The organism is Actinoplanes sp. NPDC051343 (assembly GCF_044455125.1).
Lineage (GTDB): Bacteria > Actinomycetota > Actinomycetes > Mycobacteriales > Micromonosporaceae > Actinoplanes.
This window is the reverse complement of the sequence record NZ_JBITEL010000015.1, coordinates 257,899-299,874: the sequence shown is the minus strand read 5'-3', so window position 1 is coordinate 299,874 and position 41,976 is coordinate 257,899. Positions and strand designations below refer to the sequence as shown.

Below are 41,976 nucleotides of genomic sequence, written 5' to 3'. Positions count from 1 at the left end.
CGGAAGCTAAGCCCTCCAGCGCCGATGGTACTGCACTCGGGAGGGTGTGGGAGAGTAGGACACCGCCGGACTCAACGTGACAGTAGGCCCACCCCGAAAAGGGGTGGGCCTACTGCTATTTCCGGACCTTTTTGCCCCCGGCAGTGACGACGTCTCAAGGGGGTCCCCCACAGGAGCCATCCACCGGTAGCTCTGTCCAGCGACTCCGCGCCGGCGCCGGTAAGGCAGGATGACCGCATGAAAAAGATCCTCCTGATCATCCTTTCCCTGTTCCTGCCGTTCCTGGCGGTCCTGATCCACGAGGGCCCGACCCGCCGCGTCCTGTGGGCGATCCTCTTTCAGCTGATCGGCCACATTCCCGGCGTCGTCTACGGCATCTACGTGGTCACCTCCGACCCCCGCTAACTAACGGCCGGCGCCAGGCGTCATCCGAGTCGGTAGAGTATTGCGCCGTCGATCTGCTCACGGGTGATGCCGAGGCCGTCGATCGGGCGCCCGGGGACGGCCTCCCACGGGCTTCCGCCCAGCCATTCGGGAAGGACGACGACCGACCTGATGCCTGCGGCTCGCAGGGACGCGACGCTTGCCTGGTCCGGAAACGTCATGCTGCTCGAGCGAATCTGGTCCTGGCCGGCCGGGACGAAGGAGACCAAGCCGTTGGGCATGCGTGGGAACCCGTTCGTCGACCACAACATGATGGACATCTCGAGGCTGCCTCCACTGGGCAGCACCAGGGTCGGCTCGGGCGCAACGCTCATCGCGGCCGGATATCTCAGCACCTCGGGGTGCGAGGTCCGGTTGACCCCTTCGACGAGAACCAGGGCGAGCGGGATCAGCAGGGCGAGGCGTAACAGGACGAATTTGCCGCGGGCCAGGTGCACTGACCGCCCAGTGTCGGCCTTGGGCCACGGCGCGACGGTTCGCGTCCAGGCAACGAATGCGCTGACCGCACCGGCCGCCAGCAGGGCCAGCAACAACGAGGTCCACACCATCATTCGCCCGGGTGTGCGCAGCGCGATCCAGCCTGGCAGGTGTTTGGAAAGAGTCAGATAGCCCGGGTCGCCGTGCCAGGGCAGCGTCGCGCCGAGCGTCAGGAGCACCGCCGTGAGGGTGCCGAGGGCCAGCAGGACCCGATGGCGGTCCCGGAAGACCGAGAAGAAGATCCCCGCCGTGGCCAAGGCGATCAACGCCACGCCAGGCAGCAGGGTCATCTCCGGCGCCCACGGCAGTTTGGAACGTGCCGCCACGTGTCGGACGCCCCACAGCCAGGACGCCTCCGGTGCGATCAGGAGGCCCCGCCAGGGCGGCGAGTACATCTCGGTCCAGCTCAGGGCCCGGTCGGCCTGAGGGTAGAGCTGCACGACGCGCTCGAAGGCGAGCCCCATGTAGGTCGTGGCCGCGGCGAAGCACACCCCGCCGATCAGATCGGCGGCCAGCAACCGCCGTCCGAAGGGCGGCCGGCCGCGTCGCCACCAGAACCAGCCGAAACACGCTGCGACGACGAGGCAGATGGCGACCATTACATATGCGAACGCGAGCCCGACAGCCAGCCCGGTGGTGATCTGCCAGGCGCCGACCAGCCAACCGGCCAGCGCCCACCACGCGCTGTGCCGTTCCGGCCGGTGGCCGGTACGCAACGACCAGCCATGGCCGCGAGCGATCATGGCAAGGCTCAGCGCGATTCCGCCGATGGAGAGGACGTTCAGGTGCCCGGCATGCGCGAGTCGCCACGGCGCAAACGCCCAGGCCACGCCGGCCACCGTCGCGCCGAGCGGATGCGCGCCCAACTGGCGGGTCAGGGCGTACGCCCCGACGAAGGCGAGCGCGTATACCAGGACGTACACGATGTTGTATCGCAGGACGGCCGCGTCCATGCCGGATCCGATCATGCCGAACGGCGCGTAACCGAGGACGGTATCGGTGAAGGCCAGCGAGTGCGGAGCCGGATATAACGTGTTCGAGTCCCACAGATGCGACGGATCGTGCAGCAGCGCGTGCCCGCCCCAGGCAATCTGCCAGGCGGACAAGGTCGGGTCGCCGATGTCCCCCGGCACCGTGTGCCGGGGATCGCGCAGCGTCGGCCAGGTCAGCATCGCCGCGAGCACCAGCCCACCAAGGATCACGAGGATCCACTCGCGGCGCGACCACAGCCGTTTCAGCGCGCCCAGCGCCGCGGATCCGCGATCACTCCTGTCGCCGGCCTGCTTGCCGGGGCCAGCCGCGGTGGCGACGTCCGGTGACGAGACTTCGATTCTGCTCACTCAAGACCCCCGGATCTCCTGAGCCAGTCCTACGCCCCGACCCTCCGCATGGCGTCACACATTGTCACACATCAATGTCAATCTGTCGCCGACCAGATCTCGAGCTTGAGCGGCTCACGGAGCAGGCTGATGCACGGCGGACGCCGGGGCCACCGCCATGCTCGACCGGTTGCTCTCGTGCATGGGTTACCGTCTGGAGGTTGTGCGGCGGCCCGTGCGGCCGGAACTCGGTCGTTCATCGAGACGCTCGTGGGAGCTCCACGGTCGGCTGTCGAGTCATCTGACATCAGAGACTCTGAATGAGTGGCGACCCACTGTGCTGCGCAATCTGACTCGCCTGCGGGAGGTCAGCCGTGGGCAGCCTCGTCTGCGGAACCTGGACCGCTGGGAGCACCTGGTCGAAAACGGCGACGTGTCGGGCCTGCACCGGGTGATGACCGGATTGGATGTCGACTCGGTCGAGATGCGCGAGGTCTCGCCTATGCGGGGCCTGCTGTCCCAGTCGGAGCGATCCGAGGTTCTGGGGTTGGCGAGCTGATGCGACGCGACCAGCTATAACAGCGATCCGGACGGCGTGTCAGATCATCGGCCATGACGCTGTGGTGGTGGTCGGCTCGCAGTCCATTCTCGAATCCTTTGCCGAAGATGAGCTTCCGGCCGAAGCGACCATGTCGGTAGAGATCGATATTCTTCCTCTCGCCGACGACAACGACGAGGTCGCAACGGCCCGGATCACTTAGGTAGATTGTGGTAGCGCTCTTCACAGACAGAGCACTTGGGCAAGGATCCATGATCCTGATAGGGGACGAAGTAGACTCCACACATCGACCTGACACCTCGGCCCACAACCGAACTCAGGGCGAGATTACGTCGATGCGTGTAGTGGGCCTTGTCGTTGGGACTCGACTGCGCGATCAGGCCATCATCGGTAATCTTCTGCAGCTGATCGATACGAAGGGCCTGGCTTCCCACTTCGTCGATCGTCGAGTAAGTGTCGCCGAAGCGATCCCAGCTTGTTTCGAGTGGGCTGATCGAGATCAGCACACGCATCGTGGCCTGCCAGCCCAGGTTAGACGTGCGGAACTCGTTCTCGAGGTCGATCTCAACCACTGTCTCTTCGCGCTCGAAGCCTGGTTCGCGCACTTGCTCAACAGCCACCCTGAACTTTGCGAACCGCCCCGCAGGGTCCTTCGGGTGCGGAACGATGAAGGCCGCAGTTCCGCCGTCGGCGACCGTGCGCAGGGCTTCCAGGACGAGACGCTGTATTTCTAGTTCCCAGTCCGTCAATAACCTCGCCGCTGTCTCGCGCTTCAACTGCCGGCGATCAGCATCGAGGGGCAGCCATTTGTCGATCTCGCCAGACTTGTCGGTCCGTTCCGCGCGCTCATAAAAGTCATCCCGGTCTTGGTGGCCACCCTTAGCGAGCCCAGCCGCAACCAGCCAACACGTACCGGTGCCGGAGTCGATCCAAACGCCGCCACGCCATTGACCAGACTTGATCTCGAGTAGCGTGAATCGAGTACAGCTCTTTACCGGCCCGACGTAGTTGTCGTGCTTCGGGTCGTCGCCGAAGCTCTCCCGCGCTTTCTGGACGATCGGATGCGGCAACTAGCTCAGCGGAGAAAGCGGGTCGAGTCCTTCAACGCCCGGCCCCGGCTGAACGTGAGGCGACTTCCATCCGTCGCGTAGATCATCCTGCAAGACTCGGAGAGTAGGGCCTGCCCGTCGGGATTCCACCGGGCCATTGTCCCGGCGGTGCCGGCGGGGAGCGCCTGCGACCCCCAGCCGAACGGTCGATTCACAGCGGGTCGGAAAGTTCGTCAACCGCAGCGGCACGGTTCTGCTGCTGTCGCGCGAAACGCTCGGCGAGCTCACGACGGTCATGCTGGCGGCGCTGCTCGAACTTGATGACCTCGGCGAATGGGATGCGTCGATCCCGGCCGACTCGATCGAACACGATTTCGCCTCGGTCAAGGAGCTTGTACAAGTGTGCGCGACTCATGCCAAGGCGATCAGCGGCTTCATTCGGCGTTAGCGTGGCGGTCGGCTCGAACGCAGTGATCTCGGCGCCCGCACGAATGGACTCGGTAAGCGCACGGATGACGTCGAGCATCTCCGGTGAGATCTCGGCAGCAGCACGCTCTAGCTGGTCGAACTGCTCGGCAGGGACATGGGAGGTGTCGATCGCACGCATGGCTCACCCACGGGGTCGGCTAATTGGCGCAGATGTCATAGATATCGTAGATGTCACAGGTGCTACCAGCCACAGACCTGTCGCAGCAAGCGTCCAAAGCATCTGAGCTGTGCTTAACGCCTGGGATTGGGGCGAATGCCGATCCGAACCAGGATTGCTGGAAGCTCCAGGTGACGAAACGGCCTGTCGGGCTTTGACCCCAATTGGCCGACGCCGGCGCCGCGGAACGCCATCGGCTCACCGTTTAAGGCCAAGATCGGCAGCGCTCCGATGACGAATCGGTGCCACACCACGCTGACCGCATCCAAGAACACCTCATCGACGTCAGCCAGCTGAGCGCAAGACAACCATCAAACAGCCGCTCGCATACGGAGGAGGCGACCCACGACGGCCCGCCGCCGGGCGGCCCAGCGCGCCAACCGCAACGTGGGGTCTGGGGGGTCGCCCCCAGGCTAGTACGGTGGGCCGAACGTTGCACCATGCGAACCGCTTCACCGTCGTTCCAGGCGAACCACTGCCGGAACTTGCCGGCTCTGCCCGGCTTCGTGAGAGACGACGAGAGACCAACGCGACGGCGACTTGACAGCCGCACGCGCAGGAAGACTAGTCCCGCGCAAGGGCATTTTGACACCAGATGGCGCGAGTGGCGACGCGCTCCGCCAATCTGGCGGGCAGAGTGCTTCCGAGCACCTTCACCTCGTCGTCGCGCGCAGCGTCAGCAAAACATTCGGGTGTCCGCACCGCGAGCGCGTGTACTCGTGCCAAGGTCTCGTCGGAGTCGAGCCGGTTCGCTTCAGCGAACCGGCGCCAATGCCGACCGCTGATGCCCTCGACCCGGTCCTCGCCACCCACCCGCATCGCCATCCGGAGTCGAGGCAGGTACATATCGTCGTACGGGAGTGCGCTGGCGACGTCGTAAAGCGGTGCCAGCCGGACCTGCCGGCCAGCGAGCAGGAGCGAGTAGTTCTTCGCATGCGCATCGGTGCCGGCAATTATCCAATTGAAGGCTAGGGCATCGACGAAACGGGAGACGTGGGCCTCGGCGATGCGCACTGGATGGATCTCGCGCCGCAGGAGGTCGATAATCTGCTCCGGCGACGGTCCTCCCTCATTCTGGTATTTCGCGGTTGGCGGCATCCCCAGGGCTTGGCAGATGTCCTCTTGATGTATCCGCCGGACCGGCTCTTCGGGACTTTGGCTCAAGCGGTCGTACCGTTCGACGGCGATGGCCCGCTCGTGCCCGAACGTAACCACTGAGGACAGCGCGGCCGGCAGGCCTGCCCGATTGGCGGCCTCCAAGCACAAGTGCTCCGTGAGGTCGTGTTCGTCCAGACCAGCAACCGCAGGCTTGAGGATGTGGGTCGTGGGTGCCGCGCCCCAGGGCTCGCCCCATCGGTCAGTGCCGGCATCGAGATACAGAGCCGTCTTGGCTTGGGCCCCCGCAAGGCTGAACTGCCCGCTGTTGTGAACATGCCAGGAGGTCGGATCCGCACGCAGCGTACGCAGACGGTCAGCCACCTCGCCCTCGCCAAGCCAGTTGACACCGCCGTCGCCGGCAAGGACCGCCGTAACCCGTTCCGGCGTGACAAACTGCGCAGCGCCCGCACAGTCCTCGCCAACATGCTGAAGCAAGGCGAACGGATTGCCGGCCGATACCTGATACGTTCGCGCCCACCGCTCAAGTACCCGTTCATTGTCAGGCAGCAGGCCCCAGAGGAACGGTCGGACCACCGCATCCGAGTGCGCTCGTCGGGCGAGGGGCATCGATAGCGACAACGGCGTGGCATCCTTCGCGATCCGCCATTGCTCCTCGTACTCCAGCGAGAAGCGGCCGTCCGCACCCTGCGAAATGACGCCGACCCGCTGGCCGGCCATCAGAACCGCCAATCGCCTCTCAGGCGCCTCAGCCATTATCGGTCCCGATGTCACCGAAGAGAGCGTCAAGATCGAGGTCGCCGGGTGCAGGTTCGACAGCAAAGGCGTCCAAACCGAGCCCCAGCGCGTCCAGCGTACGCAGGATCAGACCGAACTCGGCAGTCGACTTTCCTGCCTCGAGGTCGGAAAGCCAGCGACGACTCACTTTGGCCGCGTCAGCGAGCGCCGCCTGAGTCTGACCTCGATCCTGCCGCGCCTGCCGGACGATCAGACCAAGGTCTCGCGCATTGGCGATTCGCATCCCGCCTCCCTCGTGTGCACGAACATACACAACATAGCCGATGTGCACGTTCATGCACCAAGCCGCATCGGTGCACGAGCGTGCACATTCCGCCGACGAAGGCAGCCGTGCTTTCGCGATTGACGTTCCTCGGCACGAAGCGCGACCAGCAGGCTCGGACGACGCCGGCGGACTTGAAACGGCCCGGCGACTCTGGCTTTGGAGCAGCCCGCTAGCGGCAACGCAATCGCCGGACAGCCCGGTTGCGCAGCGAAGCACAAGAAGCGATTGCCCGTCACCGCCCCGCCCGGCGCCACCGCGACGTAGGCGACAGGCGCCATGAGGACCACTGCCGAGGAACTCGACATCCAGCTTGCCGCGTGCCGAGGAATCGCACAGGTTGACCAAGACGCGACCGCGATGGACGCCGTCACGCTGCACGCGCTCCACGACTCTTACCGCAACGCCGACCAACTCATCGCCAACGCCACCCGCGCCCGTCGGATCCAAGGTCAACAGGGCCGCGTGATCGCCAACGGCCGCCGGTCGAACCCGGGGCAACGGCCGCGAAAGCCTCGCGTCAGCGAGAAGCGCGAGCAACGACAGCCCGGTGCCGACCCGCCCAGCGCCCCCACCGCAACGTGGGTCTGGGGGGTCGCCCCAGGCTAGTACGGTGGGCCGCCCGGGACTCGAACCCGGAACCTAAGGATTAAAAGTCCTCAGCTCTGCCATTGAGCTAGCGGCCCGCGGGCACCAGGTTACCTGAGGGGTCCGGCCCGTGTTGCACGGCTTTCCGGTGACCTATGGCTCGGTGGTGGCGAGGCCTGTTCGGTGGGCGAGGACGACTGCTTGGGCTCGGTCGCGGAGGTCCAGTCTGGTGAGGATCCGGGAGACGTAAGTCTTTACGGTCTCGAGGCCGGCCACCATGGCTGCGGCTATTTCGGCGTGGGAGAGGCTTTCGGCGATCAGTTGGAGGGGGGCGCGAGCTCGGCTCGGAAGCCCTCGCGCCAGGACGGGTATCGGAGCTTCCAGCCGAGTTCGCGCTTGGCCTTTGCGTTGGAGAAGCCGCGGCCCTCGGTCATCATGAAGACGGCCTGGTCGCCGGCGAGGAGGCGGGCCAGCCAGACCGGGACGTGCAGCGGCTTGCCGGCGCCGGAGCACTGGGCCAGGTAGGGCAGCCAGTCGCGGGCCGGGGCCGGGTCGTCGTCGACGATGTTGAAGACGCCGGTGGCGTTCCGTTCCACGGCCAGGACGGTTGCGGTGGCCGCGTCGTCGAGGTGGACCCACGACGTGTAGCCGGAGCCGCTGCCGACCAGCGGGTATTGGCGCTTGCGGAGCAGGGTGACCTGGTCGTCGATCGCGCCGGGGCCGTAGAGGGAGCCGTAGCGCAGGACCGTGCCGCCGAACTTCAGCACCTTTTCCTCGGCCTGCTCGAGGGTGCTGAGCACGGGGTTGGCGGCGGTGCCGGGCATGAGGTTGAGCGGCTCTTCCTCGGTCTTGACCCAGCCACCGGTCGGCTCGCCGTTCCACGCCGCATAACCCTGGTTGAAGAAGCGGGTCACACCGGTGGCCGAGGCGGCGGCCAGGAGGTTGTCGGTGCCCTCGGAGCGGAGCCGGTTGGTGATCGCGAACCACTTGTCGGGGTGCTTGATGTCGGGCTTGCCGGCGTGGGCCATCGAGATCGCGGTCATCTCGTTGACGATCACGTCGGGGCGGGCGGACGCCACCGCCTCGGCGACCGAGCCCGGGTCCAGGCCGTCCATCACCACGCCGGTCGCGCCCAGGCCCTCGGCCAGGGCGAGCTTGGCCCGGCTGGTCGTCGTCGCCGTCACCTGGTGACCGCGGGCCACCAGCTGGGGCACCAGTCGTTGCCCGAGCACGCCGGTCGCGCCGGCCACGAAAACGTGCATGGTGCTGCCTCCTCGCCGTGGAACGTCTCCTGACAACAAGACACCGCAGCCCGGACGGATGTGACGGTCGCTCGGGCGAGCTACCCGAAGTGCGCTCGGAATGGTGACTATTTCGGGCGCCGGGCTCCATAGCGTTCGACATGTCCGCGGCACCCCGGTCGCGGCGTATCGCCAAGGAGCGCATCGTGCGGTTGTTGAAGCAGCTCGTGGTCGTCGCCCTGATCGCCCTCGTCGGCGGCCAGGCCGTCGCCGCGGTCGACTGGAACACCCCTCTCACCTTGGTTCTGGGCGTGGCGACGGCGATACTTTCGCTGCTCGCGTACGCCTGGATCGTGCGCCGGACCGAGCACCGCGACCCGGTCGAGGTGGCGCGAAAGGGCGCCCTCGGCGCCCTGAGCCGTGGTCTCCTCCTGGGCTCCGGCCTGTTCGCCGCGGTGATCGCCAACATCTGGTTCCTCGGTGACTATCGCGTGCTCGGCTGGGGCTCGATCGCGGGCCCGGTGGCGCTGATCGGGTTCACCGCCGGTGCGGCCGTGACCGAGGAACTGCTGTTTCGCGGCGTCCTGTTCCGGATCATCGAGGGACGTCTGGGCACCTGGCTGTCGCTGATCCTGACCAGCCTGCTGTTCGGCCTGTCGCACCTGTTCAACCCGGGGGCGACGCTGTGGAGTGCGACCGCCGTCGCGATCGAGGCCGGCGGCATGCTCGCCGCGGCCTATGCGGCCACCCGCAACCTATGGGTGCCGATCGGTCTGCACTTCGGCTGGAACTTCGCCGAGGGCGCGATCTTCGGCACCGACATCTCGGGCAAGAGCGCCCCCGAGGGCGTGCTGCACAGTGCCCTTTCCGGGCCGACCGCGGTCAGCGGCGGCGCGTTCGGGCCCGAGGCGAGCGTCTATGCGCTGGTTGCCGGGGTGCTGGTGACGATCGCGTTCATGTGGCTGGCCCGGCGGCGCGGGCGCGTCATGCCCCTGCGGCGGCGTGCCACCGAGGCCGCCACCACGGCTACTCTCGTCGCGTGATCGGTCTCCGGCGCGCCGACGTCATCGTGCGAGACCTGCCGTTCGCGCTGTTGATCGCGGCGATATCGCTGGTACCGGCGGTCGACAGCCATGGGACCCAGCTGGGCGACGTGCCGAACCGGCCGTTGGACGCGCTGGCCGTCGCGGTCGTGCTGCTGGAGTCGCTGCCGCTCGCCGTGCGCCGGCGGTGGCCGCTGGTCTGTCTCGCGTTGGTGTCGGTAGGCTTCGCGGCCGACGAGATCCGCGGTTATCACACGGTGGCGACCATCGTGTTGCCGATCGCGTTGCTCAACGCGGGGCTGCACACCGAGCGACACCGGCGGGTCGCCATGGCGACGGCTTCCCTGGCGTACGCCGTGCTGGCGGTCGCCGTCGACGAGAGCCCCGCCGGTCTCCTGACCTTCTATCTGGGCCTGGCCATCGCCTGGGGTGCCGGGTCGTGGCTGCGGATCTCGCGGGTTGCCGAGGCGGAGCGCCGGAGGCACGTCGCCGAGAGCACCCGCGCCGCCGAACGCACCCGCATCGCCCGCGAGCTGCACGACGTGGTGACCCATCACGTGACGGCGATGGTCGTGCAGGCCGAGGCGGCGCGCTATCTGACGGCCGCGCCGGAGAAGCTCGACCGGACGCTCACCGCGATCACCGACACCGGCCGGCGGGCGGTCTCCGATCTGCGGCACCTGCTCGACCTGCTCAACCCCGATCACGGGGTCGAGCCGCGGACCGTCGGCGACCTGCACGAACTGGTGGAACAGACGCGGCGGGCCGGGCAGCCGGTGGAGTTCGCCGAGGCGGGTGCACCGGCCGAGGCGACGGGGAGTGCCGAGGTGACGGCGTACCGGGTGGTGCAGGAGGCGCTGACCAATGCCCTCAAATACGCTCATGGGCGTCCCACTACTGTCGGTGTCCACTATGGCGCCGGGGAGATCGACGTGGAGATCAGTACCGACGGGTCGGAAAGGCCGGCCGCGCCGGTCGGCGGGAGCGGGCGGGGCCTGGCCGGGCTGCGGGAGCGGGTCGCCGTGCTCGGCGGGGAGTTCAGCGCCGGGCCGAGCGGGGGCGGCTTCGTCGTGACCGCCCGGATCCCCCGGTCATGATCCGGGTGCTCGTCTGCGACGACCAGGCGCTGATCCGCGCCGGGTTCGCGACGATCATCGACGCGCAGGCCGACCTCGAGGTGGTCGGCGAGTGCGGCGACGGCCGTGCGGCGGTCGACCTGGCGGCCCGGTTCAAGCCGGACGTGGTAGTGATGGACGTCCGCATGCCGGTGCTCGACGGGATCGAGGCGACCCGCCTGCTGGCCGGCGCCGGGGTGGCCGACCCGGTCAAGGTGCTGGTGGTGACCACGTTCAACCTCGACGAGTACGTCTACGAGGCTCTTCGCGCCGGGGCCAGCGGTTTCCTGCTCAAGGACGCCCCGCCGGCCCGGCTGCTCGACGGCATCCGTACGGTTGCCGGCGGCGCCGCCCTGCTCGATCCGGAGGTCACTCGCCGGCTTGTCGGTCGCTATGCCGCCCGCATCCGCCCGGGCGACCGTCCGGGCGACGACGCGAGCCTGACCGCGCGGGAGCTCGAGGTGCTGCGGCTGCTCGCCAACGGCCTGTCGAACAGCGAAATCGCCGAGACCCTGATGATCAGCCACGAGACCGTTAAGACCTATGTGTCGCGGATTCTCACCAAGCTCGGTTTACGCGACCGGGTCCAGGCCGTGGTCTATGCCTATCGTCGGGGGCTAGTGACATAGCGGGACCACCGGTCATACGATCGGGGGACCATGGAACTCCACTGGTGGTCCATCGAGGTCTTCGACGGCGCGCAACTCTCCGCGGCGCGCTGGCAGGATGCCCATGGCAATGACCTGGTCGAAGCGGCGGTCACCCACGGGGCGTACGACTGGGCCTGGCATCGCCACTCCTGGGGCGTCCTGTTCGAGATCGGTTTCCGCAGTGACGACCAGTGGCCCGAGTTCCGTGCGCTCCCGGCCGTCCAGGCCGCGCTCGACGCGGTGCCCGATCCGATAAACGGCCTGCTCACCTATCCCGGCCGGGGCGGCAGCTCGGGCCGGGTGCAGCCGCGGCCGCGCCGCCCGATCTCGGGTGCCGGTGCCGCCGAGCTACCGATCGAGCCGGAGATCGTCGAGGTCACGCTGGCCGAGTGCATGCCGGCACCGACGGCGGCCGGCGTTGTCGCGGCCTGACTTTTGTTCGCCTGGTGCATGACCACGCGTCTGGAGATCGACGCCCGCACGGGCGACGCATACGCTGGCGCCCCCGGCAAAGGAACGGCTACGGCCCGGCCAACAACAGGTTGACGGAAGGCGGACCGATGTCCGACGTCGAAACCCGCACCGAGCCCGACGGCAGTCTGGTCATCCAGCCGCACGGAGCGATGGGTGCCGACCGCGCCCTCCCGCTCCGTCAGCTCCTCATCCACGCGGTCCGCAAGGTGCGGCCCCGGCGGTTGATCGTCGAGCTGGGTGACGTACACACCCTTGACCCGATCAACCTGGGCACGCTGGCCGCGCTGTGCGGCGTGGCCGACGATCACCGGGTCACGCTGGTGCTGGCCAACCCGCCCGCCGAGATCCGGGCCGAGCTGCTGGCGGCCGGTGTCGCCGCCCAGCGCATCCACTACACGCGCGAGACCGTCAGCGTCGAGACGCCCGAGGTCGCGTCGATGTCGTAACGGTCGGTCGCTGTCGACCAGCCGTCCGGGCTCCACACGGAACCGCCGGCCACGCCCGAGTGCGTCTGGCCGTCGATCGTCACGCTGCCCGCGCCGCCGTTCGCCGCCACCCGCACCGGGGCGTCGCCGGCGAGGCGCACGTCAAACTGTGCGGCGCCGCCGCCGAGCACGACCCGCTGGGTGCCGTGCGCGGCCGGGAGGGCCACCGCGGCCCGCGAGGTGCCGGCACCGAAATCGACGTCGCCGCCCGGGCCGCCGGTCAGGTCGACCGACTCGTCGTCGGCCCCGCCGGACAGCCGTACGCTCCAGTGCACCTTCGAGCTGAGCACGACCGTGACCAGGGCCGGGTCGCCGCCGGAGGTCGCGTGCAGACCGGCGATCACCTCGTGGCCGTCGACGTCGACCGCGGGTACGACCTTGGAGCCGTCGGGAGTGGACACCTCGTAGCGGTCGCCACCCAGGTCGCCCAGCCGGACGCGTACCACGTCGGCGCCGTTGACCAGGGCGAACGACGACACGTCGCCGTCGCCGCGGATCCGATGGCCGTCGCGGTGGTCGTGGCCGGCCGCGACCAGGGCAACCCCGCCGAGCCACCCGTCACAGCCGGTCAGCAGGAAGACGCTCGCTATGGCGAGGCTTACCGAGGCTGGAAACCGTACGTTCACGGGGGTCGATTACCCAGAACCGACCAGGCGTACGCGGCCGGCACCGTGCGCCGAGAGGAAGCCGTCCACCGCGTCCGTCCACGGGAAGCGTTCCGCCTGCTCCCGGGCCGCCCGTCGGCGCCGGTCCGCGGGCCGTTCCATCAGGGCGAGCACGGCGTCCGCGTAGGCCGGCCCGTCGCCCGGCGCCGCGATCCCGGCCGAGCCGATCACCTCGGACAGGGCGCTCTCGGCGCTCGCGACCACCGGCGTCCCGCTGGCCAGCGCCTCGAGAGCGGCCAGCCCGAACGTCTCGACCGGTCCCGGCGCGAGCACCACGTCGGCGGTCGCCAGCAGTGCCCCGAGCAGTGCCGGGTCGCCGAGGAACCCCAGGAAACAGACCGGCAGCCGGCGCTTCTCGGCCTCGGCCTGCAGCATCGGCAGCAGCGGCCCGGATCCGGCCACGACCAGTCGGGCGGGCACCCCGGCCTTGCGGAGCGCCGCCACCGCATCGAGCGAGCGTCGCGGCTTCTTCTCGGCCGACAGCCGCCCGCAGTGCAGCAGCAGGATCTCGTCCGGCTTCGCCCACCGGGCCCGCAGCACCGGGTCGTGCCGGGCCGGCGAGAAGCGGTCGAGGTCGACTCCGAGCGGCACGCGGGAGACGTTGGGCGCGTCGATCCGTTCGAACTCGGCCGCCGCCCACCGGGTGGTGCAGACGATCCGGTCGAAGTCGTCGGCGGTCCGCCGGTTGAGGTTGTCGGCGACCCGGCGGCCCCAGGCCGGGCCGAAGAGCCGCAGCAGCCCGTCCAGGCTCTCGTGGGACACCATCATCGACGGCACGTCCCGCCTGCGGGCCCAGCCGCCGACCCAGCGCAGCGAGGTCCGGTCGGACACCTCGATCCGGTCCGGCCGCAGGTCGCGCAGCAGCGCCGAGGTCCGCCGCCGCCCGAGCAACATCCGGTAGCCGCCCATCCCGGGCACTCGCGGGCCGGGCAGCGTGATCACCAGGCCCTGCTCGGTCTGCTTCTCCGCCGCCTCGGGGGCGGGCACGATCAGCACCGACTCGTGGCCGGCCGACTCGTAGCCGGTGCCGAGATGCCGCAGGGCGGTGCGCAGGCCGCCGGATTTCGGCGTGACGAAGTTGGCGATGCGGACGATCCTCACGCGGCCACCGCCGTGCGGCGGTGGACCGCGGTCGCGTCGACGACCTCGTGGTAGTGCCCGAGCAGTTCCTCGCCGACCGCGAACCAGCTGCGGCCCTCGACCGAGACCCGGCCGGCGGCACCGAACGCCGCCCGCTTCTCCGGGTCGGCCACCAGGCCGGCGATCGCCGCGGTGAAGCCGGCCGCCTCGAACGGTGGCACCAGATAACCGGTGCGCCCGTCGGCGACCAGGTCGACCGGGCCGCCGGCACGCGGGGCGACGACCGGGAGGCCGCTCGCCATCGCCTCCTGCACCGCCTGGCCGAATGTCTCGTAGGGGCCGGTGTGCGCGAAGACGTCGAGACTCGCATAAATGCGTGCGAGTTGTTTTCCGCGGCGTACACCCAGGAACGTCGCCTTGGGCAGCGCCTTGTGCAGCATGTCCGCCGCCGGGCCGTCACCGACCACGACCAGCTTGACCCCGGGCAGGCCGGAGACCTCCGCCAGGAGGTCGACCTGTTTCTCGACCGCGAGCCGGCCGACGAATCCGACCAGCACTTCGCCGCCGGGAGCCAGCGCCCGGCGAATGCCGTCGCTGCGATGGCGCGGATGGAATTGAACGTCGTCGACGCCCCGGCGCCACAGATAAATGCGGTCCACCCCGTGTGTGTGCAATGCCGCGGCCGATTCCGTCGACGGCACCAGGGTGCGGGAGGCGAGATTGTGCACCCGGCGGATCCAGCGCCAGGCCGCGCCTTCGGTCATCGACACCCGATAGGCGCGCGCATAGGCGGCGACATCGGTCTGATAAACCGCGACGGTCGGCAACTGCTGCGAGCGCGCCGCCATCATTCCCCACGCGCCGAGCACGAACGGGCTGGCTAGGTGAACGACCTCGGTGCCGTGCGCCCGCAGTGCGGCGGAAATGGTCCGCGTCGGCAGGCCGAGCCGGATCTGCGGATAACCGGGCATCGGCATCGACGCCACCCGGACCACCGGATAGGGCACGTCCACGCGGGTGTCCCGGACCGCCGGCGGCGGCTGAGGGGCGATGACGAGCGGCTGATGACCGCGCCGCACAAGATGCTCGGCCGTGCGCACAACCGAGTTGGCGACCCCGTTCACATCCGGCAGGAACGACTCCGTGACCAGTGCGATCCGCATGCCCCCACGATGATCTGCGCCGATGTCTCCGCAACCGTCACTTTGTAGCCGCCACCCGAACGCTATGGAACGCTTAGGCGATCGGCGTCAAAGCAAAGTCTTCAAGATGTACGGATTCCGGTGAGGCGAGCGGGAGATCGGCGTCTCCCGCTCGCCGGGGCGTCACGCCACGTTGAGGGCGTAGTTACGCGGCTGCGACCTGTTGCCGGCCGCGTCCACGCTCCACACGGTCAGCGAGTGGTGGCCGGACGAGGTGGGGTACCAGCTCACCACCGCGGCGCCGCCCGGCTGGTCGGCGTCGACCCGGGCCGACTGGAAGCCGTCCATGCCGTACGCGAAGGCGACCACGTCGGCCGAACCGTTCGCGGTGAACAGGAACGTGCCGTAGTCGAACGTGCCGCCGATCGGGGTGGGCGAGTTCTCCGGGTAGTCCGGCGAGGCGACGGTCGGCGCGGTCGCCGGCGCGACGTGGTCGATCGTGAAGTAGCACGGGTCGCTCCACGGGCCGTACGCCCGCTGGTCGTACGTCCGAGCGTGCCAGCCGTACCGTCCGTCGGGCAGCGTCTTGCCGTGGATGTAGCCGCTGCCGAACAGGCCGTCGAAGCCGGACTGGATGCCCGTGTCGACGGGGGTCACCGCGCTCGCGTCGGAGGTCGGCCACATCTCCATCTCCGGGGTCAGCACGTCGCCCGGATTGCGGTCGCGGTCCGACATGTTCGCGAAGACGTCGAAGTCGGAGTTGGTGGCGAAGTTGTCGGTACACGGCTGGTCGGAGGTGTTCACGCCCAGCTTGGCCGGCTTGTCGGGGGCCTGGTTGGTGAGCGTCACCTGCAGGCGTACGTCGTTGAAGCTGAGCGTTCGCGCGAAGCGCTTGGTGGCCTCGTGCCGCTGCGGCACCCGGATCTCGATCCAGAGCTCGGTTTCGTGCTTGGTGAGGGCACGGTCGAGCATCGTCGTGACGTCGGCGGTCGGCGTGACCGGCTGGCAAGCGTCGGACGGGGTGACCGCCACCGCGGCACCCTGGGTGGCCGGCGGGTCGGCCCAGTCGTTGCCGTCGAATGCGGCCGTCCGGCGCACGGTCAGGTCGCGGGCGGCCGTGCAGTCGGCGCCGAGTTCGTCGGGAAGGGTGACGACGGCCCGCTGGAGGCGGGAGTCGTTCATGCCGCTGATGTCGAAGCCCGCGTACGCCCGCGAGGTGTGCGTGACGCCGTTCTCGTCGACCGACGTGCCGACCGGGGCCAGGCCACCGCTCGGGAAATACGTGGTGTCGTCGGGGCTGGCCGAGTCGGTGTACGCGTTGAACGAGGATTCGACGTCGTAGTGCGGTCCCGCGATGTCGGCGGAGGCGGGCACGGCGCCCACGACGGTGGATGCCGCCGTGGTGAGGAGGGCGACGGCCGCGATCCACCGTGGAGTTGCGACTCTCACTGAGGTCCCTTCGGTAGGGGTGGGCGCAGCGATCGTAATCATCGGAGATCGTCTCTGGTGCCCCGGTTTGCTGTCTTGATCAACTTTGATGTATCGGGGCGGCGCCGAGCCGGGGCCGCGTGCCAGAATCTCGCGGCAAGATTCAGACTCCGGGGACGGGAAACATGGGAACAAGCAGGTGGGGCCGCGCTTTCGCGGTCATGGCCGCAGGGCTGGTGGCGGGGGCGATGCTGCCGGGCGCGGCGCACGCCGACGACCCGGCTACCGGCTCGATCACGGGCCGGTTCACGCAGGCCGGCGGCGGCAAGGTGACGGTGAACCTCTGGACCGTGGCCGGCGGCAGCGCCGGCCAGGTGACCAGTGACGCCGAGGGTGACTACACCTTCGCCTCGGTCGCGCCCGGCCAGTACAAGGTCCAGTTCGTTCTGCCGAACTTCGGCTCCACACTCCACTCGCAGTGGGCGTACCAGAAGCTCACGTACTCGACCGCTTCCGTCGTCGCAGTGACCGGCGGCGCGGCCACCGAGGTCGACGACTCGCTGATCTCGCCGACCGGTGTGCAGCTCACGGTCACCGACGCCGACACCGGCGCGCCGGTCGACGACGTCTGCGTCAGCCAGTACCAGGGCGGATTCGGGGGCGTCTGCGGCGGGACGAACGGCGTGTTCTCGCTGCCGAACGTGCAGGACGGCGCCCAGACGCTCTACCTCACGTCCCCGGACGGCCTGCACGCGAGCACCACCGTCGGCGTGACCGTGAAGTTCGGCGTGCTGGCCAAGGTCGCGGTGTCGGTGAAGGCGACCGCCGCGATCACCACCAAGGTCGTCGACTCGGCCACCGGCGACCCGGTTCCGGACGTCTGCGTCATCGCGCTCCCGACCGTCTTCGGAACGGTCGACGGCACGATGTGCCAGTACGGCAGCCCGAACTACAGCGCCCAGGACGGCACGGCCACGATCGGCGCGCTGGCGGCCGGCTCGTACGAGCTGCTGGCCCTGCCCGAGGACGGCATCCACGGCATCCAGTGGGTCGGCGCGAAGGGCGGCACCGGCAGCCAGTACAAGGCGAAGCGGCTCGACCTGATCGCCGGCCGGAGCACCGCGGCGCCGGTCGTCAAGCTCGACCCGGCCGCCTCGATCACCGGCACGATCACCGACGCCGACACGGGCGAGACGCTGATCAACGGGTGCGCGTCGGTGCTGCCGGTCCGGCCCGGCCAGGGCACGACCGTGGTCGACCCGAGCTGCGCCTCCTACTACAGCCCGACATACACGATCGCCAACCTCGGGCCGTACGCGTGGCCGGTGCGGTTCTCGAGCTACTACGACAGCGATAACTACGGCGGAATCTGGTCGGGCAACGCGGCCGACCGCAAGGCGGCCACCCCGATCCAGGCCGGCGCTACCCAGCCGACCGTGGCCGACGCGCAGCTGCACCTGCTGGGCACCGGGCTCAAGCTCGCGCCGAAGACCTCGGACGGCATGCCGTACAGCGGCTACCTGAACGTGGACGTCTTCAACGCGCGTACCGGTGACTACGTCAAGAGCGTCAGCTACCAGACCACCCTCGACGGGGTGATCGATCAGCCGGTGCGCCTGCAGTACTACGCCGGCAGCGCGTTCGTGAACGGCTGGTACGGCGGAACCAACTTCGCCACCGCCACCAACGTACGGGTCAATCCGGCCGCCCCGCCGACCGTCAAGATCGCTCTACAGGACAACTGAGCTGCGCCGTCGCGGGGCGGGCGGCAGCGTCCGCCCCGCGAACGCTGCGGAAAAACATCATGACGGCCGTAGACCGGGGAACGACCGGACTGCGACGCTGATGACGTGTATGACTACGACCTGTTGGTTCTGGGTTCGGGTCCGAGCGGGCAGAAGGCCGCGATCGCGGCGTCCAAGCTGGGCCGCCGCGTGGGCATCGTCGACCGTCGCGACATGATCGGCGGGGTCTGCATCAACACCGGGACGGTGCCGTCCAAGACCCTGCGCGAGGCGGTTCTCTATCTGACCGGCCTCAGCCAGCGCGATCTCTACGGCTCGAGCTACCGGGTCAAGGAAGAGATCACCGTCAGCGACCTGGCCGCTCGCACCCAACACGTGATCAGCCGGCAGACCGACGTCATCCGCAACCAGTTGGCCCGCAACCACGTCGCGATGATCACCGGCACCGGGCGGTTCGCCGACGCGCACTCGATCTGGGTCGACGCGGGTAGCGGCCGCGATTCCAAGGTCACCGCTGACAAGATCATCATCGCGGCGGGCACCCGTCCGGCCCGGCCGGACAGCGTCGACTTCGACGACCGCACGATCGTCGACTCGGACGGCGTGATCAACCTGCAGGCGGTACCGCGCAGCATGGTCGTGGTCGGCGCCGGCGTCATCGGCATGGAGTACGCGTCGATGTTCGCCGCGCTCGGCACGAAGGTCACCGTGGTCGAGCGCCGCGAGAAGATGCTCGACTTCTGCGACGAGGAGATCATCGAGTCGCTCAAATACCACCTGCGCGACCTCAGCGTCACGTTCCGGTTCGGCGAGGAGGTGGCGGCGGTCGAGCGACACCAGACCGCCGCCCTCTGCATCCTCAAGAGCGGCAAGAAGATCGTCGCCGACACGGTGATGTACTCGGCCGGCCGGCAGGGCCAGACCGACGACCTCAGCCTCGAGGCGGCCGGGCTCGCCGCCGACCGCCGCGGCCGCATCGAGGTCGACACCAACTACCGCACCGCGGTCGACAACATCTACGCGGTCGGCGACGTGATCGGCTTCCCGGCGCTCGCCTCGACCTCGATGGAACAGGGCCGCCTGGCCGCGCACCACGCCTGCGACGAGCCGGTGCGCGAGATGAACAAGCTGCAGCCGATCGGCATCTACACGATCCCCGAGATCAGCTTCGTCGGGCGGACCGAGGACGAGCTGACCGACTCGGCGACGCCGTTCGAGGTCGGCATCGCGCGCTACCGCGAACTGGCCCGCGGCCAGATCGTCGGCGACTCGTACGGCATGCTCAAGCTGCTGGTCTCGCCGGAGGACGGCAAGCTGCTCGGCGTGCACGTGTTCGGCACCGGGGCGACCGAGATCGTCCACATCGGGCAGGCGGTGATGGGCTGCGGCGGCACGGTCGACTACCTGGTCGACGCGGTCTTCAACTATCCGACGCTGTCCGAGGCGTACAAGGTGGCGGCCCTCGACGCCTCGAACAAGATCCGCAACATCACCCGCATCGACGGCTAGGTTTCAGTAGACCCAGACCTTGGTCTTCAGCGGAACCTTGCCGGTCGACCAGATCCAGTTGATGGCGGCGTTCGACACCCGGGCACAGCCGTGCGAGGCCGGGTAGGGCGGGATGCTCGGCGCCCCGTGCACCGCGATGCCGCCGTTGAAGTATTTCGGGCGGAACAGGTCGCCGAGCGGACCGTGCCGCACGCCGTCGATCTGCCGGCCGACCTTGAAGTGGCCGGTCGGGGTGTCGGCCAGGTAGGTCTGCCCCTGGTAGTCGTAGTGCCGGTTGGACCCGGTTGACGTGTTGAGGGTGGCCACCACCGCGCCGTCCTTGACGAACATCATCAGCTGCTTCTTGAGGCTGATCTCGACCAGGTAGCCACTGCCCGCCTTCGACTTGGCCTTCGGGCGTACGCCCGCGTCGAGCGCCTTGCGGGTCTGCGGCCCGACCGTACCGTCGCGGCCGATGCCGGCCGCCTTCTGCAGCGCGAAGACTGCCTGCTGGGTGGTGCCGCCGAAGTTGCCGTCGGCCTTGCCGTTCCAGTAGCCCAGCTCGGTGAGCCGCTTCTGCAGGGCGACCACCTCGGCGCCCTTGGCGCCGACCTTCAGCTTCCTGGGCGCCGGCGGCTTGGTCTTTGTGGGCGTCGGCGTTGGGGTCGGCGACTTTGTCGCGCTCGGAGAGGGCGCGGCCGAAGAGGGTACGCCCGGAGACGGCGTGCTCGTGGTGCTCGTGTCGTCGCGGGAGCAGCCAGCGGCGAGCGTGATCGCGACACCGGCCGTCAGCAGGAACGTCAGAACCTTGCGCATCGGATCGCCTCCCTGGTCACACCCTGATCATTGCCGAAAAAGTCTCACTATGGCCATAGCTCCGACAATTACTGTCACTCTCCGCGTCCGGGGTAAGCCTCCTGATGATCGATGTCCACAGCGGTCGCCCGAACGGATCGGGAGGTGGACGGTGTCGTGAAAAAGAATCAAGTAGGCTTCGGCTATGTCGTGGAAGGCCAGTGCGCGCCACGGGGTCCGCGAGGCCCCGGCCGGCCTCGCGCTCCTGCAAGAGCTGATCAATACCCGGGCGACCATGTCCTACGGTGCTGACCTGCTGGCCACCGCCGACGACGCGCAGATCTGGCTGACCGAAGCGCTGGCGACCTGGTCCCGCGCATCCGGTCTGCCCGCGCCGATCCTGCTGATCTCGACCGCCGATCTGCGGGCGCTGCGGCGGCTGCGCACGACGTTCGAAAACGTGATCCTGGCCGGCGGCAACCCGGAGCCCGACGGCGCGCTGCCCCCGGCCGACGTGCCGGTGAGCCTGGTGCCCGACGCCGACGGCTGGGTGCGCATGGTCCCGACCGGCCGCGGCACCCGCTGGCTGGCCTCGGCCCTGTGGGCGGAGGCGCTGCTCGCCCAGCAGGCCGGGCTGTGGCCGCGTCTCAAGCTCTGCCACAACATCGACTGCCGGGCCGCCTTCTTCGACACCTCGCGCAACAACAGCGGTGTCTGGCACGACGTCAGCACCTGCGGAAACACGGCCAACCTGCGGGCTTTCCGGGAGCGCAAGCGGCTGCTCGGCGGCAGCGGCGGCCACCCGACGATGCCCGGGCCGCCCGGCCTGCGCTGAGGGCGGGAACCTTTCCGCCCTTCCGCGCGACTATGGGTTCATGGCTTGTGAGCGGTGGCGCGAGATGCTGTCTGCGCAGCTGGACGGCGAGGACGACCCGGCGGACCGGGCACTGGTCGAGGAGCACCTGGCCGGGTGTGCCGGGTGCCGGGCGTGGTTCGAGCAGGCGGCGCTGGTCAACCGGCTGACGCGTACGGCCGTGCCGGTGCCCGATCTGGGCGACCGGATCCTGGCCGCCCTGCCCGCCCAGCCCGCATCGCTGCCGCTGAAGCGGCGGTTTTCCTTCGCGACCCTGCTCTTCCTGGCCCTGGCCGGAGTCGGCGCGGTGCAGCTGATTCTCGGGCTCAACCAGATCGGTGGCGGGGTGACCGGGGCCCACGTGCACACCGGGCTCGACGCCACGCCGGGGCATCTGTGGAACGAGTCGGCGGCCTGGAACGTCTCGGTCGGCGCCGGCTACCTGTTCATCGCGCTGCGCCGCACGCGGCCGAGCGGGCTGGTACCGATGCTGACGGCGTTCGTCGGGATGCTTCTGCTGCTCTCGCTCAACGACCTCACCGGCGACCGGGTCGACGGCACGCGGCTGATCAGCCACGGCTTCGTGATCCTCGGATATCTGCTGGTGGTGGCCCTGTCGAAGATGCCGGGCGGGTTCGCCGCGCCGCCGGGGCAACGGATCGGTGCCGGGTCGGGGTGGCGGGCCAGCTTCGCCGACGACGAGGACGACGAGGTGACGGCGCCGACGCGACCGGGGCTGCGGCTCTTGCCGGGCGGTCCGCTCACCGCGGAGCACGAGGAGCGCCAGGCGGCCTGACCCCGGCGGGGAAGCTCTGCGGTCGCAGGCTGGGCGGCGCGCCGGCTGGAGAGACAGGCGGCGGGGCGCTCAGGCCGCAGAACGCAGGCCGGGATCGGTCGGATCGCAGGGAAAGGGTCTCAGCGGGCCGGCGGGCGGACCGACAGCTCGCGCCACTCGTCCGGACCGGCGAGCAGAGCCCGCACCGTGTCGAGAGCGGAGTCCTCGCTGTCGTACTCGAAGAAGTGCGACACCCCGTCGGCGCCACCCGCCCGCTGCTCGACATACCACTGGTCGCCGCTCACGCGTAGGTAGACATCCTTACGCGCGATGCGACCCCATTTGCCGTTCCACCAGTGCTTACGCTGTTCCATCCCGGCACTGTATCGAACATCTGTTCGAACGGCGCCGGGACGGTTGATCTTTTTCGCAGCGTGTCCAGGGGCTCACTGGTAGCGCGGGGGCTCCTCGTTTCCGCCCCGCGCCTCGCGGTGGGTCGAGGACGACGCGCGGCCGGCGACCAGGGCGTCACGGATCTGGGTGAGCAGGACGATCTCCTCGCTCGGCGCGGCCGGCGGCGGCTCCTCGCCACGGCGGCGGCGCTCGGCCAGCATGTTGAGCGGGTAGACGACCAGGAAGTAGAGAACCGCGGCGGTGATCAGGAACGTGATGATCGAGTTGAGGAAGCTCGCGTAGTCGAAAACCACGTTCCGAACGTGCCAGGCTCCCGGGGTGACGCCCTTGCCGCCGCCGATCAGCTGGATGAGCGGCTGGATGAAGCCCTTGGTGAAGGCCGTGACCACGGTGGTGAACGCGGCGCCGATCACGATGCCGACCGCGAGGTCGACGACATTGCCCCGCATGATGAAGTCTTTGAAGCCTTGGACCATCTTGCTCACGAGCACTCCTGGTATGCCGAGGGGTTCGTCCGTTTCATCCCGGCAGCAGGTGCCCACCACCGGTCGGCGACAAACTACGCCGACCGGCCCAAGCTGGAAAGATCAGTCCAGCGCGGGCTCCTCGGCGGTCACGGCTTCGTCAACCGTGGGATAGGTGTGCAGCACCTCGACCAGGCCGCTCACCTCGAGAATGCGCAGCACCCCGCGCTGCGGGGCGGCCAGTCGCACCGTGCCGCCGGCGTCGTCGGTGCTGTTCTTCGCGCGAACGAAGACCGACAGGCCGGTGGAGTCGCAGAACGACACCTCGGCCAGGTCGAAGACCAGCCGGGTGCGCCCCTTCTCCAGCAGGTCGCTGATCTGGTCCTGCAGCTGCGGGGCGGTGGCCATGTCGAGCTCGCCCGCGACCGAGACGACGACCATGCCGCCGTGCTGTTCCGTTTGTACCGTCAGGGACATTCAGGACCTCCAGGTATGTGGTGAACGGTACTCCAGATGGCCCGGCCCGTGCAGAACGGGGCGCACTGTTTCGAGGCTCCCAAGATTTAGTTGGCCCACAGCAAGTAACGGCCGGGCCGATGATAAAGTCCGCGCACGTAGACGAGCTGGGGAGAGTGCCGTGGCGCTGAGTACGGATGAGGCTAACCGCTTCGCCGTTCTGCTCGAGGAAAAACAGGACGCGCTGATCGCGGCGTGGAACGAGCAGATCGTACGCACCTTGCGAGGCCGGCTGAGCCACGCCGAACTCCAGCGACAGACCTCCGAGCTGCGCAAAGGCTTCCACCAGGCGCTGGCCGCCGACGCGCGGACGCTGAACGACGAGGCGGCCGCCGAGCTGCGTGCTCAGCTCAGCGAGCTGTCGGCCAGCCGGGCCCGGCAGGGCTTCACCGCCACCGAGACAGCGGTCAGCGTCTTCGGTCTCAAGGAGGCTCTACCCACCGTTCTCGATCAGGGCGCCGTCGACTCCGTCACGCTCCGCGACTACGTGGCCTTCTCGGCCTTCGTCGACGCGGCCGCCCTGTTCACCTTCGACAGCTACGTGCGCGCCCGCGAGGCGCTGATCGCCGACCAGGCCGAGCAACTGCTCGAGCTCTCCACCCCGGTGGTCAAGTTGTGGGAGGGCGTCGTCGCGGTGCCACTGGTCGGCACCCTCGACTCGGCCCGGGCCCAGGTCGTCATGGAGCGGCTGCTGCAGACGCTGGTCGACACCGGCTCGCCGTACGCGATCATCGACATCACCGGTGTGCCGGCCGTCGACACGCAGGTCGCCCAGCACATCCTCAAGACCGTGGTGGCGGCCCGGCTGATGGGCGCCGACTGCATCATCTCCGGCATCCGGCCGCAGATCGCCCAGACGATCGTCGCCCTCGGCATCGAGTTCGGCGACATCGCGACCAAAGCCTCGCTGGCCGACGCCCTGCGTTACGTGATCAGCCGTACGCGGCGGGAGCGCTGACATGGACCGGGTACCGATCCTCAAGATCGGCGATCTGCTCCTGGTCTCCATCCAGATCGACATGGAGGACCAGGTCGCCCTCCAGTTGCAGGAAGACCTGGCCGAGCGGATCGTCGCGACCGGCAGCCACGGCGTGCTCATCGACATCAGCGGTCTCGACATCGTCGACTCCTTCGTCGGGCGCACGCTGGCCACCATCGCCTCGATCTCCCGGGTGCTCGACGCCGAGACGGTCGTCGTCGGCATGCGCCCGGCGGTGGCGATCACGCTTGTCGAACTCGGGCTCTCGCTGCCCGGCATCCGCACCGCGCTCAACGTCGAACTGGGCATGCAGTTGCTGGCCCGCGAGGCGCCCGTCATCGGTGATCTCGAGGAAGAGGGCGACGACGAGGCCGAAACACCCGTGGTGCCCGCGTCGTGAGCGACCAGACCGGTCGCGTCGACGTCATCACCGATCAGGACGTCGTCCGCGTACGCCAGCTCGTCCGCACCGAGGCCGTGGCGGTGAAACTCTCCCTGGTCGACCAGACCAAGATCGTCACCGCCGCCAGCGAACTGGCCCGCAACACCCTCGTCTACGGCGGCGGGGGCACCGTCGAGGTCAGCCGGGTCGACAACGGCCGGCGACAGGGCATCCGGATAGTTTTCGCCGACCAGGGTCCGGGCATAGCCGACCTCGACCTCGCGTTCACCGACGGCTACACGACCGGCGGCGGGCTCGGGCTCGGCCTCAGCGGTGCCCGGCGGCTGGTCGACGAGTTCCACATCGACACGGCGGCCGGCCAGGGAACGAGCATCACCGTGACCAAGTGGTGCCGATGATCGGAGACACGGTGACGCTACCCGAAGGGCTCCTGGAAGAGGCAGGACTCTGGTTCCCGGTGGAGGCCGCCGTGACCGCCTCCTCGGTGCGCCGCTCGGCCGAGCGGCTCGCGGTCGAACTCGGCATGCCCGAACGCCAGGTCTCCGACCTCGCCATCGTCGTCGCCGAGGCGGCCGGCAATCTGGCCAAGCACGCCGACGAAGGAACGCTGCTGATCCGCCCCGTGCGCACGCTCGAGCAGGCCGGCGTCGAGATCGTCGCCATCGACAAGGGGCCCGGAATGACCGACGTCGCCCACTCGATCGGCGACGGACACTCCACGACCGGCACGCTCGGCATCGGCCTCGGCGCGATCGTCCGGCAGTCCGGATGGGTCGACCTGCACTCCGTACCGGGGAAAGGAACCGTTCTGGCCGCTCAGGTCTGGCCGTCCGTCGTGCCGGACCCGGTCTGGGCCTCGGGTCTGACTCGCCCGCTGACCGGCGAGCCGGTCAGCGGCGACGCCTACGCCGTGCGGGAAACCGAAGGCCGGCGCCAGGTTCTGATGTGCGACGGGCTCGGGCACGGCGGTCCGGCCGCGGTCGCGGCCGCCGCCGCCGTACGCGCGTTCGCCGAAGCCCCCTCGACCTCGCCGGCCGGGGTCGTGGAAGTCCTGCACCGCAAGCTCAACCACACCCGCGGAGCGGCCCTGGCGGTGGCCGAACTCGACGCGGCCGCGGGCGTACTCCGCTACTCGGGTCTGGGCAACATCTCCGGCACCCTGTTCGGCGCCGACGGCACCCGTCGCGGCCTGGTCTCGCTGCCCGGCATCGCGGGACACCAGCGCCGGCAGATCCGCGAATACGACTACCCGCTCGGCCGCGGAGCCGTGCTGGTCATGCATAGTGACGGGGTAGTCGATCGCTGGAACCCGGCCGACTATCCGGGCCTGTTCAGCCACTCGCCGATCGTGATCGCGGCGACCGTCCTGCGCGACGCCGGCATCCGCCGCGATGACGCCGGCGTCGTAGTGGCGCGCCTACCGTGACCGCCGAGCCGCTCATGCGGATGCCCCTGCGGATCGAGCAGGACATCTTCGTGGTGCGGCAACTGGGCCGTGAGGTGGCCCGGGCGGTCGGCCTCGAAGCCCAGGACCAGACCCGGATGGCCACCGCGATCAGCGAGGTCGGCCGGGTGATGCTGGCCGGCGGCCCGCAGGCCGAGGTCGCGTTCACGATCACGTCGAACGGGGTACCCGTTCTAGAGGTGGCGGTGCGCAATCCGGTGCCGGGCGACGCCGCCCGGCTGGCGCCCCAACTCGGGCAGGTCGGCCGTCTGGTCGACACGATGGAGGTCGGCGATGAGGAAAACGGAACAGTCGTACGGATGCTGCGACGGCTGCCGGCATCCGCGCCGGAGCTGACTTCCGAGCGTATGGAGGAGATCCGCGCCGATCTGGCCCGACACGTACCAGGGACACCCCTGGACGAGCTCAGCGTGCAAAATCAGCAGCTCATCGCCGCCCTTGACGAGGTGCGCCGGCAGCGCGACGACCTGGCCCGGCTCAACGCCGAGCTGGAGGAGACCAACCGCGGGGTGATGGCGCTCTACCACCAGCTCTCCGAGGAGCTGGAAGAAACCAACCGCGGCGTGGTCGCGCTCTACGCCGAGCTGGACGACAAGTCGGTGCAGCTGCGGGCGGCCAGTGAGGCCAAGACCCGCTTCCTGGCCAACGTGAGTCACGAGCTGCGCGCCCCGGTCACCGCGATCATCGGCCTGGGCCGGCTGCTCGCCGACGCGTCGTCGGACGCGCTGACCGAGGAGCAGGGCCGCCAGGTCGAGCTGATCCGGAGCTCCGCCACCGACCTGTTGTCGCTGGTCAACGACCTGCTCGACCTGGCCAAGGCGGAAGCCGGCCGGATCGAGCCGAACTGGGCCGACGTCGACCTCAAGGCCGTCTTCGGCCAGCTGCGGGGCACGCTGCGGCCGCTGGTCACCCGGCCCGAGGTCGAACTGATCATCGAAGAGCCGGCGCTACCGGCGCTGCGCTCCGACGAGGTGCTGCTCGCCCAGATCCTGCGCAACCTGCTCACCAACGCGCTCAAGTTCACGGCGGCCGGCTCGGTGCGGCTGAGTGTCCGCCCGGTCGGCGACGACATCGAGTTCGTGGTCGCCGACACCGGCGCCGGCATCCCACCCGAACTGCACGAGCGGATCTTCGAGGAGTTCTACCAGGTGCCGGGCAGCACCGCACTCAACGGCAAGGGCACCGGCCTCGGTCTGCCCTATGCCCGCCGGCTGGCCGGCCTTTTAGGGGGTGCGCTGCGGGTGGAGTCGGCGGTCGGCGAGGGCAGCACATTCACGGTTCGGTTGCCCGCGTCATGAACCCGGCCACGATCCTCGTCATCGACGACAGCGCGACCAAGCGATATCTGCTGGTCAGCTGGCTGACGCGGGCCGGTTTCACGGTGCGCGAGGCGGAAACCGGTACCCAGGCTCTCGACATGCTGCCCGGTGCCAAGATCGATCTGGTGGTCCTCGACGTCAAGTTGCCCGACATGAGCGGGTTCGAGGTCTGCGAGAGGATCAAAAGCGATCCGGCGTACGGCGTTATGCCCGTCATCCACGTCTCGGCGCACGCGGTGGACGTGGTCGACCGCACGCAAGGGCTCAACCGGGGCGCCGACGCGTACCTGGTCGAACCGATCGAACCGGACGAGCTGATCGCGACCGCCCAGGCCGTGCTGCGCTACTACTCGGCGCGGCAGCGGGCCGAGTCGCTGGCCGCCCGCCTCGTCCAGCTGGCCGAAACCACCCTGGCGATCAACTCGGCCTCCACCATCGAGGACCTGCTCGCGGTGGCGGTCGACGGGGCGTACCGGATCTTCGGCGGCCCGGCGGTGGTGCTGGCCGAAAGCGCGGACGGGCAGAGCCTGGCCGCGGTCGGATCGCCACCGACCATCCGGCAGTGGGCGCCGGCGTCGACGCCGGTAGCGGTCGGCTCCCTGGTCCGCACCGACGAGCCGGCCGACTGGGACGTGACCTCCTGGCCCTCCGACGACTCGGTCACCGTGGCCGCGGCCCGGCTGCGCGCCGACCGGCCGCCGGTCTACGTGGCCGTGACGACCAGCTCACAGACCCCCGGCTTCCCGGTGCTCCGACAGCTGTCCCAGGCGGTCGCGGCGGCGGTCGAGGCCCAGCGGTCGTACGACGAGGAGCACCGGATCGCGGTCACCCTGCAGCGGAGCCTGCTGCAATCCCGCCTGCCCGACGTGCCCGGCCTCGACCTGGCCGTACGCTACGAGCCCGCGGGCGCCCAGACCGAGGTCGGCGGCGACTTCTACGAACTGACCATGCTGGACGGCCGCCTGCTGGTCGCGATCGGCGACGTGGCCGGCCACTCCCTGCACGCGGCGACGGTGATGGCCGAGGTGCGGCACGCCGTCCGGGCGTACGCGGTCGAAGGCCACTCCCCGGCCGCCGTGCTCGACCTGGTCAACCGCTTCATGCGAACCGTGCTGCCGCAGGACTCGGCGACGCTGTGCCTGCTCACCCTCGACCCGGCCACGGGCGTGATCCGGCTGGCCTCGGCCGGCCACCTGCCCCCGCTGCTGCGTACGGACGACGGGGTGCACTTCATCGAGGCTCACGGCCCGCTGCTCGGCATCAACGCCGCCCGCCCGGCCGAGGCCGAGTTGGTCCTGCCACCCGGCGGCACGCTGGTCCTCTACACCGACGGCCTGGTCGAACGCCGCGACGCCGACATCGACGTGGGCCTCGGCCTGCTGGCCAAGGCGGCCGGCGACGTCGACCCCGACCTGGACGCCTTCACCCGCCGCCTGGTCCGCCTGCTCCCGGGCCCCGGCCAGCAGGCCGACGACATCGCGGTGGTCGCGTTGCGCCGGTGGCGTGAAGACCTGTGACCCTTCGGCCCGGCAGGTCGAGGCCGGCGACTACGTAGGGCGCCGCCCGCTCGAGTTTTTCGACGCCAACCAGGAGCTGATCCATGAGCTGCAGGCGATGGGTGTGACCGGCGTGACCACCCGCAAGCTGGAGCGATGGCGGCAGGCTCATGCGGCTCCGGCGATCGAGCAGATCTCGGTTGGCCGCGGCGGCACGGTAACTCGCTGGCCGCCCGGAGCGGCGCGTCAGATCGCTGCCCTCGTGGACTTGCTCAACCGGAATGTTCCGCTGCGGGAGTGCCCGCTTGCCCTTTTCTATCGCGGCTTCCCGATCGACCCGGCCGTGGTGCGGGCCGGATTCCGGGAGATGTATCGGGGTTTCGCCGATGTCATCGGTGACGACGGCGATCCGCTCGACCGCTCGGACGCGATGGCCCGGAACCTCGCCCGGCGACCGAGCCGGGCTTCGATGAGCCGCCAGTGGGAGAAGCGGCTGCGCCGCGACCGGGAGACCGACCTGGAAGACGTCCTGTCGGCGGGGTTCACCGGCGTGATCGCCGGTGAGGAGCCCACGCTGCCGGGCGTGGCTGCCCTGCTTCGCGCGGCGGCCCTCGACGAGCCGGTGCCGGCGGAGCTACCTCCCGACCTGCGGCGATATCTCGGACCGACCGCCGAGGACACCATTCCGCCGTCCCAGCGGGCGGAGGTCCAGAGCCGGATGGTGGGCTGGCTCCAGGCTCACCCGGAGGTCATTGCCGCCCTCGGCCCGCACTTCGGCGAGGCCTGAGTCGGAGGTCGTCCGCTGATTATTGCCGGACGATGTCGGCTTTATTCAAGTCTTGACATGATTGGATCCGGCGCGCAGCCTGACAACGTTGTCAGCCCGGTACTTCCGGGCACCCTTTGGAGGTTTTGGATGCCCGTTTCTCGCCGGACCTTTCTTTCCGCGGGGGCCACGCTCCTGGCGTCGATCGGCGCGAGCGCTGTCCTTCCTGACGGTGCCGCGCAAGCCGCAAGCCCCGCCGATCCGAAGCAGACCGACCTTGCGCTCTACCGCCCGGTCGCCGTCTCCTCGACCGACTACGCGCCCACCCCCGCCTCCTTCGCGGTCGACAGGCTGGCCCAGGTGGGCGTCAAGGGCAGCGGCTGGCGGGCGGCGACCGGCGATCCACAGTGGATCTCGGTCGACCTGCAGGCGTTGTGCCGGGTCGAGGCCGTGACGCTGGTGTTCGAGGCGACCGCGGCCGACCCGCCGTTCGACGGTAACTTCGGGAACACCGACGGGGACGAGATCCGGTCCAGCGCCGCCGTCGCGTACACCTTGGACGTCTCCACCGACGGCCGGAACTGGAAGTCCGTCAAGAGTGTGACCGACGGTGCCGGAGGCACCGTGGCGATCCAGCTGGATCAGCCGGTCGTCGCGCGCTGGGTGCGGCTGAGCGTCACTAAGCGGACCAACACCAACCCGGTCGGTCTCAACGGCTTTCAGGTTTACGGCACCGCGACCACGCCGCGTCCCGCGGCCAAGGGCTGGACCAGTTGGGAGGGCGGCAACACCAAGCCGGTCCCGGCCCTGACCGTCGCCGACGACGGCACCGTGCCGCTGGAGTCGGGCTGGTCGCTGACCCTGGACGACTTCGTCGGCGCGCCGCCGACCGGCGCCGGCGTGGACACCCGCGACTGGCTGCCGGCGACCGTACCCGGAACCGTGCTGGCCAGCCTGGTCGAGCAGGGTCACCTGCCCGACCCGGTCGGCGGGTTCGAGAACATGCGCATCCCCGAGGCGCTGTCGCGGCACGAATGGTGGTACCGCCGGCCGTTCGAGCTGCCCCGGGGATTCGATGCGTCGAGGCACGTCTGGCTCGAGTTCGACGGCGTCAACCACCAGGCCACGACGTGGGTCAACGGCGTCGAGGTGGGTACGGTGGTGCATCCTTTCGCCCGGGCGGCCTTCGACGTCACCGCGGCGCTGAAGGGGCGAACCGACCACGTCCTGGCCGTCAAGATCACGCCGATGCCGCACCCCGGCACCCCCGGCGACAAGGGCAAGGACGGCAACACGTTCCTCCAGGGCGGCCACATCTTCCTGGACTCGCCGACCTATCTCGCGGTGTCGGGCTGGGACTGGATGCCGGCCGTCCGCGACCGGGTCAGCGGCATCTGGAACCACGTGCGCCTGCGCAGCACCGGCGCGGCGGTGCTCGGCGACCCGCACGTCGTGACCAAGGTGCCGAGCGCCCGGTCGGCCACGGTGGCGATCTCCGTGCCGGTCCGGAACGCGGCCACGACCGCCACCACGGTGACGGTGCGAGCCCAGTTCGACTCGGCGAAGCTCACTCGTACGGTAACCGTCCCCGCCGGACAGACAGCGACCGTCACCTTCGACACCGTGACGGTGCGCAATCCCAAGCTGTGGTGGCCGAACGGTTACGGCGACCCGGTGCTGCACGACCTGACGCTGACCGCGACGGTCGGCGGCCGCACGAGCGATGAGAGGGCCACGAAGTTCGGCATCCGGGAGTTCTCGTACGACTGGGACCAGCCGGTGGTCATCTCGCCGCCCGCGATCCCGCCGCTGAACTTCGACAACGGGCACGCCACCCAGACGATCACGTTCGACAAGCAGAACGCCCGATACGTACGCATCCTCGCGGTCCAGCGCGCGACCGGTTGGGGTAACTCGATGTGGTCGCTGGAAGTGCGGAACGGCGACGGCGGCACCGACCTCGCCCTGCACCGGCCGGCCACGGCCTCGTCGGCCGACAACGATTCGGACGCGGCGACCAACGTCACCGACGGCGACCCGAACACCCGCTGGTCGAGCAGCTACGACGACAACCAATGGGTCCAGGTGGATCTCGGCGAGGCCACGGACTTCGATCGGGTCACCATCGTGTGGGAAGCGGCCTATGCCCTGAATTTCAAGGTGCAGGTCGGCCTGCAGAGCGGCGATGAAAAAGACGTCAAAGAGGTCAGCAACGAGACCAAGATCGGTGACACCGGCGTCCAGACCGAAACCTTCCCGGCGCAGAACGCTCGATATGTCCGCATCCTCGGCGGCCGCCGCACCACCTCGTGGGGCATCTCGATGTGGACCTTGACCGTGAAGAGCGGAAGCGGCCCCGACCTCGCCCTCCACAAAGGCGTCACGGCGTCGGGCGACGACGGCAACCCGGCCTCCAACGCCGTCGACGACAACCCGCGCAGCCGCTGGTCGAGCCGGTACCAGGACGGCGAATGGATTCGAGTCGATCTCGGTGCGGAGACCACCTTCGACACCGTCGTCATCGCCTGGGAACAGGCCTACGCCCGCGACTACACGATCCAGATCTCGAACGACGACCAGAACTGGACCGACGTCAAGAAGGTCGACAACACCGCCGTTGAACTCAAGATCAGCGTCAACGGGACGCCGGTCTTCGCCCGCGGCGGCAACTGGGGCTGGGACGAACTGCTGCGCCGGACCGAGCCCTACCGCACCCGCGACACCGTCGCGATGCACCGCGACATGAACTTCACCATGATCCGGAACTGGCTGGGCAGCAGCAACCGCGAGGAGTTCTACGCCGCCTGCGACGAGTTCGGCATCCTGGTCTGGAACGACTTCTGGGAGGCCGGCCAGTTCATCGAGTCGTCGCCGACGTACATCGAGATCGCGGCCGACACGATCCGCCGCTACCGCACGCACCCGTCGATCGCAGTCTGGTGCGGCGCGAACGAGGAATACCCGCCGGCCGCCATCGGTGCCGGGCTCGAAAAGGCGGTCGCCGACGAGGACCCCGAGATCATCTACGTGCCGTCCTCGAACGCCGGCATCGTCAGCGGCTCCGGCCCCTGGCACTGGATCGACCCCGCCCTCTACGCCGACCCCAACCAATACCAGGCCGGCGCCTTCGGCTTCCACACCGAGATCGGCATGCCGGTCATCCCGGTCGTCGAGACCATGCGCAACCTCGTCGGCGATCAGCCGGAGTGGCCGATCAGTGAGGTCTGGAACTACCACGACTGGTCACCGATCGGGAACCAGCACACGGACCGTTACCAGGCCGCCATCGACGCTCGGTTGGGTGCCTCGACGTCGCTGGAGCAGTTCGCGGCGCGGGCCCAGTTCGTCAACTTCGAGAACCACCGCGCGATGTTCGAAGCCTGGAACGCCAGCCTCTTCCAGAACGCGTCCGGCCTGCTCCTGTGGATGTCGCATCCGGCCTGGTACAGCACGGTGTGGCAGACCTACGACTACGACCTGGACGTCAACGGCGCCTACTACGGCGCCCGCAAGGGTTGCGAGGCCCAGCACGTGCAGGCCGACCCGGGCACCTGGAAGGTGCGCGCGGTCAACCACACGCCGACCGCGCTGCACGGCGTCACGGTGTCGGCCACCTGCTACGACCTGCACGGCAAGCAGCTGGGAAACACGCAAACGCAGAAGATCGACGTGCCGGCTTCCGCCGGCACGCCCGCGTTCGTGGTCACGGCTCCGGCGGGTCAGGCGCTTCATCTTGTACGCCTGGAACTGCGCGACAACCGCAACAACGTGCTCTCCGAGAACACCTACTGGCGTTACCAGAAGGACACGGACATGCAGGCGCTCACCTCGCTGCCGAGGACCCGGCTCGGCGTGTCGACCAGCGGCGTGAAGCGGTCCGGCGACGATGACCAGCTGACGGCGACCGTCACCAACCGTGGGCCGAGCGTGGCCGCGCTGATCCGGCTCGCGGTGCGTGACAGCCACGGCGACCGCGTGCTGCCTGTCCGCTACGACGACAACTACTTCTGGCTGCTGCCGGGCGAGTCACGGAAGGTCACGCTCTCGTGGCCGTCGCGTCTGGGTTGCTCGCACGGCGTACAGGTGTCGGCCGAGGCGTATAACGCCGCTTAGAAAACGCAAAAGGCCGGGCAGGATCTGCCCGGCCTTTTGCGTACGCCTAAGCCAGTCCGAGCACGTCCAGCACCCAGGAAAGGACGAACGCCTCTTCCTTCCAGGAGTCGTAGCGCCCGCTCGGGCCCGCGTGGCCGGCACCCATCTCGGTCTTGAGCAGGTAGCTGCCCTCAGGGGCGACCGCGCGCAGGCGGGCGATCCACTTGGCCGGCTCGTGATAGAGCACGCGGGTGTCGTTGAGGCTGGTCATCGCCAGGATCCTGGGATAGGGCAGCTTGTCGACGTTCTCGTACGGGCTGTACGCCTTCATGTAGGCATAGACGTCAGACGATTCGATCGGGTTTCCCCACTCTTCCCACTCGGTGACCGTGAGTGGCAGGTTGGGGTCGAGAATCGAGTTGAGCGGGTCGACGAACGGCACCTCGGCCACGATCCCGGCGAACGCCTCCGGGGCCAGGTTGGCGATTGCGCCCATCAGCAGGCCGCCGGCCGAACCGCCGCGGGCGACCAGCCGGGCCGCGGTCGTCCAGCCATGCCGCACCAGGGTCTGGGCGCAGGCCACGAAGTCGGTGAAGGTGTTTTTCTTGGTGAGGAGTTTGCCCTCCTCGTACCACTTGCGGCCCATCTCGCCACCGCCCCGGACGTGCGCGATGGCGAAGACGACGCCGCGGTCGAGCAGCGAGAGCCGGCTGATCGAGAAGTACGGGTCGATGCTGTATTCGTACGACCCGTAGCCGTAGAGCAGCGCCGGCGCCGAGCCGTCGCGCGGGGTGCCCTTGCGGGCCACGATCGAGATCGGCACCCGGGTGCCGTCGTCGGCCGTCGCCCAGTCGCGGAACTGCTCGTAGTCGTCGGGGTTGTAGTCGCCCAGCACCGGCTTGCGCTTGCGCAGCGTCATGGTGCGGGTGACGAGGTCGACGTCGTAGACCGACTCCGGGGTGACCATCGAGGTGTAGCCGATGCGGACGGTCGCGGTGTCGTACTCCGGGTTGCCGGTCAGCCCGACACTGTAGAGCGGCTCCGGGAACTCCATGTCGTAGGAGTCCGTGCTGCCGTCGCCCATCACCCGCAGGCCGGTCAGCCCGTCGCGGCGCTGCGAGATCACGATGTGCCGCGTGAACGCGTCGACCGATTCGAGCCGGGTGCCCGGGCTGTGCGGGATCAGTTCGACCCACTCGCCGGGGTTGTCGGCCGACGTGTAGGCCAGCGCGAAGTCTTCCGCATCTTTGTTGTGCAGGATCAGGAAGCGGTGCCCGTGGTGTTCGATCGAGTATTCGACGCCCTGCTCGCGCGGCGCGATCACGACCGGCTCGGAGGTCGGCTCCTCGGACGGGATGACGCGGACCTCGGAGGTGACCTTGCTGTTGGCGTCGATGACGATGAACTTCTCGCTGCGGCTGAGCTCGACGGAGACCCAGAACCGCTCGTCGGGTTCCTCGAAGACCAGCACGTCGTCGACGCCGGCCTGACCGACCGCGTGCCGCCAGACCCGGTAGGGCCGCCACGCGTCGTCGACGGTGATGTAGAACAGTGCGCTGCCGTCGGCCGACCACGCGCTGCCGTAGTGGGTGTCGGTGACCTCGTCCGGCAGCACCTCGCCGGTGCGCAGGTCCTTCACCCGCAGGGTGAACCGCTCGTCGCCGTCGAAGTCGGTCGAGTAGGCCAGGCGGTTGCCGTCGGGGCTCACGTCGAAGGTGCCGAGCGCGAAGAAGTTTCTGCCCTCGGCGAGTTCGTTGCCGTCGAGCAGCACCTCCTCGCCGGGGCGCTCCTCGCCCATCGGTGGCCCGTCCTGGCCCGGCTGCACCGGGACCCGGCACTGGATGCCGTACTGCTTGCCCTCGACGGTGCGCGTGTAGTACCAATGCGCGCCCTTGCGGCTGGGCACCGAGAGGTCGGTCTCCTGGGTGCGGCCCTTGATCTCCTGGAAGACGGTGTCGCGCAGGGTGGCCAGGTGCTCGGTGGCCCGCTCGGTCCAGGCGTTTTCCGCCTCGAGATAGGCGGTGGTCTGCGGATCGTCCTTGTCGATCAGCCAGAAGTATTCGTCGTTGACCGTGTCGCCGTGGAAGGTGCGCTCGTGCGGCACCTGTCGGAGCGAAGGCGGGCTGTCAGTCACGCCTTTACGTTACCGGTGCCTCAGCACTTTTTTGTCCACCACGGAGACCGCGCGTTCGAACACATGTACTATATGCCAGAGTGGACGATCTTCAGACCGGTCGATCGTGGGGTGGCGGTGAACCGGCGGCCAAGCCTGGGGGGCTTCCGACATGAGTGACCCGGTCCTCGACGCCCTCGTGGACATCTGCGGTCCCGACTACGCACGTGCGGGCCGTTCCATCGACGCGGTCGGCGGCCGACGGGCGGCCTATGTGGCCGTTCCGGCGACCGCGCAAGCCGCCACCGACGTGCTCCGGCTCGCGGCCGACCGCGGCCTGAGCGTGCTGCCGCGCGGCTCGGGCAGCAAGATTGACTGGGGCCGGCCGCCGGCCGGCGTCGACCTGCTGCTCGACACCGCCCGCATGGGTGGCATCTGGCATCACGACGTGGGAGCGGCCACCGCCGAGGTCGGCACCGGCACGCCGGTCCGGGCCCTGCAGGCCGCGCTGGCCCTGCGCGGCCAGCGCCTGCCGGTCGACCCGCCGTCACCCACCGCCACGCTCGGCGGCATGCTCAGGGTCAACGAGTCGGGTCCGCTGCGCCTGCGCCGTGGCACCCCGGCCGAGCACGTCGACCGCATCGCCTACGTGGATCGGGCCGGCGAGGCCGGCGAGTCCGACGGCGAGCGGGGCCGGCCCGGCATCTCGGAGGTCACCGGCGTGATCACCAGCGCGACCGTGCGGCTCGAGGCATTGCCCGCGTCCCGTCGCTGGGTCGGAGTGACCATCGGCAGCCCGCTCGAGATGCGTGATCGGGTCGAGCAGGCCCTCGACGAGCATCCCGCGCTCGCCGCGCTCGAGGTCGATCTTCCGGGCGATCGGCCCGGCACTCTGGCCGCCCTGTTCGAAGACGCGGACGCCGAGGCTCTGGCCCAGGCGTGGGGCACGATGGGCACCCCGATCGCACCGCCCTGGTGGGGCCGCTACCCGTTCGGCCGCTCCGAGGTCGCGCTGCGCGTCTCGACACCGGTCTTCGACCTGGCCGCCGCGGTTTATGCGCTCGGCGACGCGACCGGGCGCCCGGTGCCGGTGCGTGGCTCGGCCGGGCTGGGCATCGTCCATGCGGTGCTGCCCGGCGATCTGCCGCCCGACCGGCTCGACAGCGTCCTCGACACGATGGGCCACATCTTCCTGGCCCGCACCGGCCGGGTCGCGGTGGTCTCGGCCCCGCCCGAGGTCGCGTCGCGGCTCGACATGGCGGGCCGCCACGAACTGTTCTAGCGGCCGATGATGGCGTGCTGTTTCGACGGCCGAGCGGTCGACGGGTGGTGGCGCAGGCCGGCGATCGTGCCGACGGCGTAGGTCAGATAGGCGAAGCGTCCGACCGGGGCCGCCCCGGTGAGGATCAGTTCCTGCGACGAGAGGTGCCGGGGCAGCAGCGGCACGCCGGCGCCGAGCAGCACCGGGGCGATGCCGATGATGATCTCGTCGAGCAGGCCGTGGTCGACGAACTGGCCGACCAGGTCGCCGCCGCCGGCCAGCCACACGTTCTTACCCTTGGCCGCCACGACCATCGCCTCGTGCACGCGCTGCACGTCGCCGCTCACCATGAAGATGTTGGCGTCCGGCACCAGCGGGAGCTCGCGGCTGCCGAAGACCCAGCACGGCACGTCGCCGTAGAGGTCGTGCCAGTTCTGGGGCTCGGCCAGCACGTTGTCGTTCTCCAGCACCCACTCGTAAGTGTTCGCGCCCATGCAGAAGGCGCCGACCCCCGCGAAGAAGCCGCCGAACGGGTTTTTGTTGCCGCCGTCGACGTCCATGAGCCATTCCAGCGAATTCTGCTCGTCGGCGATGAAGCCGTCGATGCTGGTCGCCGTGTAGTACTGGGTTTTCGGCATGCCCTCACGATGCCACGCGAATGTCGCCGAAAGGGGCGAAATCGACGTCAGGCGTCGTTTCTCAAGACGAGGATGGCGATGTCGTCGCGAGGTTCCTCGACCGAGAAGTTGATCGTGGTCGAGCGTAGGCGGGCGGCGATCACGTCGGCCGGGTAGCCCGCCAGCGGGCCGGCTGCCTCCCGCAGCCGTCCGGTGCCGAACAACTCGCGGCCCCGCCGGCGCTCGGTCACACCGTCTGTATAGAAGATAAGCGAATCACCGGGCTGAAGTCGGACTTCGACGTCCGGGGAGGAGATCGCCTCGAGCAGGCCGAGCGCGGTGCCGCCCTCGCCGACGAACGACGTCTTGCCGTCCGAGCGCACCAGCACCGCGCGATCGTGGCCGGCCAGGTGCAGGCAGACCGAGAGAAGGCCGTCCGGCTGGCGTTCGACCATCGCCATCGCGAGCGTGCAGTAGCGCCCGCCGCCGCGCTGCACCAGCGTGCGGTTGACCCGGCAGAGGATCTCGGACATCGGCTTGCCATCGTCGACCAGGATGCGGATCACGTCGCGGACCAGGCCGGTCACGGTGGCCGCCTGCACTCCCTTACCGGAGACGTCGCCGACCACGACCAGCCAGTGGTTGTCGCCGGCCGGGACCACGTCGTAGAAGTCGCCGCCGACCTCGGAGCCGGTCGGCACGTACTCGGCCGCGAAGCCGATGCCGTCGACGTGGGGCAGGGCGGGCGGGAGCAGCGAGGCCTGCAGCGTTCGCGCGACTGTACGCCGCTCGTCGTGGATGCGCGCGTTGTCGATCGCCAGCGCGGCCCGTCGAGCCACGTCCTCGACGACCGCGACCTCGTCGGCGTCGTGCTTGTGCCGCGGGTTGCGGCCGACCGCGAGCGTGCCCAGCCGGGTGCCCCGGGCGACCAGCGGCACCGCGAAGCCCTCGTTGGGCGCGCCGAACATGATCTGGGTGCCGAGCCGGGACGCCTCCTCGAGCCGGGCCAGGATCGCGTCCGGCCCGGTCTCGGCGAGGGTGGTGTGCAGCTCGGGGATCGCCGTCTCGTCGGCGTGGGTGGCCGCGGCCAGCTGCAGCCGGCCCCAGGCGTCGGTGGTGTGCACCGCGCACCACTGGCCGAGGCGGGGCACCACCAGCTGCGGGATCAGCGCCATCGTGAGGTTGACGTCGAGCGACTGGGCGAGCAGTTCGCTGGCCTCGGCCAGGAAGGTCAGCCAGGTCTGCCGGCGCAGGTCGGCGCGGCGCAGCCGGTCGTTCTCCAGGTGCAGCGAGAGCCGCTCGGCGACGATCGTGGCCAGCGGCTGGGCGTAGCCGGTCGGCGAGGCGTCGAGTTCGAGCTCGCCCGAGTAGGGGCGGTGCACGGTCAGCGGCACCCGGATCGTGGCCGCGTCGTCGCGCGGGGCCCGGCCGTACCGCGCCAGCTGCTGGCGGCCGCCGCCGTCGCCGCGGTCGAGCCGCACCACCCCGCCGGCCGCGCCGGTGAGCCGGGCCAGCCGCGACATCAGCTCGGTGGCGAACTCGGCCAGGCCGTCGTCGCCCGACCGCCCGGGGTCGATCTCGAGCAGCGACGTCAGCGAGCCGACGCTCGGCGTGCCCGCTTCGGGCACGTGGCCGGCCGGCAGGGTGGGGGTGGGCTCGGCGGTCGCACCCTCGAGGCGGAACCAGACACCCTTGCCGGTGCCCTCGTGCACCGTGCCCCAGCGGCTGGCGAAGTGGTCGACGAGCAGCAGGCCGCGGCCGCGCTCGGCCACCTCGCCGATGTCGACGCTCTCGTTGCGGGGGCCGACCGCGAGCTGTTCGACCGGGCCGGGCGCGAAGTCGGTGACGGTCACGGTCAGGCCCGTCCGGTCGGCCTGCACCTCGATGTCGAGCTCGGTGTTGGCGTGCACGACCGCGTTGGTGGAGAGTTCGGTGGTCAGCAGCAGCGCCTCGTTGAGCAGCGCGTCGAGGCCGGCGTCCTCCAGCACCGACCGCACCAGCGCCCGTGCGGCGGCGGGGGTGCGGCGGTCGTTGGGCAAGCGGACACGGCGGGTGAGTCCACCCGCCGGTGTGTCCGAGATCGCTCCGGCCTCCACTGACACGCATGCATCCTCTCTTGTTGAAGGCCCAATGCACAAAGTCGTGTCTCGCATTGACCCGGTCGGGCGAGAGAGGATAAAGCCCGAGAGGCCACGGCACAGCGAGTGAGGACCAGCATGACTGCGGCTAAAGAGGCCAGCGTCGGCATGCCCGACGACACCGCGCTGCTCGGCGAACTGGCCGAAGCGCTCCGCCGGGTGCGACGCGGCGATCTCAAGGTCCGCCTGCCCCGGCGCAGCGGGGCCGCGGGCGAGGTCGCCGACGCGTTCAACGAGGTGGTGTCGCTGCAGGAGCGGCAAAACCTCGATGTACGGCGAATCAGTCGCATCGTCGGTCGTGACGGCCGGCTGACCGAACGGCTGGACGACGAGGGGCTCGACGGCGCCTGGGCCGACAGCGTCCGCTCGGTCAACTCGTTGATCGACGACCTGGGCCGGCCGACGACCGAAATCTCCCGGGTCATCGTGGCGGTGGCCGAGGGCGACCTCTCCCAGCACATGGCTCTCGAGATGGATGGGCGACCCCTCCGGGGTGAATTCCTCCGCATCGGCCGCACGGTCAACACGATGGTCGACCAGCTGTCGTCGTTCGCCGACGAGGTCACGCGGGTCGCGCGCGAGGTGGGTACCGAGGGCGAGCTGGGCGGTCAGGCCGACGTACGCGGTGTGGCCGGCACCTGGAAGGACCTGACCGACTCGGTGAATCTGATGGCGTCCAACCTGACCCACCAGGTGCGCTCGATCTCGCAGGTCGCAACCGCGGTCGCCCGGGGTGACCTGTCGCAGAAGATCACGGTTTCCGCCCGCGGCGAAGTGGCCGAACTGGCCGACACCATGAACGGCCTGACCGACACCCTGCGGCTCTTCGCCGAGCAGGTGACCCGGGTGGCCCGCGAGGTGGGCACCGAGGGCAAGCTGGGCGGCCAGGCCGAGGTCCCCAACGTCGCCGGCACCTGGAAAGACCTCACCGACTCGGTCAACTCGATGGCGTCCAACCTGACGAGCCAGGTGCGCAACATCGCCCAGGTCTCGACCGCGGTGGCCAAAGGCGACCTGTCGCAGAAGATCACGGTGGCCGCGCAGGGCGAGATCCTCGAGCTCAAGGACACCGTCAACACGATGGTCGACCAGCTCTCGAGCTTTGCCGACGAGGTCACGCGAGTGGCCCGCGAGGTCGGCACCGAGGGCAAGCTGGGCGGTCAGGCCCAGGTCCGGGGCGTTTCCGGTACGTGGCGGGACCTCACCGAAAACGTGAACCAACTGGCCAACAACCTCACCGACCAGGTGCGCGACATCGCCCAGGTCTCGACCGCGGTCGCCAAGGGTGACCTGTCGCAGAAGATGACGGTCGACGCCCGCGGCGAGATCCTCGAGCTGAAAAGCACCGTGAACACGATGGTCGACCAGTTGTCGTCGTTCGCCGACGAGGTGACCCGGGTGGCCCGCGAGGTCGGCTCGGAAGGCAAGCTCGGCGGCCAGGCCCAGGTCAAGGGCGTGTCGGGCACCTGGCGCGACCTGACCGACAACGTCAACTACATGGCGTCGAACCTGACCAGCCAGGTGCGAAACATCTCCAGCGTCACCACGGCCGTGGCCAAGGGCGACCTCTCGCAGAAGATCACGGTCGACGCCCGCGGCGAGATCCTCGAACTGAAGACCACGGTCAACACCATGGTCGACCAGTTGTCGTCGTTCGCCGACGAGGTGACCCGGGTGGCCCGTGAGGTGGGTTCGG

The 41,976-nt window shown here is 69.2% G+C and carries 39 protein-coding genes, 1 tRNA gene and 1 pseudogene; 22 read left to right on the top strand and 19 right to left on the bottom strand.

Annotated elements, in window-relative coordinates; genetic code table 11:
• The first annotated feature begins 237 nt into the window (after nucleotides 1–237).
• Nucleotides 238–405, top strand: a complete 168-nt coding sequence (locus tag ACIA5C_RS39790) for a YqaE/Pmp3 family membrane protein (RefSeq protein WP_396064633.1) — start codon at nucleotides 238–240, stop codon at nucleotides 403–405.
• 20 nt (nucleotides 406–425) lie between these two features.
• Here the strand turns inward: ACIA5C_RS39790 and ACIA5C_RS39785 are convergent, their stop codons facing one another.
• Nucleotides 426–2,168: a hypothetical protein gene (locus ACIA5C_RS39785; protein ID WP_396064680.1), complete on the bottom strand. Its 1,743-nt coding sequence runs from the start codon at nucleotides 2,166–2,168 to the stop codon at nucleotides 426–428.
• 409 nt (nucleotides 2,169–2,577) lie between these two features.
• On the opposite strand from ACIA5C_RS39785, the gene ACIA5C_RS39780 reads away from it, so the two are divergent.
• Both ACIA5C_RS39780 and ACIA5C_RS39775 read left to right on the top strand, forming a co-directional pair.
• Complete coding sequence (locus tag ACIA5C_RS39780) at nucleotides 2,578–2,799, top strand: hypothetical protein (RefSeq protein ID WP_396064631.1); 222 nt, start codon at nucleotides 2,578–2,580, stop codon at nucleotides 2,797–2,799.
• 67 nt (nucleotides 2,800–2,866) lie between these two features.
• Nucleotides 2,867–3,001, top strand: a complete 135-nt coding sequence (locus tag ACIA5C_RS39775; protein ID WP_396064629.1) for a hypothetical protein — start codon at nucleotides 2,867–2,869, stop codon at nucleotides 2,999–3,001.
• Here the strand turns inward: ACIA5C_RS39775 and ACIA5C_RS39770 are convergent.
• From ACIA5C_RS39770 to ACIA5C_RS39740, 7 genes and pseudogenes are all read right to left on the bottom strand, one after another.
• Nucleotides 2,994–3,869: a DUF3039 domain-containing protein gene (locus ACIA5C_RS39770; RefSeq protein WP_396064627.1), complete on the bottom strand. Its 876-nt coding sequence runs from the start codon at nucleotides 3,867–3,869 to the stop codon at nucleotides 2,994–2,996. The two genes, ACIA5C_RS39775 and ACIA5C_RS39770, sit on opposite strands and share 8 nt — an antisense overlap.
• Nucleotides 3,870–4,059: 190 nt before the next feature.
• Nucleotides 4,060–4,455, bottom strand: coding sequence for a helix-turn-helix domain-containing protein (locus ACIA5C_RS39765; RefSeq protein WP_396064625.1), 396 nt, complete (start codon nucleotides 4,453–4,455; stop codon nucleotides 4,060–4,062).
• 603 nt (nucleotides 4,456–5,058) lie between these two features.
• A complete protein-coding gene (locus tag ACIA5C_RS39760; protein WP_396064623.1) occupies nucleotides 5,059–6,366 on the bottom strand; it encodes a type II toxin-antitoxin system HipA family toxin in 1,308 nt (435 codons plus the stop codon).
• On the bottom strand, nucleotides 6,359–6,631 hold the full coding sequence (locus ACIA5C_RS39755) for a helix-turn-helix domain-containing protein (protein ID WP_396064620.1): 273 nt from the start codon (nucleotides 6,629–6,631) through the stop codon (nucleotides 6,359–6,361). Before ACIA5C_RS39755 ends, ACIA5C_RS39760 begins: the two co-directional genes overlap by 8 nt.
• A gap of 653 nt (nucleotides 6,632–7,284) precedes the next feature.
• Nucleotides 7,285–7,356, bottom strand: a tRNA-Lys gene (locus tag ACIA5C_RS39750).
• 55 nt (nucleotides 7,357–7,411) lie between these two features.
• Nucleotides 7,412–7,585: pseudogene (locus ACIA5C_RS39745) on the bottom strand (response regulator transcription factor); the annotation flags it as partial.
• Nucleotides 7,576–8,520, bottom strand: coding sequence for an NAD-dependent epimerase/dehydratase family protein (locus ACIA5C_RS39740; protein ID WP_396064618.1), 945 nt, complete (start codon nucleotides 8,518–8,520; stop codon nucleotides 7,576–7,578). The pseudogene ACIA5C_RS39745 and the gene ACIA5C_RS39740, both read right to left, overlap by 10 nt.
• 185 nt (nucleotides 8,521–8,705) lie before the next feature.
• Here ACIA5C_RS39740 and ACIA5C_RS39735 point away from each other — a divergent pair, with 185 nt between their 5' ends.
• From ACIA5C_RS39735 to ACIA5C_RS39715, 5 genes are all read left to right on the top strand, one after another.
• Complete coding sequence (locus ACIA5C_RS39735) at nucleotides 8,706–9,542, top strand: lysostaphin resistance A-like protein (RefSeq protein ID WP_396064616.1); 837 nt, start codon at nucleotides 8,706–8,708, stop codon at nucleotides 9,540–9,542.
• A complete protein-coding gene (locus ACIA5C_RS39730) occupies nucleotides 9,539–10,639 on the top strand; it encodes a sensor histidine kinase (RefSeq protein ID WP_396064614.1) in 1,101 nt (366 codons plus the stop codon). Before ACIA5C_RS39735 ends, ACIA5C_RS39730 begins: the two co-directional genes overlap by 4 nt.
• A complete protein-coding gene (locus ACIA5C_RS39725; RefSeq protein WP_396064612.1) occupies nucleotides 10,636–11,286 on the top strand; it encodes a response regulator in 651 nt (216 codons plus the stop codon). Before ACIA5C_RS39730 ends, ACIA5C_RS39725 begins: the two co-directional genes overlap by 4 nt.
• 30 nt (nucleotides 11,287–11,316) lie before the next feature.
• The gene (locus tag ACIA5C_RS39720) at nucleotides 11,317–11,739 is read left to right on the top strand and encodes a hypothetical protein (RefSeq protein WP_396064610.1); all 423 of its coding nucleotides are present in this window, start codon (nucleotides 11,317–11,319) and stop codon (nucleotides 11,737–11,739) included.
• Nucleotides 11,740–11,867: 128 nt separating this feature from the next.
• Nucleotides 11,868–12,227 (top strand): STAS domain-containing protein, encoded by a 360-nt coding sequence (locus ACIA5C_RS39715; RefSeq protein WP_396064608.1) that lies wholly within the window; start codon nucleotides 11,868–11,870, stop codon nucleotides 12,225–12,227.
• Here ACIA5C_RS39715 and ACIA5C_RS39710 read toward each other — a convergent pair.
• The 4 genes from ACIA5C_RS39710 to ACIA5C_RS39695 all read right to left on the bottom strand — a co-directional run bounded on the left by ACIA5C_RS39710 (nucleotide 12,173) and on the right by ACIA5C_RS39695 (nucleotide 16,602).
• The gene (locus ACIA5C_RS39710) at nucleotides 12,173–12,892 is read right to left on the bottom strand and encodes a hypothetical protein (protein ID WP_396064606.1); all 720 of its coding nucleotides are present in this window, start codon (nucleotides 12,890–12,892) and stop codon (nucleotides 12,173–12,175) included. The genes ACIA5C_RS39715 and ACIA5C_RS39710 overlap by 55 nt on opposite strands.
• A 9-nt stretch (nucleotides 12,893–12,901) precedes the next feature.
• Nucleotides 12,902–14,032: a glycosyltransferase gene (locus ACIA5C_RS39705; protein ID WP_396064604.1), complete on the bottom strand. Its 1,131-nt coding sequence runs from the start codon at nucleotides 14,030–14,032 to the stop codon at nucleotides 12,902–12,904.
• The gene (locus tag ACIA5C_RS39700; protein WP_396064602.1) at nucleotides 14,029–15,174 is read right to left on the bottom strand and encodes a glycosyltransferase family 4 protein; all 1,146 of its coding nucleotides are present in this window, start codon (nucleotides 15,172–15,174) and stop codon (nucleotides 14,029–14,031) included. Before ACIA5C_RS39700 ends, ACIA5C_RS39705 begins: the two co-directional genes overlap by 4 nt.
• Nucleotides 15,175–15,336: 162 nt before the next feature.
• The gene (locus tag ACIA5C_RS39695; RefSeq protein WP_396064600.1) at nucleotides 15,337–16,602 is read right to left on the bottom strand and encodes a hypothetical protein; all 1,266 of its coding nucleotides are present in this window, start codon (nucleotides 16,600–16,602) and stop codon (nucleotides 15,337–15,339) included.
• A 164-nt stretch (nucleotides 16,603–16,766) separates the two neighbouring features.
• On the opposite strand from ACIA5C_RS39695, the gene ACIA5C_RS39690 reads away from it, so the two are divergent.
• Nucleotides 16,767–18,326 (top strand): collagen binding domain-containing protein, encoded by a 1,560-nt coding sequence (locus ACIA5C_RS39690; RefSeq protein ID WP_396064598.1) that lies wholly within the window; start codon nucleotides 16,767–16,769, stop codon nucleotides 18,324–18,326.
• A 105-nt stretch (nucleotides 18,327–18,431) separates the two neighbouring features.
• Nucleotides 18,432–19,835 (top strand): Si-specific NAD(P)(+) transhydrogenase, encoded by a 1,404-nt coding sequence (gene sthA, locus ACIA5C_RS39685; RefSeq protein ID WP_396064596.1) that lies wholly within the window; start codon nucleotides 18,432–18,434, stop codon nucleotides 19,833–19,835.
• 3 nt (nucleotides 19,836–19,838) lie between these two features.
• Here the strand turns inward: sthA and ACIA5C_RS39680 are convergent, their stop codons facing one another.
• Complete coding sequence (locus tag ACIA5C_RS39680) at nucleotides 19,839–20,630, bottom strand: L,D-transpeptidase family protein (protein WP_396064593.1); 792 nt, start codon at nucleotides 20,628–20,630, stop codon at nucleotides 19,839–19,841.
• A gap of 184 nt (nucleotides 20,631–20,814) precedes the next feature.
• On the opposite strand from ACIA5C_RS39680, the gene ACIA5C_RS39675 reads away from it, so the two are divergent.
• Entirely contained in the window at nucleotides 20,815–21,444 is a 630-nt protein-coding gene (locus ACIA5C_RS39675) for a CGNR zinc finger domain-containing protein (protein ID WP_396064590.1), read from the top strand.
• Between the two features lie 40 nt (nucleotides 21,445–21,484).
• On the top strand, nucleotides 21,485–22,258 hold the full coding sequence (locus tag ACIA5C_RS39670) for a zf-HC2 domain-containing protein (protein ID WP_396064588.1): 774 nt from the start codon (nucleotides 21,485–21,487) through the stop codon (nucleotides 22,256–22,258).
• A 119-nt stretch (nucleotides 22,259–22,377) separates the two neighbouring features.
• Here the strand turns inward: ACIA5C_RS39670 and ACIA5C_RS39665 are convergent, their stop codons facing one another.
• The 3 genes from ACIA5C_RS39665 to ACIA5C_RS39655 form a co-directional block, all read right to left on the bottom strand.
• Complete coding sequence (locus ACIA5C_RS39665; protein ID WP_396064586.1) at nucleotides 22,378–22,611, bottom strand: hypothetical protein; 234 nt, start codon at nucleotides 22,609–22,611, stop codon at nucleotides 22,378–22,380.
• A 72-nt stretch (nucleotides 22,612–22,683) separates the two neighbouring features.
• Nucleotides 22,684–23,127 (bottom strand): large conductance mechanosensitive channel protein MscL, encoded by a 444-nt coding sequence (gene mscL / locus ACIA5C_RS39660; protein ID WP_396064678.1) that lies wholly within the window; start codon nucleotides 23,125–23,127, stop codon nucleotides 22,684–22,686.
• Nucleotides 23,128–23,238: 111 nt separating this feature from the next.
• Nucleotides 23,239–23,592 (bottom strand): STAS domain-containing protein, encoded by a 354-nt coding sequence (locus ACIA5C_RS39655; RefSeq protein ID WP_396064584.1) that lies wholly within the window; start codon nucleotides 23,590–23,592, stop codon nucleotides 23,239–23,241.
• Nucleotides 23,593–23,752: 160 nt separating this feature from the next.
• Here ACIA5C_RS39655 and ACIA5C_RS39650 point away from each other — a divergent pair, with 160 nt between their 5' ends.
• The 8 genes from ACIA5C_RS39650 (at nucleotide 23,753) to ACIA5C_RS39615 (ending at nucleotide 34,172) form a co-directional block, all read left to right on the top strand.
• A complete protein-coding gene (locus ACIA5C_RS39650) occupies nucleotides 23,753–24,589 on the top strand; it encodes an STAS domain-containing protein (protein ID WP_396064582.1) in 837 nt (278 codons plus the stop codon).
• Nucleotide 24,590: 1 nt separating this feature from the next.
• Nucleotides 24,591–25,010 (top strand): STAS domain-containing protein, encoded by a 420-nt coding sequence (locus ACIA5C_RS39645; RefSeq protein WP_396064578.1) that lies wholly within the window; start codon nucleotides 24,591–24,593, stop codon nucleotides 25,008–25,010.
• On the top strand, nucleotides 25,007–25,411 hold the full coding sequence (locus tag ACIA5C_RS39640) for an ATP-binding protein (RefSeq protein WP_396064576.1): 405 nt from the start codon (nucleotides 25,007–25,009) through the stop codon (nucleotides 25,409–25,411). Before ACIA5C_RS39645 ends, ACIA5C_RS39640 begins: the two co-directional genes overlap by 4 nt.
• Nucleotides 25,408–26,439, top strand: a complete 1,032-nt coding sequence (locus tag ACIA5C_RS39635; RefSeq protein WP_396064675.1) for a SpoIIE family protein phosphatase — start codon at nucleotides 25,408–25,410, stop codon at nucleotides 26,437–26,439. The genes ACIA5C_RS39640 and ACIA5C_RS39635 overlap by 4 nt, the downstream gene beginning before the upstream one ends.
• Nucleotides 26,440–26,459: 20 nt before the next feature.
• Nucleotides 26,460–27,776: a sensor histidine kinase gene (locus tag ACIA5C_RS39630; protein WP_396064672.1), complete on the top strand. Its 1,317-nt coding sequence runs from the start codon at nucleotides 26,460–26,462 to the stop codon at nucleotides 27,774–27,776.
• The gene (locus ACIA5C_RS39625; RefSeq protein ID WP_396064574.1) at nucleotides 27,773–29,314 is read left to right on the top strand and encodes a SpoIIE family protein phosphatase; all 1,542 of its coding nucleotides are present in this window, start codon (nucleotides 27,773–27,775) and stop codon (nucleotides 29,312–29,314) included. Before ACIA5C_RS39630 ends, ACIA5C_RS39625 begins: the two co-directional genes overlap by 4 nt.
• Nucleotides 29,301–30,080 (top strand): hypothetical protein, encoded by a 780-nt coding sequence (locus tag ACIA5C_RS39620; RefSeq protein ID WP_396064572.1) that lies wholly within the window; start codon nucleotides 29,301–29,303, stop codon nucleotides 30,078–30,080. The genes ACIA5C_RS39625 and ACIA5C_RS39620 overlap by 14 nt, the downstream gene beginning before the upstream one ends.
• Before the next feature lie 129 nt (nucleotides 30,081–30,209).
• Nucleotides 30,210–34,172 carry a discoidin domain-containing protein gene (locus ACIA5C_RS39615; RefSeq protein ID WP_396064570.1) on the top strand — a complete coding sequence of 1,321 codons (3,963 nt, stop codon included), beginning with the start codon at nucleotides 30,210–30,212 and terminating at the stop codon, nucleotides 34,170–34,172.
• 46 nt (nucleotides 34,173–34,218) lie between these two features.
• On the opposite strand, the gene ACIA5C_RS39610 is transcribed toward ACIA5C_RS39615, so the two are convergent.
• Nucleotides 34,219–36,285 (bottom strand): S9 family peptidase, encoded by a 2,067-nt coding sequence (locus ACIA5C_RS39610; RefSeq protein WP_396064568.1) that lies wholly within the window; start codon nucleotides 36,283–36,285, stop codon nucleotides 34,219–34,221.
• A gap of 151 nt (nucleotides 36,286–36,436) precedes the next feature.
• Between ACIA5C_RS39610 and ACIA5C_RS39605 the strand changes: the two genes are divergently transcribed.
• Nucleotides 36,437–37,546: an FAD-binding oxidoreductase gene (locus ACIA5C_RS39605; RefSeq protein ID WP_396064566.1), complete on the top strand. Its 1,110-nt coding sequence runs from the start codon at nucleotides 36,437–36,439 to the stop codon at nucleotides 37,544–37,546.
• Here the strand turns inward: ACIA5C_RS39605 and ACIA5C_RS39600 are convergent.
• Both ACIA5C_RS39600 and ACIA5C_RS39595 read right to left on the bottom strand, forming a co-directional pair.
• Nucleotides 37,543–38,163 carry a dihydrofolate reductase family protein gene (locus ACIA5C_RS39600; protein WP_396064564.1) on the bottom strand — a complete coding sequence of 207 codons (621 nt, stop codon included), beginning with the start codon at nucleotides 38,161–38,163 and terminating at the stop codon, nucleotides 37,543–37,545. The two genes, ACIA5C_RS39605 and ACIA5C_RS39600, sit on opposite strands and share 4 nt — an antisense overlap.
• Nucleotides 38,164–38,210: 47 nt before the next feature.
• Nucleotides 38,211–40,244 carry a SpoIIE family protein phosphatase gene (locus ACIA5C_RS39595; protein ID WP_396064562.1) on the bottom strand — a complete coding sequence of 678 codons (2,034 nt, stop codon included), beginning with the start codon at nucleotides 40,242–40,244 and terminating at the stop codon, nucleotides 38,211–38,213.
• A 114-nt stretch (nucleotides 40,245–40,358) separates the two neighbouring features.
• On the opposite strand from ACIA5C_RS39595, the gene ACIA5C_RS39590 reads away from it, so the two are divergent.
• Nucleotides 40,359–41,976, top strand: a 1,618-nt coding sequence (locus ACIA5C_RS39590) for a HAMP domain-containing protein (RefSeq protein ID WP_396064560.1), incomplete at its 3' end; no start/stop codon positions are given.

Bases quoted from the DNA above. Each gene is read 5' to 3' on its own strand.
- ACIA5C_RS39625 (WP_396064574.1), top strand. From the start codon at position 27,773: ATGAACCCGGCCACGATCCTCGTCATCGACGACAGCGCGACCAAGCGA.
- ACIA5C_RS39680 (WP_396064593.1), bottom strand. From the start codon at position 20,630: ATGCGCAAGGTTCTGACGTTCCTGCTGACGGCCGGTGTCGCGATCACG.
- ACIA5C_RS39655 (WP_396064584.1), bottom strand. From the start codon at position 23,592: ATGTCCCTGACGGTACAAACGGAACAGCACGGCGGCATGGTCGTCGTC.
- ACIA5C_RS39645 (WP_396064578.1), top strand. From the start codon at position 24,591: ATGGACCGGGTACCGATCCTCAAGATCGGCGATCTGCTCCTGGTCTCC.
- ACIA5C_RS39790 (WP_396064633.1), top strand. From the start codon at position 238: ATGAAAAAGATCCTCCTGATCATCCTTTCCCTGTTCCTGCCGTTCCTG.
- ACIA5C_RS39760 (WP_396064623.1), bottom strand. From the start codon at position 6,366: ATGGCTGAGGCGCCTGAGAGGCGATTGGCGGTTCTGATGGCCGGCCAG.
- ACIA5C_RS39765 (WP_396064625.1), bottom strand. From the start codon at position 4,455: ATGCGTGCGATCGACACCTCCCATGTCCCTGCCGAGCAGTTCGACCAG.
- ACIA5C_RS39725 (WP_396064612.1), top strand. From the start codon at position 10,636: ATGATCCGGGTGCTCGTCTGCGACGACCAGGCGCTGATCCGCGCCGGG.
- ACIA5C_RS39690 (WP_396064598.1), top strand. From the start codon at position 16,767: ATGGGAACAAGCAGGTGGGGCCGCGCTTTCGCGGTCATGGCCGCAGGG.
- ACIA5C_RS39720 (WP_396064610.1), top strand. From the start codon at position 11,317: ATGGAACTCCACTGGTGGTCCATCGAGGTCTTCGACGGCGCGCAACTC.
- ACIA5C_RS39670 (WP_396064588.1), top strand. From the start codon at position 21,485: ATGGCTTGTGAGCGGTGGCGCGAGATGCTGTCTGCGCAGCTGGACGGC.
- ACIA5C_RS39630 (WP_396064672.1), top strand. From the start codon at position 26,460: ATGCCCCTGCGGATCGAGCAGGACATCTTCGTGGTGCGGCAACTGGGC.
- ACIA5C_RS39635 (WP_396064675.1), top strand. From the start codon at position 25,408: ATGATCGGAGACACGGTGACGCTACCCGAAGGGCTCCTGGAAGAGGCA.
- ACIA5C_RS39665 (WP_396064586.1), bottom strand. From the start codon at position 22,611: ATGGAACAGCGTAAGCACTGGTGGAACGGCAAATGGGGTCGCATCGCG.
- ACIA5C_RS39740 (WP_396064618.1), bottom strand. From the start codon at position 8,520: ATGCACGTTTTCGTGGCCGGCGCGACCGGCGTGCTCGGGCAACGACTG.
- ACIA5C_RS39600 (WP_396064564.1), bottom strand. From the start codon at position 38,163: ATGCCGAAAACCCAGTACTACACGGCGACCAGCATCGACGGCTTCATC.
- ACIA5C_RS39700 (WP_396064602.1), bottom strand. From the start codon at position 15,174: ATGCGGATCGCACTGGTCACGGAGTCGTTCCTGCCGGATGTGAACGGG.
- ACIA5C_RS39605 (WP_396064566.1), top strand. From the start codon at position 36,437: ATGAGTGACCCGGTCCTCGACGCCCTCGTGGACATCTGCGGTCCCGAC.
- mscL (WP_396064678.1), bottom strand. From the start codon at position 23,127: ATGGTCCAAGGCTTCAAAGACTTCATCATGCGGGGCAATGTCGTCGAC.
- ACIA5C_RS39715 (WP_396064608.1), top strand. From the start codon at position 11,868: ATGTCCGACGTCGAAACCCGCACCGAGCCCGACGGCAGTCTGGTCATC.
- ACIA5C_RS39615 (WP_396064570.1), top strand. From the start codon at position 30,210: ATGCCCGTTTCTCGCCGGACCTTTCTTTCCGCGGGGGCCACGCTCCTG.
- ACIA5C_RS39675 (WP_396064590.1), top strand. From the start codon at position 20,815: ATGTCGTGGAAGGCCAGTGCGCGCCACGGGGTCCGCGAGGCCCCGGCC.
- ACIA5C_RS39755 (WP_396064620.1), bottom strand. From the start codon at position 6,631: ATGCGAATCGCCAATGCGCGAGACCTTGGTCTGATCGTCCGGCAGGCG.